This window comes from Vibrio coralliirubri (assembly GCF_024347375.1).
In the GTDB taxonomy this organism is placed as follows: domain Bacteria; phylum Pseudomonadota; class Gammaproteobacteria; order Enterobacterales; family Vibrionaceae; genus Vibrio; species Vibrio coralliirubri.
In genome coordinates this window covers 2936380-2994050 of the sequence record NZ_AP025470.1, presented here as the reverse complement: position 1 = coordinate 2994050, position 57671 = coordinate 2936380, and the positions used below count along the sequence as shown (strand labels likewise).

The following is a 57671-nucleotide window of genomic DNA, read 5'->3' as shown; positions in this document are numbered from 1 at the left end:
CTGAAATACGCGCACGCTGGTGGCTACAACCCACCGATTATCGTTATCCACGGTAACCAAGTTCGTAATTTGCCAGATTCATACAAACGATTCTTGATGAACTACTACCGTCGTTCACTAGAGATTATGGGTACACCTATTCGCATTCAATTCCAGAACAGCGAGAACCCATTTGAAGCTAAGACAAACAAGCTGACAATTTCTCAAGAACGTAAACGTAAACGTATGATGAGCATGGTTAAAGGTCGTAAGTAAACCTTTCCAATAGATTTGATACCCGAGCCTGTCTCGGGTATTTTTTTAAGCAAAATTCACGTTAAGCCATAACAATACGTTTTTATCATCATGGCTCAACGAATCAGATTAGATTCCAAAAGAAGAACGATATGACTACTAGCGATTTGATTACACCTGCGTCAGCAATCACACCAACCATCACTCAATTTTGTCATCAGGCTTGGCAGCTCAATGCTAAAGCGCTGTACGTTGAAAGCGACGACAGCAAAACTTACCTGATCACCGACGTGACACCTTTCCACCCAGTGAGTCACATTTGGCCAGACCACCCTGCAGATCAAGGCTTTGTGAATGTTGGTGACGTGCAATATCCCGTTGAAGACTGTCTTGTTGGTGCAATAGAACAATCTACTGGCAAGCTTCATATCGCAGCAGATATCCCTGTTAAGCGTGATACAGAAGGGTGGGCGTTTGTGGTTGTCCACCAGCTACCCACATCTGCTTCTATGATTAAGGTTAGCGACGAAGTCGTGTTGTCGGTTGATAAAGAGTACCAAGCCAGTTTGAGCCGTGGTCACAGTGCTGGTCACATCGCTTTCCTAGCCTTGAATAAAGTATTGGCTGAAAGCTACTGGCGTAAAGATGCGGACAGAAAAGATCCGCTTGGCAGTTATGACTTCAATAGCTACGCACAAGTGACGAGCTTTGTGACTCCAGAGCTGTGTACCGATAAGTATCGTTTAGGCAAAACCCTCAAGAAGCGCGGTTTGAACGTTGCAGACATGCTAGCAAACCTTGATGGTATTGAAGCCGACATCAACCAAATGATTGCGGGCTGGCTTGCAGAGCCGACGCCAGTTGCGATGCGACTGGAAGGCGAGGCATTAACAGACTCTCGCTATTGGGAATGGCAGTTGAATGCCGACACTTTAGTGTCTATTCCGTGTGGTGGTACTCACATTGAGAACACCTCAGAGCTTAAGGCATTGTCTGTTAAGTTAACCCAGTTAGATGACCAGCATATTGAAATGCTGACGCATGTAATTCGATGATTTAGACTACAGATCGAAATAGCTTGTTCTGTTTATTTTGTTTTTGCATGTCACTTTCAATATAAATAGCTATTTAAAATTGAAATGCAGCACATGTAACTTATGCTTTCGGTGTGTGGTGATATAAATATTCTTTTTGGGGTAGATCGCTGATCAAAATAGATAAAGCGAAAGATCAACCTATGATCTTCGATTGTGTGTCGTACTAATTTAGTGTGTTATTATTGACCAATAACAAGCTTGCATAAGAACAAGCTGTACCCGATTACACAATTGAAAGCCTTAGTGAATGGAACAACAATTTTTATTAGAAGGCCATCGAGCCGTCAATAGTTTGCTGCGCAAGCTTGCGCTTGGGATGGATCGCAAAGATTTAAATCACAAGATTATTCAGCTTACCGAGCAGCTTTTTGGGCAGCGCATGGCTTCAATTCTACTGCTCAACTCAGAGTCTAAAACGTTACACCTTGAATATGCCCCAAACCTGCCTGATTTTTACAATCAACAGATTGAAGGGGTAGGAATTGGTGCAGGGGTAGGTTCTTGTGGTGAGGCAGCTGCGCTTAAGAAAGCAGTGATGGTCTCCAACATAAATGCACACCCAAACTGGGCACCTTTTTTAGCCTTAACCAATCAAGCGAATCTGCATGCCTGTTGGTCGGTACCCATTATCTCGTCGCGCGGTAATGTGTTGGGTACCTTCGCTATTTATAGCCAGTATATCTCTGAACCACATGAATTTGAGCTCGAGATCTTAGAACTACTGGCTTCCCTGTATTCGGTAGCACTAGAAAAGTTCGAGTTGGAGAATCAGCTTAACTTTTTCGCCAATCGAGATTCTTTAACCCATTGCTTGAATCGTCGTGCACTGTTCAATGAAGCCGAAAAAGTGTTGGCTAAGCGATGTTTTTCAGAAAAGGTGATGGCGTGTCTGTTTGTGGATGTCGATAAATTCAAATCAATAAATGATACCTACGGCCACAGTTTCGGCGATGATGTGCTGTTGGCGGTTGCCGAAGTGCTTGATGAGGCAACCACAGCATGTGCCAAGATAGGTCGTTATGGTGGTGATGAGTTTGTGGTGTTCTCATGTTTTGATGATCAAGAAAGCGTTGTTAGCTTCTACCACAGCTTAGAGAAAGCACTGCAACAAGCGCTTTATATCAATGATGTGCAGTTCTCGGTGAGTGTCGGGCTTTCTTGTGACAAAGATCCTCAAGGATTAGACCAGTTGATCGCACAAGCTGATAAGAACATGTATCAAATCAAGCAAGCCAAGTCTAAGCAGTAGTAGATTGTAAAAATAGTCGTAAATTAGGAAATGCTAATGAGTGAAAATATCTGCCCTAAGTGCCAGTCTGAGCTAGCTTGGGATGGCAAGTATCACTGTGAAAGTTGTCAGGCTCACTTTACTAAGGTAGGGTTTTGTCCTGAGTGCAGCAGCCAACTTGAGAAGCTTCAAGCCTGTGGTGCGGCGAGCTATTTTTGCAACGGTGATTGCAACGAGTTGAAATCTAAGTCGAGAGTAAAATTCGAATTTCAACCAGCGGAATAGCCTTAAACTGCATGGTTTGAACGACCATCGGTGATGTTATACCAGAGACTCAATACTAAAGTGTTGGGTCTTTTTTATATCTGAAGAACAGGAATGTGTCATCTTGGTTCATTCCCACTGTCACTGCACCAGTATGAAACATAGTTACATGATTGCTATGCACTCTATTGGTGTGATTTTCTTTTAAGTTCTATTAATACAATTACTTATAAATAATTTCGTTGGTTTATAAGTTTGGCACTCTTCTTGTAACTCTGTAATTGAATAACAAAAATACAATTATGGAGTAATATCATGAACAAGGTGTTCAATTTATCGCTAGCTGCACTGTGTACAACACTTTCATTTTCTTCTGCAACAGTGTTTGCTGCTGATGAGACCATCAAGGTCGGTGTTCTACATTCACTCTCTGGCACTATGGCGATCAGTGAGACCACGCTAAAAGATACCGTGCTAATGCTTATCGAAGAGCAGAACAAAAAGGGCGGTTTGCTTGGTAAGAAGCTAGAGCCTGTTGTGGTTGACCCTGCGTCAAACTGGCCGCTATTTGCTGAGAAAGCGCGTGAGCTTATCGAAAAAGAGAAAGTGGATGTGGTGTTCGGTGGTTGGACATCGGTATCACGTAAATCGATGCTGCCTGTTTTTGAAGAACTCAACAGCATCCTTTTCTACCCAGTACAGTATGAAGGTGAAGAGTCTTCTAAAAACGTTTTCTACACCGGTGCCGCGCCAAACCAACAAGCGATCCCAGCAGTGGATTACTTGATGGAAGAGCTTGAAGTTGAGCGTTGGGTACTTGCAGGTACCGATTACGTTTACCCACGTACTACCAATAAGATCTTAGAAGCCTACTTAAAAGATAAAGGTGTCGCAGAAGAAGACATCATGATCAACTACACGCCATTTGGTCACTCTGATTGGCAATCTATCGTTTCAGACATCAAAAGGTTCGGCGAAGCAGGCAAGAAAACCGCTGTGGTTTCTACTGTGAACGGCGATGCGAACGTACCTTTCTATAAAGAACTTGGCGCTCAAGGCATTTCATCTGAAGACATCCCAGTTATCGCATTCTCTGTTGGTGAAGAAGAACTGTCAGGTATGGATACAGAGCCACTGGTAGGCCACCTAGCGGCATGGAACTACTTTATGAGTGTTGATACCGAAGCCAATGAAGAGTTCGTTGAAACGTGGCAGTCGTTCATCAAGAGTGAAAAGCGCGTCACCAATGACCCAATGGAAGCGCACTATGTTGGCTTCAACATGTGGGCTCAAGCGGTCACTAATGCGGGCACAACCGATCCTGAATCTGTGCAAGATGCCTTGATTGGAGTGTCTGTTCCTAACCTTTCTGGCGGCTACTCAACCATGCTGCCAAACCACCACATTACTAAACCAGTCCTGATTGGTGAGGTCCAAGACGATGGTCAATTCGATATCGTTTGGGAAACCACAGGTCTCGTTGCGGGTGATGCTTGGTCGAGCTACTTACCTGAATCGGCAAAACTGTTCTCTAGCTGGTCGAAGCCATTCTCATGTGGTGCGTTTAACGTCGAAACGAAGAAGTGTTCTGGCGGTAACTAGAGTCATGAATATGAGCCTTGTCTTTAGTAAACCTAGCTAAGGTAAGGCTCACTACTTCTCAGGTAATAATTATCCACGTATCCATCAAGCAAAAATAACAATATCTAGCTCGATGGACTAAGGAAGCAGGGATGAAAAACGTATTAAACGTATTTAAGGCGCTGTTGCTCATGGCAGTCAGTGCTCAGTTGGCTTTTGCGGGAATAACGGATGAAGCTAGCTTTACCAAGGCGCTAGTTGGTAAGAAAACATCGGATAAAGAATTAGCTATTGATTGGGTGATTGAGACGCAAACGGAAGATGTGTCGAAACCTATTCTGGATGGTTGGTTAAACGGAAACCTTTACTATTTTGGTGACAAACAGAGCGAGCAATACAAACAGCTCTACCTCATTAAAAGCATCAAAACAGCGACGTCAGCTCAGTCTGTATGGGATGATTCAACGCTGAATATCGAGAATGCGAGACAGTTTAAAAAGGTTCGCGTGAATAACAAACTTCGCGGCATCTTACGCGGGGAAATTGCTTCTATTGGACTGAACAGCAGTAATCCTGATGTGCGTTATAAAGCTGTTTTGGATCTGTTAGGGACCAAAGACGCTGACATCATTGAGCGCATAGCTGAACTCAGAACCAACGAATCAGAGGGCAAAGTGGCAGAGCTGATGGACCTCTCATTGGCTATTTATAGCTCCCTTGATAAAAGCACAGCCATTGAAGGTCGAGTCACGTCGATTGAGCGAGTCGGTGACTTCAAACATTCGGTCGTTCTGAAAACACTGAATCAACTACTGAACACTGAGCAAGATCCAAGCATCACCGCTGCAGCAGAACGTGCGATGGATAGCTATCAACAAAGCCAAGCACTCTATTCGGGTGTAGAAACCGTATTCTTCGGTTTGAGCTTAGGTTCGGTATTGGTGCTGGCGGGCATTGGCTTAGCGATTACCTTTGGTGTGATGGGCGTTATCAACATGGCTCATGGCGAGTTGATCATGATTGGCGCTTACACCACCTACGTATTGCAGTTGTTGATGCCGAATCATATTGGCCTAGCGCTGATACTTTCCATTCCAGCAGCATTCATTGTTTCTGGCTTAGTGGGCATTGCGATTGAGCGAAGTGTGATTCGTCATCTTTATGGTCGCCCATTGGAAACCTTACTCGCGACCTTTGGTATTAGCTTAATCTTGCAGCAGGCTGTTCGTTCTATTTTCTCTCCTTTGAATCGCTCAGTGAGCACGCCTGAATGGATGTCTGGCGCACTTCAATTGAACCCAATGTTGTCTCTGACTTACAACCGACTTTATATCATCTTGTTCTGTGGCTTGGTGTTTATGGGCTTATTGATGGTTCTGAAAAAGACACCACTAGGCTTGCAGGTTCGTGCGGTTTCTCAAAACCGTGGCATGGCTCGTGCGATGGGTATTCGTTCAGAGCGAGTTGATGCGATGACCTTCGGTTTAGGCTCTGGCGTTGCGGGTGTTGCAGGCGTGGCACTTTCTCAACTGACCAACGTTGGACCTAATATGGGACAGGCGTACATCATCGACTCATTCATGGTGGTGGTATTCGGCGGTGTTGGCAACCTATGGGGCACGCTAGTCGCAGGCTTAAGCCTTGGTCTGTTCAATAAGATTTTAGAACCATGGGCTGGTGCGGTTCTCGCCAAGATTCTGGTACTGGTTTTCATCATTCTATTTATTCAAAAACGCCCACGCGGACTCTTCCCGCAACGTGGTCGTGCGGCTGAAGGTTAAGGACAACATCATGCAGTCAAAATCATTTGTACTTTCGGCAATGCGTGGTGACAAAGGTGGCCAACTGACCATCCTTGCCATTCTTGTGGCCGTCATTCTTATCCCACTGGCTAACACCATGTTACCAAGTGGACACCCGCTCCATGTCGAGACTTTCACGATCTCATTAATGGGCAAATACCTGAGCTACGCAATGTTGGCGTTGGCGCTCGATCTGGTGTGGGGCTATCTCGGAATCTTGAGCCTCGGCCATGGCGCTTTCTTTGCGCTTGGTGGTTATGCGATGGGCATGTATCTGATGCGTCAGATTGGTGACCGTGGGGTTTATGGTGATCCAATCCTGCCTGACTTCATGGTGTTCCTTGATTGGTCGGCGTTGCCGTGGTTCTGGCAGGGCTTTGATCAGTTCTGGTTCGCCTGTTTGATGGTAGTGTTGGTGCCGGGCGCATTGGCTTACTTGTTCGGTTATTTAGCTTTCCGCTCTCGTGTGTCCGGGGTGTATCTTTCTATCATGACTCAGGCGTTAACTTACGCATTGATGTTGGCATTTTTCCGCAACGAGATGGGCTTTGGTGGTAACAACGGACTGACGGATTTCAAAGACATCATAGGTCTGAGCTTGCAGAGTGATGCGGTCAAGATAGGCCTGTTTGTCGCGACTGGTATTGCGCTAATCCTCAGTTACATCGCGTGTCGCATGGTCGTGACCAGTCGATTAGGTCGTGTGGCATTAGCGATTCGTGATACCGAGTCACGCACTCGCTTTATGGGCTACGACGTCGATGGCATCAAGCTGTGGGTCTTCGTTCTTTCTGCGGTTATCGCGGGTATTGCCGGGGCTTTATATGTTCCCCAAGTTGGCATCATTAACCCGGGAGAATTTGCTCCTCTTAACTCAATTGAGATTGTGGTTTGGGTTGCCTTAGGCGGCCGTGCCACTCTGTTTGGCGCCATTGTTGGTGCATTGATCATCAACTACGCCAAGAGCTGGTTTACGGTTGAGTTCCCAGAGGTGTGGTTATTTGCTCTGGGTGGACTCTTCGTACTCTCGACCATGTACTTCCCACAAGGTGTGATTGGCTTTGTCAGTGAAAAATGGCAGCAGCTGCGCAAGGCATCAAATGGGAAAAACCAAGATAAAGATAAGGATGATCAGCACAAAGCCAAGGAGGTAATTGCATGACCACATTTAATAGCGTAAAGGAATCGGTTCAGGCGTTCACTCGTCGAGACGAAGTCTTTGATTACCTCAAACCCGATATTCATCCTGCCATCGATACTCGACATAACGTGCTGTTGTATGTCGAAGGCGTCAACAAAAGCTTCGATGGTTTCCAAGCGATAAACGATCTGAACCTTTACATCAAAGAGGGAGAGCTACGCTGCATCATCGGCCCTAATGGCGCAGGTAAAACCACCATGATGGACATCATCACAGGTAAAACTAAGCCAGACACTGGCGAAGTGTGGTTGGGTTCGAACATCAACTTATTGAAGATGAACGAAGCTGAAATTGCCAATGCAGGCGTTGGGCGTAAATTCCAAAAGCCGACTGTGATTGAATGCTTAACCGTGTGGCAAAACCTTGAGTTGGCCATGGCCGGTGACCGTTCAGTGTGGGCGACTTTCACTGCTGTGATGTCTGGCGAACAGAAAGAGAAACTGACCTCTGTGCTTGAGCTGATTCATCTAAAAGACGAAGCGGCGAATTTGGCAGGTAACCTGTCTCACGGACAAAAGCAGTGGTTAGAGATCGGCATGCTATTGATGCAAAACCCTAAGCTGCTGCTGGTGGATGAACCCGTGGCAGGTATGACTCACCAAGAAATGGATCGCACCTCTGAGTTACTTAACTCACTGGCAGGTAAGCACTCGGTTGTAGTAGTTGAACACGATATGGATTTCGTTCGTTCTATCGCAAGCCATGTCACCGTGCTTCATCAAGGTCATGTGTTGGCTGAAGGCTCCATGGATCAAGTGCAGGCTCACCCTGAAGTTAAACAAGTTTATCTCGGAGAATAGGATGTTAGAGGTTAAATCAGTTAATCAATATTACGGTGAGAGCCACACGCTGTGGGATTTGGATATGCAGATCCCAGAAGGTAAATGCACGGTGTTAATGGGGCGCAATGGCGTCGGTAAAACTACGTTGCTGCAATGCATCATGGGGTTGGTTAAGGTCGAAAGCGGTGACATCTCATTATCGGGCGAGTCGCTTTTGAAAACCGATGCTGAAGATCGTGCTCGTCAAGGCATCGGTTATGTGCCGCAAGGTCGTCAGATCTTTCCGATGCTCACGGTTCAAGAAAACCTAGAAGTAGGCTTGCCGATTCGCGAAAAGGGCGACCGTAAGATCCCAGAGTTCATCTTCGATATATTCCCAGTGTTAAAAGAGATGCTACATCGTCGCGGTGGTGACTTATCTGGTGGTCAGCAACAACAACTCGCGATTGGGCGTGCGTTGGTGGTCAATCCAAAGCTATTGATCTTGGATGAACCGACAGAAGGTATTCAGCCCAATATCGTGCAAGAGATTGGTGACATCATTCGTATGCTCAACGAGAATATGGGGCTCACAGTACTGCTTGTTGAGCAGAAGCTGCCATTTGCGAGAAAGGTCGGTGACCGATTTTGCATTTTCGACCGTGGTCGTCAGGTAGCAGAAGGTGAAATGAAAGGGCTCAATGAGTCTTTGATTAAGGAGTACCTAACCGTATGAGCTCTCTATATTCTTCGAGTGAAGCAATAAACACCTCTTTAGCGGGAGTGTTGTCTCTGAATGAGACCATCGAACAAGATATCCGAGACGGTTGGCAAGCGAGCTTAAACCTCACTTTTGTCGACCGCGGTGATAAAACCGTATTAAAGAATCGTCAACAGTCTGGTCCGCTTGCGGTGCAGCGTCCCTTGTATCCTGATGGGGAAACGTGTCACACCTACTTACTTCATCCCCCCGGCGGAGTGGTAGGTGGTGACACTCTCAATATTGAAGCGACCATCGAAAGCGGTGCGCATGCGTTGATCACCACACCCGGTGCGACCAAGTTTTATCGCTCAAACAACAAGTACGCCAAGCAGAAGCAGACCTTACGAGTGAAGAAAGATGCTCGCTTGGAATGGATGCCGCAAGAGAACATCTTTTTCCCGAATGCACACGTTCGTTTAGACACTGAAATTCGCCTAGAAAAGGGTGCACAATTTTGGGGTTGGGAAATGCACTGTTTTGGACGTCCTGCACAGAATGAGGGATTCGAGCATGGTCACCTCGTTGGCAAAACTGAAATCTATCTTGATAATCAAAGGCTTCTTACTGAGGGTTTTAATTTTCATGGTGGCGATAAGTTAATGATAAATATGGGGTTACTTGATTATTCAATGATGGGAACCTTTTATATCACCTCAAATGAGAAGCAAGATTTAGAGTTGGTACAGAGCTTGCTCTTATCTATTACACAGCAAGCTTCACAGCAATCAGTTACATCAAAAACGTCGAGTGAACCCACATTAATATTGGGTGCGACTCAGATAGAAGGATTGATTGTGGTGCGAGCCTTGGGTAATTGGAGTGAAGATATCCTCCAGGCCTTTGGTCAGATATGGCAAGCAACTCGCTCTCATTTATGTGGTACGACTCCTGATTTACCAAGGATTTGGGCGACTTAGCGATTAGCCCTATTTGTACCGGGGGCGCCTTCCGGCCCTCGGTACATTTTTTCAAGCTTGCTGTGATTGAATCCCACTTACTGCTCATGCGTTTTTGAGCAATAAGAAAACAACACTAACAGCGGGCGGCTAAATGGAATTAACACCAAGAGAAAAAGATAAGCTACTTATCTTCTGCGCAGGAATGCTGGCACAGCAGCGCAAACAAAAAGGCTTAAAACTCAACTATCCAGAATCTATCGCACTGATCAGCAGTGCCATTCTTGAAGGTGCCCGCGAGGGTAAAACCGTTTCAGAATTAATGGATTTTGGACGCACACTTCTTACTGTCGATGACGTTATGGAGGGGATCCCTTCCATGATCCCTGATGTACAAGTCGAAGCCACTTTTCCTGATGGCACCAAGCTGGTGACCGTTCATGAACCTATCGTGTAGGGAGAAGTAATATGGCTGGTTCCACAAAACAATACTCAGGATTCGTTCCCGGAAAAGTAGAAACCGCACCCGGTGACATCACTCTCAATGAAGGCCGCGACACAACGTCCGTTAAGGTACAAAACATTGGCGATCGTCCTGTTCAAATTGGCTCTCATTACCACTTCTATGAAGCAAACCCATCACTGATCTTTGACCGAGAAGCCACTAAAGGTTTTCGACTCAATATTCCTGCTGGTACTGCAACCCGCTTTGAACCGGGTCAGTCGCGCAGCGTCGAGTTAGTGCGTTACGCCGGTAAGTTAGAGATCTATGGCTTCCAAGGAAAGGTGATGGGCAAGCTCTAAGCGCTCCCACGGAATAATGAAAATAACAAAGGATTGAACATGGCGACGATATCCAGACAGGCTTATGCCGAAATGTTTGGGCCAACAGTCGGTGACCGAGTGCGTCTTGCTGACACTGATTTATGGCTAGAAGTTGAAAAAGATTACACCGTATACGGCGACGAAGTGAAATTCGGCGGCGGCAAAGTGATTCGTGATGGACAAGGGCAAAGCCAACGTCCAAGTGCCGAAACGCCAGATCTGGTGATCACCAATGCGATTGTGTTGGACTACTGGGGCATAGTAAAGGCCGATGTCGCTATCAAAGATGGTCGAGTTCAGGCATTGGGTAAAGCGGGCAACCCAGATGTTCAGCCTGGCGTTGATATTGTGATTGGCCCGGGCACGGAGATTTTAGCGGGCGAAGGTTCAATTCTGACTGCTGGTGGCATTGATTCACACATCCACTTTATTTGCCCACAACAGATTGAAGAAGCACTGGCGTCAGGTGTGACTACCATGATAGGTGGTGGCACCGGGCCAAACACAGGCACCAACGCAACCACATGTACGCCGGGGCCTTGGAACATGCATCGTATGCTGGAGTCACTCGATCAATTCCCGATGAACTTTGGTTTATTAGGCAAAGGCAATGCAAGTCAGCCTGAAGCATTGCGTGAACAAGTCGCTGCTGGCGCAGTCGGTTTGAAGTTGCACGAAGACTGGGGAACCACACCCGCTTCCATCGATACTTGTTTAAGTGTTGCTGACGAGATGGACGTACAAGTCGCGATTCATACCGATACCTTGAATGAGTCTGGTTTTGTTGAATCGACACTTGGCGCAATTGGCGACCGAGTGATTCATACCTACCACACTGAAGGTGCGGGCGGTGGTCATGCTCCCGATATTATCCGTGCGGCAGGTGAACCCAACGTTCTACCTTCTTCGACTAACCCAACAAGACCTTACACGGTCAATACGGTCGATGAACATTTAGACATGTTGATGGTGTGTCATCACCTTTCACCATCGATAGCAGAAGATGTCGCGTTTGCTGAATCGCGTATCCGCCGTGAAACCATTGCCGCAGAAGACATTCTTCATGACTTGGGCGCATTCTCGATGATCGCCTCGGATTCTCAAGCGATGGGACGAGTGGGCGAGGTAGTAACACGTACTTGGCAAACCGCACACAAGATGAAAGTGCAGCGTGGCAGTCTAAAAGAAGATTCAGACTACAGCGATAACTTCCGTTTAAGGCGCTATGTCGCTAAGTACACCATCAACCCAGCGATCACTCATGGTATGTCTCATGAAATCGGTTCTATTGAAACCGGGAAATTAGCTGACCTAGTTCTATGGAAGCCAGCCTTCTTTGGCGTGAAACCAAGCGTGATTTTGAAAGGCGGCATGATCGCCATGGCACCGATGGGCGATCCGAACGCTTCAATCCCAACACCTCAGCCAGTCCATTACCGCTCTATGTTTGGTAGCTACGGCAAGGCGTGTCAGAACACATCAATGCTGTTTGTCTCTAAAGAAGCCAAGGCGCAGAACATCGACAAACAGTTGGGTCTGCAGAGCTTGATTGGTGTTGTGAGTAACTGCCGAAACATCAGCAAAGCCGACATGAAGCTTAATGATTGGATGCCGAAGATTGAGGTGGATTCTCAGACTTACCAAGTACGCGCCGATGGTGAATTACTCACGTGTGAGCCTGCTGAAGAGCTGCCAATGGCTCAGCGGTACTTTCTATTCTAAGCCTTTGACTAAAGAATCTTATTTTAGTGACCCTATTTTGAACGTTATAAATCTCACAAGGAGATTGAGGTAATAGCATGATTGAACTGACTCAACTGAATACTCAAATACAAAATGCACCGGACGGCTACTTAAGCCTGCCGATCGATAGCCGCATTAAAAGCCGTCTTAAGGTGATGCTAGATGACGGGCGCAATGCAGGGCTGTTTCTACCGCGAGGTCATATCTTGCGTGGTGGCGAACAACTCTCAAGTGAATGTGGTTTAGTCGTAGAAGTGAAAGCGGCACCAGAAACCGTTTCAACCGTTTATTGTGAAGACCCACACTTGCTAACGCGAGTGGCGTATCACCTTGGTAACCGTCATGTACCGCTGCAAGTGGAAGCGGGTTGGGTTCGTTATCAACACGACCATGTTTTAGATGAAATGGTTGAAGGTTTAGGCGCGAAAGTGACCACCGAGAAACAACCGTTTGAACCAGAAGGCGGCGCTTATGGCGGTCGCTCAGGTGGACATCATCACCATCATTAATCGAGTCATTGATGACTCACTAAACGATTTATATAACAACGATATTAATAACAATAATACCAATCACAGTAAGTAAGTGATCAACAATAGCGCAGAAAAAAGGCTTGAGAACAAGGCATAATTTTTCGATAAGTAGTTATTCTACAATCAAAAATTATAACGCAGTTATCGAGCATTTTAGCAAGCTAGGGTGAGCAATTATTTACTACGATTGGTATAAAGCAAGGAAGACGCGATGAACTTTAAAACAGCAGCAGGCTTATGCACTTTCACAATAGCTTCTCTAACAACATCAACGATGGCTTTCGCTCACTCAGGACATGGAGCGCACTCAGTTCATGAGTCCCACTCATTTATGTCTGGCTTAACTCACCCGGTTACAGGAATGGATCACCTGATCATGTTGATCGCTTTCGGTTTGTTAATTGGCGCACTTTCATTTTCCACCAAGACAAAAGCCGCTCTGATTGGCGGTGGGTTGGCGTCTTTGGTGGTAGGGCTTATCGCAGGCCAAGCCTTAGGTTTCTCTGTGATTGTTGAACCTGCAATCATCGCTTCTCTATTCGTTGTCAGCTTATGCTTATGGCACGTGTTCTCACCATCGACTAAGCGTGTGAACAGTGTATTAGCGGCTTCAGTTGGCATGTTGTTTTTCCATGGTTATGCGCATGGCGTTGAAGCGGCAAGTAACCTAACTCAGTTTGCAGCGGGTATGAGCATCACAGCTTTGGCTCTGATGGTTATCGGTGCTTATGTTGGCCGCGCGGTTTACTCAAAATGGATGTCGGTTGGTGTGGCTTCAGCAAGCGCACTATTACTGTTAGGCGCGTAAGCTCTCGAAATTTTTCAATTCTAGAAAATTGAGGGCACGGTTATGACCACAACAGAAAATGTCGCCATCTATCGTCTGTTTCAATTGATCAGTCCGTCATTGCCAATTGGTGGGTTTACATACTCGCAAGGCTTAGAGTTAGCGGTTGAAGCGGGTTGGGTGACCGATCGCAACAGTATGGAACAGTGGCTCAATACCATCGTCAGTTCCAGTGTCGCGACTTTGGAATTGCCCATCTTAGAGCGTCTTTACCACGCTCTAGAAAAGGGTGAACTCGATGAGATTGAGCACTGGTGTAACTACCTGTACTCAAGCCGTGAAACCAGTGAATTGCGGGCGGAAGAGAAGCAACGTGGGCAGGCATTGAATACTTTGTTGAAGCGCTTAGATATCGATATTTCACTGGTGGACTCTGTTGATAGTCACCCAAACCAATTGCTGGGTATGTGTATGGCGGCTCAGCATTGGGGCATTGATTTAGAAAGCCTCAAGCAAGGTTACTTATGGAGCTGGCTTGAAAATATCGTTACCGCAGGCGTGAAACTGGTGCCTTTAGGGCAAACCGACGGGCAGTTGGCATTGATTAATATCACCAACACCTTTCCTGACGTAATCGAAAAGGCCCGAGCGATAGAAGATTGGATGGTAGGCAGTTTTTCGCCATCAATGGCATTAGCAAGTTCACTGCACGAAACACAATACACGAGACTATTTCGTTCGTAGCGGTCAGCGCGAACGAGGTAGCAAGAAAAGAATATAAGGAAGTAGACAATGGAAAGTTATAAGCAACCCCTTCGAATTGGTATTGGTGGCCCGGTAGGGTCTGGTAAAACAGCCTTGTTAGAGGTGCTATGTAAGGCGATTCGCGACAAGCTCAACATTGCCGTGGTAACCAACGACATCTACACGCAAGAAGATGCAAAGATACTCACGCGAGCAGAAGCGCTAGAACCGGATCGTATCATTGGTGTTGAAACGGGTGGCTGTCCGCACACGGCGATCCGTGAAGATGCGTCGATGAACTTAGCTGCGGTAGAAGAGCTGGCTAAGCTGCACAAAAACCTCGATGTGGTATTCGTCGAAAGCGGTGGCGACAACCTCAGTGCGACGTTTAGCCCTGAATTAGCCGACCTGACTATCTACGTGATTGATGTAGCGGAAGGGGAGAAGATCCCACGTAAAGGCGGGCCGGGTATTACGCGTTCTGATCTGTTGGTTATCAATAAGATCGATTTAGCACCGTATGTAGGTGCGTCGCTTGAAGTGATGGAGCAAGACACTCAACGCATGCGACCAACTAAGCCATACGTGTTCACCAACCTAAAAGAGAGCCAAGGTTTAGATTTCATCATCAACTTTATTGTGACGGAAGGGATGCTGACCATGAAGGAGCCTTCTGCTACTGAGTAGAGTTTGAATTTCAAAACCAGTAGATACAACAAAGCCCTGTCGATTATCGATAGGGCTTTCTGGTTTTAAATGATTTTTAACGTCCTAGTTGAATCTAAAGCTCGCTCTTCGCTACTCTTGTTGTCACTTGCGATTCAATCACACCATCTTCTACTTGGGTGGTAATTACTTCGCCCACCTCAACATCGTTGATTGATGACACAGTCTTGCTCGATGCGGAATGAGTAATGCTGTAGCCACGCTTTAGGGTAGCCAGTGGACTAACGGTTTCTAACTTCTCTGCAGCCATGGCTAGCTGATGGCGAGTGGTTAGCAGTGTTTTATCCATCGCATCTAATAGCTTTTGCTCAGAGCGTTGTAAATGCAGTTTCTGTTCGCCAAGGCGTTTCACTGGCGAGTTCAGCTGAAGCTGGTGCTGTTTGCGCTCAACACGCTGTGCATGCTGCTTTAGGTATTGAGTCATACCGCGACGCAAACGCATGTCTAGGTCATCAAGCTGCTGACTCTGCATTTGCAGTTGGTAGCTCGGGTGTTGTTTCTCTAAGCGGTATTTCAACGTTTGAGTGGATTGTGCTTGTTTGATTAACACATGACGAATCGCACTGACTAAGCGAGCGCGTTTAGAGGCAAAAGCTTGCTCTTTATGACTGTTGTCACGGCTAACCAATTCTGCAGCTGCTGATGGCGTTGGAGCACGCATATCTGCGACGAAATCGGCGATAGTGACGTCAACTTCGTGGCCAACTGCGCTGATAATCGGGATCTGGCTTGCTGCAATTGTGCGAGCAACGATCTCGTTATTGAAGCACCATAAGTCTTCTAATGAACCGCCGCCACGACCCACGATCAACACATCACACTCATTGCGTTCGTTAGCTCGTCCAATCGCTTGAGCAATCTGAATTGCCGCCTCTTCGCCTTGAACCATGGTCGGGTAAACCACAACAGGCAATGAAGGATCGCGTCTTTTCAGTACGTCAAGAATATCAAACAGAGCAGCGCCGGTTTTCGAGGTGATAACGCCAACGCGCTTTGGGTGTTCAGGAAGTGGTTGCTTACTCGATTGAGCAAATAGGCCTTCTGCGGCAAGGTTCATTTTCAGCTTTTCAAACTCTTGCTGAAGCTTACCATCGCCCTCTGGCTGCATGCTTTCGATGATTAATTGATAGTCACCGCGTGGCTCATAAAGAGACAGGCGAGCTTTAACGAGAACTTGATTACCATTCTGCGGCTTAAAGGTGACACGGCGGTTATTGCCACGAAACATGGCGCACTTAACTTGAGCGCGAGAGTCTTTAAGCGTGAGGTACCAGTGACCAGATACAGGTGCAGAGAAGTTTGAGATTTCACCAACGAGCCAGACTATTCCCATTTCGTTTTCTAATAGGAGACGAACCTCTGAGTTGAGGCGAGAAACAGTAAAGATGTTTGGATTAGTCATAGAAGCACTATCTTTCCTTGAAGGAAGGTCTTTCTTGGAATCTCACAGGGCGTGAGTATGGAAGATAGCGGCAATATAATACATAGCAAGGGGGTAAATGCAAATTAAAAATACAAAAATGTGTAGCCAAGCGATTTCGTTGGCCGTATAATCCGTCCGCAATATCTAATCCAAATGCAGTTTGATTTTCCTTAATTGGCTGCCCTCATTAGGCGAAACGATGAGATTGGATTGTTTCTTTTTACTCCTATTATTGTGAGATATTGCAAATGCTAAGAATTGCCAAAGAAGCGCTGACATTCGACGACGTACTGCTAGTGCCAGCACACTCCACCGTTCTCCCTAATACAGCTGATCTTCGCACTCAGCTGACGAAGAATATTTCCCTAAACATCCCAATGATATCTGCATCTATGGATACTGTGACAGAAGCTCGCCTAGCGATTGCACTGGCACAAGAAGGCGGAATAGGCTTCATTCACAAGAACATGTCTATTGAACAGCAAGCTGAAATGGTTCGCCAGGTTAAAATTTACGAAGCTGGTGTGGTTTCTCACCCAGTAACTGTAAGCCCTGATGCGACAATCGCTGATGTTGTAGCCCTTACCCAAAAACACGGCTTTGCCGGTTTCCCAGTTGTTACTGAAACAAACGAACTTGTTGGTATTATTACTGGCCGTGACGTTCGCTTTGTTACTGACCTTTCTAAGAAAGTTGATGTAGTAATGACGCCTAAAGCTCGCCTTGCTTCTGTTAAAGAAGGTGCAACTCGTGAAGAAGTTCAAGAGAAAATGCACGAAGCGCGTGTTGAAAAAGTTCTTGTTGTAAATGATGACTTCCAACTTACTGGAATGATCACTGCAAAAGATTTCCACAAAGCAGAACGTAAACCAAACGCTTGTAAAGATGAGCGCGGCAGCCTACGTGTAGGTGCAGCTGTTGGTGCTGGTGCTGGTAACGAAGAGCGCGTTGCTGCTCTAGTTGAAGCTGGCGTAGACGTTCTACTTATCGACTCTTCACACGGTCACTCTGAAGGCGTACTTAACCGTATCCGCGAAACTCGCGCTGCATACCCTGATCTACAAATCATCGGTGGTAACGTAGCAACTGGCGCTGGCGCTCGTGCTCTTATCGAAGCGGGTGTTAGTGCGGTTAAAGTTGGTATCGGCCCGGGTTCAATCTGTACGACTCGTATCGTTACTGGTGTTGGTGTTCCTCAAGTAACAGCAATCGCAGACGCAGCTGAAGTAGCTAACGAATACGGTATTCCAGTAATCGCAGATGGCGGTATCCGCTTCTCTGGCGATATCTGTAAAGCTATCGTTGCTGGCGCATCTTGTGTGATGGTTGGTTCAATGTTCGCGGGTACTGAAGAAGCTCCGGGTGAGGTTATTCTTTACAACGGTCGTTCTTACAAGTCTTACCGTGGTATGGGTTCTCTTGGCGCTATGTCTCAAGGTTCTTCTGACCGTTACTTCCAATCTGACAACGCTGCAGACAAGCTTGTTCCAGAAGGTATTGAAGGTCGTATCGCATACAAAGGTCGTCTAAAAGAGATCGTTCACCAACAGATGGGCGGTCTACGCTCAAGCATGGGCCTAACGGGTTCTGCAACTGTTGAAGAAATGCGTACTAAAGCTGAGTTTGTTCGTATCTCTGGTGCGGGCATGAAAGAATCTCACGTACACGATGTTCAAATCACGAAAGAAGCACCTAACTACCGTTTAGGTTAATAATACGTCCAAACGTTTGAATAATGTGCTGATTTAGTCGGCACATTAATATACCAATCGTAGTAAATAACTGGTCATCCTAGCTTGTTAAAAACCTCGATAACTTCGTTAGAATTTTTGATTGTAGAATAACTACTTATCAGAAAATCCGGCCTCGTTCTCAAGCTTTTTTCCTACGCTATTGTTGAACACTTACTTACTGTGATTGGTATTATATCTACCGCCTGTTTTGTTTAGAGAGTGATTTTCTCAAAACACGTGGTTAAAGATATCTAACGAAAACGTTTGCTTTATTTCTTGAAGAGTTAATCAGAGGTGAGTAAACTCGCCTCCGTTTTATCACATAGCCAATAAGACTGCTTACAATGACTAAAAATATTCATGACCAACGTATTCTAATTCTGGACTTCGGTTCTCAATACACACAGCTAGTAGCTCGTCGTATTCGTGAGATCGGTGTTTACTGTGAACTTTGGAGCTGGGACGTAGAAGAAGCGGATATTCGTGAATTCAATCCAGACGGTATCATCCTATCTGGTGGCCCTGAAAGTGTAACGGAGGAGAACTCTCCACGTGCACCTCAGTACGTATTTGATTCAGGTGTTCCTGTCTTCGGTATCTGCTACGGCATGCAAACTATGGCTGAGCAACTTGGCGGTAAAGTAGCAACGTCTACTGAGCGTGAGTTCGGCTACGCAGCTGTACAAGTGACTGGCGAGTCTGCACTTTTCGCTGACCTTGAGTCTACTCAAGATGTTTGGATGAGCCACGGTGACAAAGTGGTTGAGATCCCAGCTGATTTCACAAAGATCGCTGAAACAGACACTTGCCCATACGCTGCAATGGCAAACGAAGAGAAGAAGTACTACGGCGTACAATTCCACCCAGAAGTAACACACACTAAGAACGGCCTAAAAATGCTTGAGAACTTCGTTCTTAACGCATGTGGTTGTGAAGGTCTGTGGACTTCAGCTTCAATCATTGAAGATGCAGTTGCACGTATTAAAGAACAAGTAGGTGACGACGAAGTTATCCTTGGTCTTTCTGGTGGTGTTGATTCATCTGTAGTTGCGATGCTTGCTCACCGCGCTATCGGCGACAAACTAACATGTGTATTTGTAGATAACGGCCTTCTTCGTTTAAACGAAGGTGAGCAGGTTATGGAGATGTTCGGCAACAAGTTTGGCCTAAACATCATCAAAGTAGATGCTGAGCAACGTTTCCTTGATGCTCTTGAAGGCGAAGCTGAACCAGAAGCTAAGCGTAAGATTATCGGTCACGTATTCGTAGATATCTTCGATGAAGAGTCTAAGAAACTGAAGAATGCTAAATGGCTTGCTCAGGGTACTATCTACCCAGACGTAATCGAGTCTGCAGCATCTAAGACAGGTAAAGCACACGTAATCAAATCTCACCACAACGTTGGTGGTCTTCCTGATGATATGGAAATGGGCCTTGTTGAGCCTCTACGTGAGCTGTTTAAAGATGAAGTACGTAAGATCGGTCTAGAGCTTGGTCTTCCATACAACATGCTTTACCGCCACCCATTCCCGGGGCCAGGTCTAGGTGTTCGTGTACTTGGCGAAGTGAAGAAAGAGTACTGTGATCTACTGCGTCGCGCAGATGCTATCTTCATTGAAGAGCTTCACGCTGCTGACCTTTACCACAAAGTATCTCAAGCATTCACGGTATTCCTACCAGTACGTTCAGTTGGCGTAATGGGCGATGGCCGTAAGTACGATTGGGTTGTATCTCTACGTGCTGTAGAAACTATCGACTTCATGACTGCTCACTGGGCACACCTACCATACGACTTCCTAGGTAAGGTTTCTAACCGTATTATCAACGAAGTTAACGGCATTTCACGTGTTGTTTACGATATTTCTGGTAAGCCACCAGCAACTATCGAGTGGGAATAATCTCTTAGGGATTTAACCAGCTTTGATTAAGATCTTAAGCCTCGAACTCAGTTCGGGGCTTTTTTCTTTGTCGATTGGTTAGATTGATTCATTGCATTAAAAGCTTATGAGCAATACCTCGAAATCAAATGAACAATACCTAGAAACCAAATGAGTTGGAAACTAGATATCAACTCAAGAAACCATGAGACGCTTTGTTGTGTTGAGCTATATATCAAAAATATCACTCGCACTTTTTATAAATTCATACAGCTACAGCTAGGCCATTTCACATGTGAAGCATACTCTTTGATGGACTTATTAAGGACAGATAAGAGAATCCATCATGTTAAAAATCAAATATTTGGCGACAGTACTGGGCTGCACATTAGCAGCGCAAAGTCATGCGTCTTTGAACATTCAACCTGATCCGCAAAACCCGAATGGTTACCTTGTTGAAAAGTCGGCTCTACAAGCTGCTGAACAAGCGAAAACATCCGATCCTATGTATGCGATCTGGTCACAGGCACTTCAAACTCGCCCGAATACCATCGTTGAAGCGATTGAACCCGGTTCCCCCTCTAACCCTGAAAACGTAAAGCGTGTAGAGCGCGTGTTCCCTCAATCGGAATGGGACTTTCTCACTCAGATGGCAGCGCCAGAATACACCTACACTCGCTTCTTACGTGCGATTGGTAAATTCCCAGCGTTCTGTGGAGAGTACACCGATGGCCGTGACTCCGACGCCATCTGTAAAAAATCCATCATCACAGCCTTTGCCCATTTCTCACAAGAGACGGGGGGTCACATCGCGATAGACAACACCTCTGATAATCCACTAGCTCTAGAAGAGTGGCAGCAAGCGCTGGTGCATGTTCGTGAAATGGGTTGGTCTGAAGGCCAAGAAGGTTACACCACAGGTTGTGGTCAGAACGATTGGCAGAATGCCCGCTGGCCATGTGCTGCGGGGCAGGGTTACTTTGGACGTGGTGCTAAACAGCTTTCTTACCATTTTAATTACGGCGCGTTCTCTGAAGTGATGTTTGATGGTGATGCGACAGTGCTTCTCAACAATCCGGGTTTAGTGGCGGACTCTTGGTTGAACTTGGCTTCTGCTATCTGGTTCTTCCTTACCCCTCAAGCACCTAAACCAGCCATGCTGCATGTCATCGACCGTACTTGGACGCCGTCTCAACGTGAGTTGGATGCGGGTATTGGTTATGGCTTTGGTACCACGATCAACGTGATTAATGGTGGTATTGAATGTGGTGAGCAGAACAAAGACAAAGGCCAACCCGTTAACCGTATTCGTTACTGGGAAGGGCTAGCGGCGTACTACGAGATTCCTGTCGAAGCGGATGAAGCTAATACTTGTTGGCAACAAACGCCTTATGGAAGTTTGAATCTCAACGGCGCAACCGATGTGTTGTACACCAACTGGGATGGTAATTGGAAATACTACGCAGACCGCCCAGAAGGTTATTCATTTGAGTGTGAGCTTGTTGGTTTCCAAACGGCTTATTCTGCGCTGGTGGCTGGAGATTACGAGAAGTGTGTGACCAACTTTTATGGTTCTCATGCGAGTTGGCCTGAAGTGAAAGTAGTCGATAAGCTGGATCCGGTAGACCCTGGCACTGATCCGGGTGGTAATGGTTGGAGTGCGACCAAGGTTTACAATGCGGGCGACCAAGTGACTCATAATGGCGCAACCTATGAAGCGAAATGGTGGACACAAGGGGATGACCCTGCCAATGGCGGCCCTTGGAAATTGATTGCTGGAGAGCCTACACCGCCAGTCGTCACCGATCCTGCGCCAGTCGATCCTATACCTGTTGATCCTGCTCCGGTAGACCCAACACCAGTTGAACCACCTGTTACTGAGCCGCCTGTCGTCGTTGACCCATCGGTGTTTATCACATGGCAAGCGGGCGTTAGCCAAGTGAGTAACGGTGATAAAGTGACGCATAACGGCAAGTGTTTCGTGGCTAAAAACGGCCCGGGTGTATGGGAAAGCCCTGTTCAGTCAAATTGGTTCTGGGATGAAATCAGTTGTAATTGATCGTCTGAATACTGGGGAAGTGACCTAAGTTACGAGTTCAGTCGTACGACCATAATGATATAAATAGTCAAAAGCCGAAAGTGTCTATGAAGTGACCCCGTAAAGTTGGACATTTCTGTTAAGCGGCTTTCAAGGCCTGAGTTCGATATTCTATCGGAGTCAGGCCTTTTAGTTTCACTTTTATACGTTTGGTATTGTAGTACTCGATGTATTCTTTAATCTGCTCTATCAGAGCATCTGCATCTTCAAAGCTTTGGTTGTGATACATCTCGGTTTTGAGTAAAGCAAAAAAGTTTTCAGCAACAGCATTATCCAAGCAGTTACCTTTTCTCGACATGCTTTGCGTTAACCCACTCTCCGCTACCTTTTTCTGATACTGTCGATGGCGATATTGCCAACCTTGATCGCTATGTATAATTGGCTTTGAGTTGGGTTTAAGCGTTGATATAGCTTCCGTCAGCATATCTGTGACAAGCGGCAAGCAGGCATTTTTGGCCACTCTATAAGCAACCACCTCCTGAGTAAACAAGTCGACAACGGGAGATAAGTATACTTTCTGCTCTTTGACTTTGAACTCCGTGACATCAGTTACCCACTTTTCATCGGGTTGAGTCGCACTAAAATCTCTTTCAAGAACGTTGGGAGCAGCTTTTCCTGACTCTCCTCGGTATGAACGATACTTTTTAATCCTGACCGTCGATTTAAGGTTGAGCTGAGCCATAAGCCTTTGAACCGTTTTGTGATTAAGCACGAACCCCTGATTCTTTAGTTCCAAGTGAATACGGCGGTAGCCGTATCGCCCCTTATGTTCATGATAAATTGACTTTATCAACCGCAGCTCACGTTCGTAGCTATTTTGGCGCTTGCTCGTTTGAGCCTGATAATAAAAGACACTTTTTGCCAACTGTAGAGTGTGCAGTAAGTGCTTTAATGGGTACTTGCCTTTAAGAGTTAGAGCTATGACCGCTTTTTCTTTGTTCGACGGTTTTTTTTCTGCTCCAACTCTTCCAACTTTTTTAGAACGGCATTCTCGGTTCGTAAGTAGACCAACTCCTCTTTTAGCTCCTCAAGTGTCATTTCATTATCAGGCTTAGTGGTACGTTGAGGTTGCTGTTTCATTGAGGGTCTTCCTTTCTGGCGCATTTCGAGCCCCTTGATACCGAGCTCATTAAATCGTTTAAGCCAGACAGAGAGTATTCCAGGGGATGAGAGGTTTAATACAGCGCTAGTGTGCGTGAGAGACCATTCATTCGTCCACATTAAATTCAATGCTTTTCGTTTTGTTTGAGCAGTCGCGGCATGATTAGTTGGTAAAAATGAATCAGTACCATGGATGGCAAAGACTTGAGCCCAATACCGTATCTGCCTTGAAGAAATTGAATATTGTTTTGCTAAGTAGAGAGATGACGTGCCATCTAAGTATTGCTTAGCAATGATACATTTTAGCTCTCGGCTATATTTGGACATAAAAAGCCCCCCAATAATTGGTGTCCAACTATTGGGGGTCAGTTCACTACTTTCGGCTTTTTTTCGTTTCGAACTTGGCTATCTAAGGCGGGCTATTGGTCTATTTGGCTATGTTGAAGCGCAATTAAAGACTAATTATCCAGTTGGAGGATAAAGTTCTGTACAAATGCTTGATGTGAATTTATATTCAAATTTAATTTATATTTATTCTTTTATTTTAGGGTTAAGGTGTACCTATGGAACAGACAGATATCACGTCACTCATCCCCATTGTGATTACTTTGGTGTTGTCGTTGGCGACAAGGAATGTGGTGATAGGCCTTTTTGCTGGTGTGCTGAGTGGTGTGGCAATGCTGACTGGCATGTTTAGCGAACTTAACCCGCTTGATACTTTTGGTACCATGGTGAAAGGCTACTTAGTCCCTCAACTGACCGACAGCTACAACGCTGGCGTGATTATGCTGTTGGTGTTCATCGGAGGCTTTGTTGCCTTGATGGAGAAGTCGGGTGGTGGTGTTGCGTTTGCAAAACGTGTTACTCAGTGGGTAAGCAACAAATGCCAAGCTCAAATCTCAGCATGGTTTGGTGGAATCGTTATATTTTTCTCAGACTTAGGTACCCCTTTAATTGTTGGCCCTGTTTTTCGTCCTCTTTTCGATAAACTGAAACTTTCAAGACAGAAGCTAGCATTCATCATCGACTCAACCTCGTCGCCAGTTGCGATCCTTATTCCTTTCATTGGGTGGGGCGTTTACATCATGAGCCTGATCCAGAAAGAATTTACTGCGTTGAGCGTTAACATGTCTGACTGGGATGCGTTCATTGGTGCGATTCCTTTTCAGTTCTACGCATTCCTCGCGATTTTCATCGTTCCGCTCGTGTCCGTTAAAGGTTTAGATTTTGGGCCAATGGCAAAAGCTGAGCGTGATTGCCTGGCGGGAATTAACTCTGGCGTGAATAACGAATCACTAAATCCGTTCTCGCATAAAAATGCAAAGGCATCTTTTGTCTGGGCACCATTGTTAGTGATGCTGGTGGTGTTGTGTGCCATGTTGGTTCCACAAGGCTTCCCGTTCCAAAAGGTCGCCGGTTCATCATTCAGAGCGGCATTATCATCGGCTTATTTCTTTGCCGCGATTACCTTAATTTCATTAATGGCTTACTACGGCGTAAGAAAGCTTTCAGACGGTGTTTCTGTGTACTTAAAAGGCATGGGAAACATGATGCCCGTAGCGATCATCTTAGTATTGGCTTGGGCATTAAGCACAGTCGGTAAAGAATTGGGTGCAGCGGCTTATATTGCTGAGCAAGCACAGAGTGGTTTTCCATACTGGTTAGTGCCTGCGGTCGCGTTCTTGCTGTCTGCCATTATTTCATTCGCAACGGGATCATCGTGGGGAACTTTCGCGATAATGATGCCATTGGTTATTCCAACCGCGATTGCGATAGATGCTCCGCTTCTCGTCGCAATTGGTGCCGTGTTATCGGGTGGCTTGTTTGGTGATCACTGCTCACCGATCTCTGAAACCACGATTCTTTCTTCAACAGGGGCAGGGTGTGACCAGTTTGAACACTTTAAGACGCAGCTACCTTATGCGTTGATGAACGGTTCTATCGCTTTGGTTAGTTTTGTAGTGGCAGGCTTTACAGGAAGTGCATTGGTTGTGTTAGGCGCTCTTGTTGCTCAGATTATTCTTGTAACTCTGTTAGCCAAGCGCGACGCGAGTAAAAATGCTTTTTCAGACGTTCAATCTCAAGTGTCTGAATCTAAAACACAACAAGCGTAATTTGAGATTACGAATGGGGAACAGATACGGGATGCGAGTAATCGAGTAACGAAAAAACCGACTTATTATTGTTCGTGTTTGCTATTTAGTTTCTCGCTTACTCAATCTGAGCCCGCTGTTCGTATCTCGTCTCTCGTTACCCGCATCTACGAAAACCACCGTCATTCCCTACAGTGAGGAACGAACGTGATAGGGAATCTCTGGCGTTTGTCGTCGGTGTTTATGCTTTAGGAGATTCCAGATATCTCGTTCCTCGATTCTGGAATGACGATTCAATGAGTTGATATGGATGAGAGTAAGCGAGTAACGAAAAGCTCGGTCTCTATTATTCTTCATTTCATACCTTGTATTTCACTGACTTCAATCTAAACACGCTCTTCGTATCCCGTTTGCTGGCATCTAAGCAAACCTCGTCATTCCCTACAGTGAGGGACGAACGCGATAGGGAATCTCTAGCGTTTATCGTCGGTATTTATGTCTAAGAAGAGATTCCAGATATCTCGTCCCTCGATTCTGGAATGACGATTCAATGAGTTGATATGGATACGAGTAAACGAGTAGCGAAGAGCTCGCCCTCTGTTGCCTACGTTTGTTATTAAGTGGGGCGCTTACTCAAATCCAAAGACTCTTTTCGCATCCTGAATCTTGTTACCCGCATCTTTTTTATATGCATATCACTTACTTCAATCTCAACACACTCTTCGCATCCCGCATCTCGTTTACTCGCATTTAAGCAAACCACCGTCATTCCCTACAGTGAGGAACGAACGTGATAGGGAATCTTTAGCGTTTATCGTCGGCGCATATGTCTAAGGGCGAGATTCCAGATATCTCGTTCCTCGATTCTGGAATGACGATCTAATGAGTCGATACGCGATAGGGAATTTGTTTACTTATAGTTTCTGTGAATTGATTGGTGTTGTTATGAAACTGATTTTCCATAAGATCATTTACACAATCTTAGTTTTCGATAACTGGATTACCTAGTTGTACGGTTTATATATTAAAATTTTCTGATAACTTTTATCGTTTTTTTTTAATCAACCACTTCAATAAGGTAAATTCGCAATGTCGACCAAACTAGCTAACCCAGCGCCACTAGGCTTAATGGGTTTCGGTATGACCACTATTCTTCTTAATATCCACAACGCAGGTTTCTTTCCAATCGATTCAATGATTCTTGCTATGGGTATTTTTTACGGTGGTTTGAGCCAAGTTATCGTGGGCACAATGTGTTTCAAACGTGGTGACACGTTCGGTACAACTGCGTTTACTTCTTACGGCCTATTCTGGTTGTCTTTGGTTGGTTTAATCGTGATGCCTTACATGGGCCTACCTGCAAGCCCTGCAGCATTCATGGGTTGGTACCTACTACTATGGGGCATTTTCACAGGCTTCATGTTCATCGGCTCTCTATGCTACCCAGTGGCGAAGCAAGTAGTATTCGGTTCACTAACTATCTTGTTCTTCCTACTTGCAGCTCGTGATTTCACTGGCAGCGAACTAATCGGCACTATCGCTGGTTTTGAAGGTATCTTCTGTGGTGCTTCAGCTATTTACTTTGCAATGGCACAAGTAATCAACAACGAATACGGCCGTACAGTACTGCCTATCGGTGAGAAGAAAGCACCTCAAATGGCAACACAAGAAATCGCTGCTTAATACTCTAACTCGGGAACAGTTAGTTTGTTATAAGCCATTTATTGGTTATGAATAAAACAAAAGGGGTTAGCCGAAATGGCTAACCCCTTTTTTATGAGTTGTTAATAGCGCTATTTGTTAAAGCAATCTATTTGCTAAGGAAAGCTTAAGCTTAAGCTGAAGGCTGCTCTACAGGTTTAGTGTCTGCAGCTTCTGCTTCAGGAGACTTGCCTGTTTTACGCTTGTACTTCTCTTCCCAGTAAGTAGCACCTTTAATGCCTAGTTTTACAGGGTTGAACGTATACTCAGTCACACCTTGTTTCTGCTGTTCTTCGTAGTCTGCTAGAGCTTTAAGCGCAGGCTTAGACATGAAGAAGATGATCAGAATACCAACGATGTTTAACCATGCCATCAAGCCAACACCAACATCACCCATTGCCCATGCAAGGTTCGCTGTTTTAACTGTGCCATAGAAAACTGCAGTGATAAGAACAAGCTTAAGTACGAACATCATGCCAGGGATCTTGATGGTACGACGTAGGTACGCAATATTCGTTTCTGCGATGTAGTAGTAAGCAAGAATCGTTGTAAATGCGAAGAAGAACAGAGCAAATGCGATGAATGGCTTACCAATGCCTGGTAGTGCACTTTCAATAGCAAGCTGTGTAAATACAGGACCATTCGCACCGATGTTTGCTGCTAGGTTCTGAACAAGGAATACACCCTCAGCGCCGCCGTGAACGTTGTAAGCACCAGTGATGATGATCATGAACGCTGTAGCAGAACATACTAGAAGAGTATCGATGTAGATAGAGAACGCTTGTACCAAACCTTGCTGAGCTGGGTGATCAACACTTGCAGCCGCTGCCGCGTGAGGACCAGTACCTTGACCCGCTTCGTTTGAGTAAACACCACGCTTAACCCCCCAACCAATTGCAGCACCGAAGCCTGCCATAGGTGTGAATGCATCACCAACAATCATTGCGAAAACAGTTGGCACTTGGCTGATGTTTAGCAGGATGATAACGAACGCGATGATGATGTAAGCCAATGCCATGAAAGGAACAACGATCTGTGTGAAGTTCGCAATACGTTTAACACCACCAAAGATGATGAAAGCAAGGATGATAGCAACAACAGTACCGGTGAAAATTTTAGCGAAACTGAATGTACCGACAGCTGTTTCAATCATGTCACCTGAGCCAAATGCAGCTTCTACAGCATTACCGATACTGTTTGACTGAACACCTGGAAGCAAAATACCACATGCAAAAATAGTCGCGATAGCGAAGATCCATGCGTACCACTTCTGACCCATTGCTTTTTCAATGTAGTAAGCCGGACCACCACGGAACTGGCCTTCGTCTTCTTCTTTGTAGATTTGCGCTAGCGTAGATTCTGCGTAAGCAGTCGCGGCGCCAAAGAAGGCTACAACCCACATCCAGAATACTGCACCTGGGCCACCGAAACCGATAGCGGCAGCAACACCAGCAATGTTACCTGTACCTACACGGCCAGATAGCGAAACGGCTAGAGCTTGGAAAGACGAGATGCCTTTTGATGAGCTTTTACCCGATAGTAGCAAGCGCCACATTTCAAAGAAGTGACGGATTTGAACAAATCGAGTCATGATGGAGTAGAACAAACCTGCACCTAAACATAGGTAGATAAGTACTGGGCTCCAGATTATTCCATTCAAAAAATCAACGAATGACTGCATGAGTATTTTCCCTGTTAGTTTTGCTTATGATTGTTTTTCGAACAACACAATACTTCACTTGTAACCCGAGTGTTAAATTATTTAACTGCGCATTAGGATTACTGTGACATAAAGCAAGTTATAGAGGGTGTTTGTTAATGCTTAGTGCTAATTCGATAATCGTTCCATTTAATTGCCTATGCAACTGGTTGTGTTTTATGGTGTTTTGCAAAGTGAATAAATAGTGATTAATACAGAAAGGGGATCTTGAGGTGCGCATAAGAAACGAAATTGCGCAAAACAGCGGTTACAGCCGCTTAGCATAAACGGCTGACATATGGATGGTGGGGTAAGTAGGTTGGAATATATCACCTGCATCGGGTGAGCTAGCAGGTCTAAGAGACTATGGTTTTTGAAGGTTTGATAATTGAGGCTTTAATATCTACCTAGTGAAAGTGGCTAATTTTATGCCTGTTTCAAACAACCACGAACCTTCGTGTCTGTAGTTCTTTAGCGAACTCAGACTGAGTATTTGGCTCGCCGTGAATCAAATGCACCTCTTTCGGTGGGGTCGCGATGCCCTCTATAAATCGGTAGAGATCTTCTTTATCTGCATGGGCAGAATAGCCTGACATGCCATGAATTTGAGCATTAACCTCAACGTCTTTGTTATCAATAGAAACCTGCATTTCACCTTGTTGCAGCTCTCGTCCGAGCGTCCCGTGCGCTTGATAGCCCGCTAAAATCACATCGGTTCGTTTATCGGGAAGCAAGGCAGATAAGTAGTTCATTATCCTGCCACCCTGACACATCCCAGAAGCTGCGACCACAATCGCGGGTTCACCGGTCGACTTGAGGCGATTCACGATTTTCTTGTGCATTCTATGTCCATCAACGGTAATGCACTGCTCAAAAGCGAGTGGGTGGCGTTTCAGTTCAAGACGCTGCTTTGCTTCTTGTCCCCACAACTCTTTAAAACGTCGGTATGAACGCGTCACTTTTTGAGCCATCGGAGAATCGAGAATAATAGGAATATCGCTACTGAGTTGATGCTCAAAGATCAGGTGTTCGATATCAAACAACAATTCCTGAGTTCTGCCGATACTAAAAGCCGGGATTAGAATAACGCCACCATCGAGTAGTGAACGATCAATAATTGCTTTGAGACGCTCAGATCGCGTAGCAATATCATCATGTGTACTGGTGCCATAAGTGGATTCGATAAACAGATAATCGGCTTGCTGTGGTGACTTGGGATCCGGTAGCAGTGGTGTGTTACTCGGGCCTAAGTCTCCAGAAAACACAACTACTTCTTGGTTGGGTAACTTAATCTCGATATAGGCGGAACCTAAGATGTGCCCGGCAGGTTGAAAGCGAGCATGCAGAGTATTTGGCCTATGATGAACCTTTCCGTTGTTTTGCTGTTTAGACGTGATTGGAAACCATTCCCCGTAAGGCTTGGGAGCAATTAACGAATGAATCTTTTTGAGTATCAGCTTCGATTGTTTATTGCTGAGCCCTTGCAGTTTTAATCCATCCTCAATCATTAAAGGGGCAAGTTCAGCGGTGGCTTGCGTGCAATAAATCGGTTGGTTAAATCCACTGGCGAGTAACCAAGGTAATCGGCCAATATGATCAATGTGAGTATGAGTCAGCAGCAGAGCGTTGAGGTGGGATGTTGCAAATTCAATATCAAGAGGGCGTGTATCCGCACCTTGGGACTCTTTACCTTGAAACAAGCCACAATCGATGAGCACCGCTTGGCCTGAATCTCTTAGTTCGTGACAAGATCCTGTGACAGTATGTTTGCCACCATGGTGAATCACTTCCATCGTTTACTCCCATTGCTCTATAAAGCCGATAACGCCTGTTTTTATTTTGCGGATAAGCGCCAGCAAGTAAAACAAGAACAATGAGAGTTGCGATCGTTGAGTGTCTTTTTAAGTAACTGAGCGATGACTCAGTGGTTTCGTTGCGAGTTAGTTCGTAGAAGAACGATCTGAATCCAACTCTGGTTTTTGCTGCGCCTCTAAACGAGCCACTTCTGCATCAAGCTCTGCGATTTTCTCTGCCATGAGTGCGTGACAGCGATTGGCCAGTTCTCTTGCATCACTAAGCTTGTATCCGGATACATCGATAGGTTCGAGCATCTCGGTGATCACAATGCCATTATTGATACGATTAAAGTCGATCTTATTGTGCGTGGTGCTGGTACACATTGGGGTGATAGGCACACCAGCTTCAATCGCCATTCGGAAAGCGCCTGTTTTGAATGGCAGTAATCCACGCCCTTTACTACGGGTTCCTTCAGGGTAAACCCAAACAGACAGATCTCTCTGATGAATCGCTTCCGCCACTTGCTTGATGGTATCGCGTGCTTTGGACTTGTCTTCGCGGTTAATCATGATGTTACCGGTGATCCAATACAGCAGACCAAAGAAAGGCACGTACAACAAATCGCGCTTGCCCAATGAAACAGTGCGTGGTCTTAGCATTCCTGGGTCGGTTACAAAGTCTAATATGCTTTGGTGGTTAGAGATGTAGACGCTGTTTTCTGGTGTAGGAGCATTGTCTAGGCCGCGCTGCACCAGTTTTACACCAATGATCTTTTGGAGCTGGTTGAACCAACGACAGAAAACGTACACATGCTTGGGGTTCTTGGGGCTAAACAAGCAGTAAACAAAAGCACATAGAGTGGTGAAAATAATAAACACCGTAGCCAAAATAATACGAAGAACAGCAAGCACAATTCACTCCTTACTCACCGCAGATGGCAGTGATTAAATAGTTTTAGATGCTTGAAGTTTTCACTCTATTTAACCGAATTGCAACAATTAACTGTGATAGGGGGCAATTTTTAGATCTTTATATAAAACAAGGACTAACAATGGGTGTTTGACACAGTTATCGAGCTTACACGTGTTCACCAGTAATGGCTCATTATCACCAATACTGTTTATTTGGATCCGATTTTTCTACCCATTCCGGATTTTGACGCGATTCTAAGTAGAGTTGTAGGCCGTTATAAGACATGAAAGCTGCAGGGCCGCCGAGATGTTCGAAATAGTCAAAATACTCATCTTCGAGAGCACAAAGGTGGGCTAAATCTTTAACCTTGTTAGCCAGCGCCCACTGAATGGCAAATACAGGCGCTATTGAGCCTGAAATATTCACCTCTTCGACGTTTGGGTTAAACATTGAATTAGCTTGCTCAAGCAATATCTCTTCTTGTTCAGACTCCTGTTGCAGCACCTCTTCGACGATCTCCGAGCGCTTGGTATTAGAGACATTCTTGTTCAGCTTGGCGATTCGCAGTGCGTAGCTAAATCGGTCTGATGAAACGATGTCGACAAGCTGCGACAACAGCTCTTTGTCTACGCCTGCTGCCTTGGTGAAATAGTCGATACATGAGTTGATTGAGGCATAACGAGTTCCGTCAAACTCAAAGCCACTGGTTTCGTCGTATACCTCAAGTGGGATGTCATCAACCGATAAAGGCCAGCCTTTATAATCGACGCGTTGCTTGGCGATTTGATACATTTTCCACGCGCTGCGCCCAAACCCACCGAGCGTCGAACCCGAGAAATCAGAATCAATAAGCTCTTGCTCCGTCCAGTTCTCACCGATGCCAAGGTGCTTAGCGTACTTGTCTATCAGAGTGTGTTTTATCTGATCGCGAACAGACCAAATTGAGGTCAGATTCTTTGAATAGTTAATTCTCGCACACTCATTACAAGCCGGCAGTGCTATCGGTGAATGGCCTATCTTGGCAACAGCCTGCGCTGTCTTGGGAAATTCAACAAGGTTACTGGAAGGCTCACCACAAAACCAACAGGTGTGGCGCAGGTTGAATGGGGTATCTATGTGCGAGTATGTGTTAACTGTCAATTTTGAACCATTTCTGAATTATCGAGGTAAAGGTAGTGAGTATTTACCTATGGGGAATGTCTTGTTATACCACTATAGCAACCAGCGTTTTATATTCTTTGGATTCGCTAGGGTTAATTGGTACTTTTTGGGAGCTGAAGAGAGCTTCTTAGTATCTACGCAGACATCCAAACGTTTGAGCAAATACTTAATCAATGCTCGTCGACAGTCAATTGTAAATGGCGCATCATGCATCCCGTAGTCGACTTTCACTATTTGCTGTTGTGCTGGTGAAAGATGTGGATTTGGGATGATTTCGATTATTTCTTCTGTAGTCCAATCTTCATCGTCTTCGATGTTAATCTCTGATTGGTTGAGCAGCTCAGGTTCACCTCTAAATCGACTCAATACAAAGTCTAAGAACATCTTTCTTTCTTCGCAATATGCTCTCACGTGCCAGCGAAATCCATCAAATACGATAGTGTGCGGGACAATATTTCTGCCTCGCCCTTCAGGGTTATCCATTGATACATACTCTATATCAACTCTGCGTCTTTCTCGTGCTGCTTGAAGGAGTCTACGAACGATTATAGGGGCTATCTGCCTGTCTGGGACTGAAAGGACAATAGAGTCTGCGAAACCCAGAACTTTTAAATTAAAGCCGTCTACATGCTCACTGTTGTATTTGTGTAGTAGTGACAAATACTCATTCGGAGTGCCTTTTGTAAACTTTGGCGCAAAATGATCAGTAAGTCGGTAGCCTTTAATACTACGATCATGAACAAGTGGTGGAGTAGAAAAGTGCTCTTGATAAGCTTTTATGTCTCTAGAGGCTTGCTGTCGCTTAATATTGAAAGAGTTACATAGGTGATTAGTCGTAACGCGACCCTCCCACAATGCAACAACTTCGATTAATTTGAAGCGCAGTAACTGATCCCACTTTATTGTCATAACAATTATCTAATGCCTGAAAATGATACATGTTGATGTGTACAGAATATACGTACATTTTTCACATGGGTATAGTACACACTCAACGGTTAAAATTGCGGAGTGTTACGTAACGCAATGTAAGCTAAATCATACTTTTCTAATACTAAACACAATATTTGTTTGTAAAGCGAGTAAGATAAACAATTTGCATATGGCGATGTTAACTCATCCACTCATTCCATTTTTTTATGGTTATAAGTACCGTTACTTTTCCGTGTTTGATACTATTTATCTCCACAAAAAAAGTCCGTTTAATCAAATTTTGAAGAGATTCTTTTGAACTTAGAAAAAGCCCTCAGCATACTTTCTAAATCATCGCCATACGCGGTAAGTACAGAAAGAGAGCAAAATCAAGATCTTCTGGCTGATTATAAAAGCCATGTGTACATCACTACAGATATAGAAGTGGACTTTAAAAAGTCTCTGCTGTCCTCTAAGAAAAGTGACATCATATTTTTGTGTGGCAGTAGTGGTGATGGTAAATCTGAGATTCTGACTCAGTACAGCCAGAAGCATAAAGCGACACATGAATTCCATCTGGATGCGACACACAGCTTTAACCCAAATCAGACTGCAATCAATGCGTTGGATGAGCGATTCTCACAGTTCAAAGGAAATGATAAGCCACTTGTTGTTGGCGTTAATATCGGAATGTTAGGCAACTATGCTGAGGAAGGTGCTGAACAACACGACGATATTAAAGCTTCGATAAAAGCGTTCTTGGAAAACAAAACGGACGATATTCCAACGAACCATATTTTCTTAGATTTCGAGCAATACCCGAAATTTACTCTGGGCCATGAAGTTAGTACCTCTGACTTTGCAGCTAAGTTTCTAGCTCGCTTAACTGAGCCAACGCTAGATAACCCGTTTTACGCACTGTATGACAGTGAAGTACAAAAACTAGGTCACAGCAAGCTCACGGCAAACTATGCGTTGCTAGGGCTAGAATCTGTGCAGAAGAATATTATTTCTTTGCTTCTGAAAGCTCGCTTAATCAAAGATCAATTCCTAACCGCACGAGCGCTACTGGACTTTGTGTACCAGATCTTAGCGGGCGATGACTACCTGTTCGATAACCTATTCTCTGGCTCAGATAACGAGCTTTTAGAGCATATTCAAAGTTTTGATCCAAGCAACATCCACACTCGCAAAGTAGATGAGTTTGTTCTTCAGTTTGGTTTGGGGATTGAAGATGAAGGCTTTACACAACTTAAAGATCAGGTGAAAGCACTAGGTGTATTTGATGTGCTCACTGCTGCTTCATACTTGCGCATGGTTTATCTGTTGAAAGACGAAGAGCAATTTGCGAATAGTTATATCAATGAGCTGAAAGCAGATTTTGATAATTCATTGGTGGATCAATACGCAAACATTTGGCTACTCCATCGTGAATTTGATGGTTCTGGCAAGCAGAAAAAAGAGCTTAATAAATTCTATAAAGATACTCTGATTTCAGCCGTGCATCGCTACTGTAACCGCAATTCGCCATCACTTGATAAAGACCAATTTTTTGTCTCTGAATACAACGGCTTTAAAACAGCGGCTGAACTAGAAGTGAAACCTGATTTTTCATCGATTAAAACACAAGCGGTGAGCAAGATAGGCTCATTTAACGCTCATATTCGAGTCGACGAACATTCGCTTCTGCCAATGCCGATGAGTATTAACTTGTTGGAGTTATTGGAAAAAATCAACCAAGGGTACCGTCCGAATAAGCATGACAAAAATGCGGTGCTTTTGTTGGATGAAGTAATAGAGCAGATCATCACGGTAGCGAACGAAAAGAATACTCTGTTTATTCTGAAAAACGACAAACGCTACAAGATCGTGAATGAAGATGATGAATATTTCGAAGTGAGTGGCTTATAAAATGACAATGGATAATTACACCCAACCATTTAATCAATCGTTGCCACAAACTGCGGAAGGCGTGCCGAATAAAAACAGCCTAAGCAGCTATTTACCTATTCGAACCAAGGGTAATGACTTTGATTTTGATGCTGTCATCGGCTTGGTTCTACGTGGGCTTCTGCGTAAAAAGGTAGAAGGTTATAGCTACGAACAGTTTGTGGCCGATTGCCAAAGTGCGTTTGAAGAAAAGCTTGGTGAAGAAGAGTTTTGGCAAGTGCTAAAAGAGATGTATTTTGAAAACAAAGACATCTTTACTGTGAGCCCTGAACTCCTTCTGTTCCGTGCTCAAAAAGGTGAATTTGCAGCAGGTGATTCACGTGTTGCTTCTATGTACACCAATTTACTTCAGAACATGCGTGTAGAAGAATTTGATGCCAAATTAAACTTTATTGAACGTGAAATGCTTTCTACGCTTCGCGGAAAAATGAAGTCTGACTCGTCATTGCAAGCGAGCGAGAAACCGTATCTACCTTATCTTTCGAAAGCATTCCGTGACGACCTGAAATTCTTGGCAAGTCGCCCTAAGTATCTGCTTAGTGAAATTGAGTCGTTCTTGTCTTTTTATGGTTTCGCATACACCGCGCAGCTGAGTTTAGCGATAACTGATTGGCGTAGTGGTCAAGAGCCAGTGGCTAAGCCTCTCTATTTCATTATGGATCATGAGCGTGCCAGTAATGAGCGTACTCATATTAAGAATCATGGCTATAAGCTGTTTAATGAGTCAGCCACTCGACTGTTGCCTATGCTGATGATGCTCGAGCTGCTTCAACCGGGGGCTGGTGATAAAAACGCGATAAAAGTACCCCTGTGGGAGATATCTAAGGGCATTCAAGAGTCGAAGTCGACGCATTTAAAAGAACAACTAGAAAACTTTGCCAGAGCGTTTAAGTCACAGCGTAATCTAGACACAGCTCTAGATGAATCTGAACTGGCGCTCGACTGGCTCGGTAACATAATGAAGCTCGCATCCGCGCAGTTTAGCTTTGGTGAGCGTTTCAATATCAACAAGAAATATGTGTTAGAAGTTGAGAAATACTTAGCGTCTCACTTTATTCAAAGCCGAGGCCGCAGCGGTCGAGTATTAGTACTTAACCAAGACTACATAATCTTATTAACCAACCTAGTTGTTGGAGAAAAGGACAAACTCCGTTTCCACGAACTGATCACGGCCTTTGAGCAACGTGGCATTTTCGTTGATAAACAAACAGAACAAGAACTAATTAAATTCTATGAGCGCATTGGTAACGTAGAGCGCATGAGTGATAGTGGAGACGCAGTATATGTCCGTAAAACAATTTGAGACCTTTCTAGTAGAGCAGTTTTTAGCTGATGCTGAAACACATATTAAGGCAGGTTTCCGCTATCAGTTTAAGTCGCCAGATAATGAAAATAGCATGCGCTTGTATCAGGCGATGACGGCTCATTCTGAAAATAGTATTGATGCAACTAACGATATCAAGTTGCCATTCATTGAGCTGTCTGGTTGCAAAATCGTACCTGTGATTCATAGCGAAAACCCAGCAGAGTTCGAAGGCTTCACTGAAAACTACATCTCACATCTGCGTGACGAAGTGGCGAGTCAATCAGGCTACTTAAAAGGTTGCGCACTAGTTGTGATCCACAACAGCTTGCTTGATACCTTGATAAATTCAGCAGAAGACTTGGCTCAAGTGGGACAGGTTTGGAGCGCATCAAAGATCAAAGCGGCAATGAAAGGGTTAATTGATCAGCAAGACAAAGGGCGCGATGTATCGAATTGCCTGCTTGATGATCAATTTGATGCCATTTTAGAAGATGGCGCCACCATGTTTGGTTTCGAGTCGCTATATAAAGCCGTTGAAGACGGTGACTTACGCTTCAATGAGTTAGGCATGTTTGAAGACCCGCTCGTAGCTGAAATGAGTGGTAACCCTAAGCAGATTAAAAAGCGCCTTGAGGATAACCGTTCTCTTTATGAAGAGCTCACTTTCGAAGTTGAACACTTTGGCGGGCAGCTTCAAGATCGCTTGAAGTCATTCGGCGAGAAGTTTGTTAAAGAGAACTTCTCAGAAACGGATGCATGGAAAGACGTTGAGTTTGAAGCATTCCTACAGGAGAAAAAGCGCAATGCTCAGCAGCAACTTGTTCTTGAAGAGGAGCAAGCTAGCGATGGCATGACAATCACTGCACGTAACCGTGCAGAGACCAAAGCGGGCATGCGTGACCGCCACTTAATCATCGAGTTAGATGAAGATGTAAATGAGTTTGAACTGAAGTTGCTCTTCCAAGGTGCGAGCAATCTTGATAAAAGCCAATTCAAAATTCAGCCAGCAAAAGCGCTTAATAACGAAGAAGTAATTGAAACACGTAACAGTTTTAAAACGACACGAGCTAGCTTGAAAGGTACGTACAAGCATGAGCCACTGTTCTTTAACTTGACGTTGAAGCGCGAGAACAAATCTGAAGTTTATAACTTCCGTTGTTTAGTGATTCGTAAGGGCGAGTTCTATATTGAACCATTCAAAAACATCTTCTTGGTAGAACCTGCGCCAGCGAAGCAGCGTTTAACCTTGAACATGGAAGAGAACAAGTTGCAAATCAGAGCCAACGAAGGCAGCGCATGTTCACTGCTTGATGCTAAGCAGGTTGTTGATGTAGCAGATTACGCTGTAGTGGATTTTGAATCCTTAGCCAATGAAGCTGATGAAATAGATTTTGCCGTAAAATCTGGCGATAACCAGCTTAAGTTTAATGTGGAAGGTGCAGTAGCCACCGATTCATTGAGCTTACCTTTATTGATCAATAGAGGTCGTTATCACAAGCTTTTCAAAGATGAATATAACGGCGAGTTTTATTCTCAAAAAGGCAAAGTGGGTATCGATAATAGCGAGTTCGTTGTACCAGGTATTCGTTTAAAGCTGCTTCGTTGGGAAGAAGAGTTCATCAACCAAAAAGTTGTTTCTATTGCTGATTCGGGTGCGATTAAGCTCGATGACCTGCAAGCGATTGATGAGGCTATTCACTCTTCTTACGTTGAGCTTTTTGAATACTTAGAACAACGCCGTAGCACACCATCATTAGCATCTTGGGGCGATGAGTTTACAACACTTGTCCAAAATACAGTGGATGCTTGCTTGGCGTATTTTGAAGCGATCCCAACGGGTAGTATGCTGACTAAAGAACAGAAATCAGCGTTGAAAATTGGTTTAGTGCAATCTGAAGATGAAGAATACTACTCGCCTTTCCATCCGCTGATTTTGGCGTATTACCTCAACCTAAGAAATGCGATTCGTAATGACAAGAGCTTTGCTCAGCTTCCTGATGTTACGTTCGAGCGTTTGTCGCCAAAAGGTTTACTGCCATACGTTTACCATCAAAAACATGAGTTCTCTTATAACCAACAGGTCAAAGAGAACGCGTTCTGGATCAAGAGTGTACCTCAAGAGAAAAGCTCTCTTACGTTCGTTCGCAAGTTAGTAAAAGAGAAAATCGACGAGTTCCAAACGGCATTCAGCCAATTGTTCACAGGCTCCGAGAAGAGCATTATCGTTAATGCGGTGAACCAAGACTGTGCTGAAGAGTTATTTATGGGGCTGGTGGATTATGTCCGCAGTAACCAAGATCAGGCTGCGTCGATTCATATCAATCTGTATGACGACAAGTTAGCGTTTAATGCGTTTGACCGATTCGCAGAAACAGCCAATTACGATGAATTGAAAGAGTGGTTAGAGCTGAACAAGGGTAAAGTGCGTGAAGTTGCCGATACTATTATCGATATTCTTCGCACGCGCCTAACTTACAGCAAGTTCACTAATGCCCAAGCTGAAAAAGATGGTCAGTCTTATGCGCATCTTTCCTTTTTCCGTAATAACGACAAAGTCGATTGCTCAGACATTGCGATAGAAGACATGGCATCAGGCATTGCATGTGATGGTCTACTTACGGGTGATGCTTCTGAAAGTAAATCTGGCTCATACTTTACGGGTTTTGGCTTGAAGGGAACGGATTACCAAGACTACCCGCATTTGATGATGGCTAAATACGTCGGTGCTCTGTTAAAACCTGCGCTCAAGCCGAATACTCAATATCACGGTGCAAATGCAGTTGCCCTTGCCGTAAGTGAAGACTTTAAAGGTTTACTAGAACGTTCATACGATAGCTCTATCTGGACAACTATCATCGATCCGAAGGTGACGTTGGACTTCTTCCACAGTAATGAAGACGTAGTATTGATTCACTATTCAGATCAGTACACCAGTTCATCAAGCTACGACGCGATCACGGTTACCGCTCAGCGTGGTTTGTTTGAGAAAGTTATCAAGCAAGGTGATGGTGGCCAAATTAATGAGTTTAACGCGTTCAACGGCGATTGGCTCCTTAAAATGATGACCTGTGCGCCGACCATCAATAAAGAACGCAAAGGCGTGATTGGTGCCTACAAGTTTGTGACTAGCCTAGTGCATGACTCAGACATTACATGGGTACCGCTGTCTGTCGCTGAGATGATCCGAGTATCGGGCAACATTGGCCTGAAGATGTCTGACAGTGAATTCTCTCGTAATGTTCAAGGTTACAAGAAAGGCGAAATTTCTGACGATGTGTTGCTGGTTGGCTTCAAAGACCAAGACATGTATTTGTTACCTGTTGAAGTGAAAACGGGCTCGGTGCCGAATTACAACAAAGCCGTTAAACAGTCGAAAGAGCTACTACGTTATTTAAGCCAAGACTTACTAGGAAATGATGACCTAGCAAGCAAGCTTTACCGTGGCCTATTTATGCGCCAAGTATTGATGCAAGTTGACAAGTATCGCCTATACAAGGTGTTCGCTGATGATTACTTCGACACTTTGCTAGCTAACAAAGAAGAGTGGCTAAGAGGTGACTATTCACTTGGCCAAATTGCAGATTACCCAGAGGGCTTTGTGGTTAGCCACCTTGAAGGGGCTGGCTGTTTACAACCCGACTACCAAATGATGGAAGGGGTGTTAAAAGTCGACCTACCGATGGGGCTACTTCCTGGCTTGGTGGAAACTCCGCTGCAAGAAGTGTTGAACGAATTAGATGTCGTGAAACTTTGCCACGTGCCAAGTGAGTATGTGCTGAATGGTGAAACTCGATTAGAAAAACTCCCTGAAGCTGAATCACAGCCAGAGGTTGTGGAACCTGATGAGGTTGACACTACAGAATCAGTGCAGCCTGAACAACCAGTTGTTGAAGAGCAAGTCGTGCCAGTAGTTGAGCCTATGAAGGTCGAGTCTAATAGCAACCTAAACGTGCTATTTGGCCACAATGCGTTAACACAGGCACCATTGAACTGGGAGCCAACCAATACTGCCAAATTCATGAATACCAATACCGGTATTATCGGCACCATGGGCACTGGTAAAACTCAGTTTACCAAGTCGGTGGTCACTCAGCTTTACCGCAACCAAGCAGACAACGTAAACGGTGCGCCTATTGGTATGCTTATTTTCGACTATAAATCCGATTATGTAGACGATAAGTTCCAACAAGCGACTGCAGGTAAGAAGTTCAACCTTCATAAACTGCCGTACAACCCATTGAGCTTGTTTGGTGATACGCCAATGTTGCCAGTACATACCGCGCGTGGTTTCTCTGAAACCATGGGTAAAGCTTTTGGCTTAGGTCAAAAGCAACAACTGCGCTTGCGTAAGCTGGTGGGGGAAGCGTATGAGTTAGCGGGTATTCGCAAAGCGGATCCAAGCACTTGGTCAAAACCAGCGCCGACAATCTCACAGGTGTGGGACTTGTTCATTGAAACAGAACCAGATGAAGATTCATTATACGCGGCACTTGAAAGCTTGTATGAGCTAGAGATTTTTGAAGACGACAACACCAAGTGTATGAGCCTTTATGACTTGGTGGATGGCATAACGGTAGTTGAATTGGCGGGTTACCCATCAGAGATCCAAAACCTTGTAGTCGCACTTACATTAGATCTTTTCTACTCACAGATGCAGAAGAAAGGTAAGCCTGAAGTCCAAGGCGACTTCCGCCAAATCACTAAAATGATTTTGGTGGATGAAGCCGACAACTTCATGTCTCAGAACTTCCCAAGTTTACGTAAGATCTTGAAGGAAGGGCGTGAGTACGGTGTTGGTGTGATTCTTTCTACACAAGATATTACTCACTTCCAAACTGGTGAGAATGATTACTCAAGCTATGTACTTACTTGGGTAATTCATCGCGTAGCGAAGATACGCCCGCAAGAGCTAAAAGCCATGTTTAGTGTAAACGAGAAAGCCGAGCAAGAAAAACTGATGGAAACCATCAACAAGCTGGAGAAGCACTACAGCTTATACATTGATGGGGCTAAGAAGATTCAAAAGATGCAGGATAAGGCGTTTTGGGAATTGGTAGCAATCAATGTGGCATAGCCTGACAGAAAGGTGAGAATAAGTGTTAAAAGACTTAAATATAGAAGAAGAGTATTACACGGGGGAGAGTGATCTCGTCGCAGATTTCTACCAACCATGCCTAGAGAGTTCGATTTGTTATGACCGATCAGTTGGATACTTTAGGTCATCTGTCTTTTTGATAATTGGTCCTCAGATAATTGATTTTGCAAAACGTGGCGGAAAAATTCGTTTGCTTTGCTCTCCAAGTCTTACTGATTCTGATATCAATGCTATGTCTCAAGGGTATGGGAGTATTGAAGATGTAAATAGTAGTCTGCAAAAAGATGTAGACGAACTACTTGATAATGCTTCTATATACAAGAATGTTGAAGCGTTAGCTACATTGATAAAGTGTGGTGTATTAGATGTTAAAGTGGTCTTTTTGCCAGAGGCGAAAGGTGAATATCATGCAAAATTAGGTCTACTTAAAGATGAATATGACAATAGAGTATGTTTTAAAGGCTCTGTAAATGAGTCCTGGACTGGATGGCATGAAAGAGGGAATCATGAAACTCTTGATGTGTACTGTAGTTGGAAACTAGGAAGAGATGAGAGACAAGTTAAACGAAACACCACCTATTTTGAAAACTTATGGACAGGCAATGTTAAAGGTCTTCGAGTAGTTCCATTTCCAGACTTGAGTAAGAGGAAGCTTGAATCGATAGCAAAAAATACTATTGATGAAATAAATTGTGCTGAATTAGTGGATTACTTTAGTGTTGGGAAACATGACCTTGAGGTAAGTAGAGGAAGCTTGAACAAAAAAAGAACACCATTGCCTCATCAGCTGAAAGCTTTGGACGAATGGGAGAAGTGTGGTCATCGTGGAATTCTCGAGCATGCAACCGGTAGTGGTAAGACATTTACTGCATTAACCGCCCTAAAAAAACACTTGGGACAAGATGGAGTTGCTTTGGTTTTAGTTCCAGATCGCCTATTGCATAAGCAGTGGGCAGAAGAAATTAAAGAAGAAATTCCAGAAGCTACCATCTTAAAAGCTGGGGATGGATATAACAGTTGGCGTAAAAACAAACGCCTTAAATTCTTTACTCAGCCTGGGGATGGCCTAGGAATACGTATTGTCTTGGCTACGATGTCAACAGCGAGGTTGGATGATTTTCGCAAAGGAATCTTTGGTAGCAAATCTCTTATGGTGGTAGCTGATGAGGTTCATGAGATTGGTAGTACTGAAAACTCAAAGGTTTTATCGATAGATGCAGGACCGCGTCTAGGATTAAGTGCTACGCCAAAACGTTATGGGGATCCTGTTGGAACGCAACGCATTTTGGATTTCTTCGGCGAGGTTGTTGAACCACCGTTTACATTGGTTGATGCAATTAAAAGTGGTCGTCTTGTCGAGTATGAGTACCACCCAGAACCAATTCACTTATCTGTAGAAGAATCTGACGCGTACGAAGATGCAACTAAAGCTATAAAGAGAGAGTTTGCACGCTCAAAACGTGATGAGCAAGGGAAACCAGTAACTTCTCCTCGTCTACAGAATATGCTGATTCAGCGAGCGCGTATAGCTAAAAAGGCCTGTGCTAAAGTTCCCTACGCTGTAAGAACTGTACAAGAATATTATACAGAAGGTGAAAGTTGGTTGATTTATTGTGAAGACCAACACCAACTAGCTGAACTAATGAAGCAATTGAGGCGGAAAGGATACTCACCGTGTGAGTATCATACCAGTATGAAAGGCGACCCTGCAGCTTCATTAGACTGGTTCAAGAAGTTTGGCGGTATTATGGTCTCTATACGTTGCTTGGACCAAGGTGTTGATATACCAAAAATTTCTCATGCAATAATTCTTGCTTCATCACAAAACCCCAGACAGTTTGTTCAACGTCGTGGTCGAGTGTTGCGAGTTTGTAAAGGGAAGTATAGTGCCGTAATTTTTGACGCTGTTGTAGTGCCGCTCGATCTAGAGGTTGAGCCAGGTCAACTATCGTTGATGAAAAGTGAGTTACAACGAAGCATTCAATTCTCCGCAACGGCTATGAATAAGTCTGGAGCAAACAAATTAATAAAAATAGCTATTGATTTAGGCATAGATCCTGAGGAAGTGGGCTTGTTTGATACTGATGGTATCGAAGAAATAGGAGATGAATATGAATAAAGACAATGATCCATTAAAAGTATTATTAGCTGTAAAATCTGAGCTCAACTTGACAGTAGATGAAGAACTTATCAAGAGATGCTATCAAGTGCAAAGTGCCCATCAATATGACAAAGAACGAGACACTGTAAAAAAAATGCAGGCGTTAGTAGAAGAAAAAGTTGTTGAACGTGAAGGTGGTTCATTAATATGAAGTTGAAAGAACTGACAATTAATAATTTCATGCCCTACAAAGGAGAACAAAAGATCGTTTTCCCACAACATGAAACACAAAACGTGATGTTATTGTTCGGCGATAATATGCGTGGCAAGACAAGTTTCCTCAATGCGATTCGTTGGGGGTTTTATGGCAATGCTGTTGGTCGCCACCTTCGAGAGATCCCTCGTGCTAATTTAGTCAATATGGATGCAGCAGCCATGGGTGATTGGTCACTATCCATAGGGTTGAAGTTCTCTAATGATGGTAATGAGTATGAACTTCGTCGCCAAATTAATAAAAAGGCACATGTTTCTTCCCCAAAGAATGATTCTGACTTTGAAGAGCATATTGGATTACAAGTAAATGGCGAAATAGTTCCAGGAGATACTGTCGTTAATGAAATCAATCAGGTTATTCCTGAGGAAATTTCACGCTTCTTCTTATTCGATGGTGAGTTATTACAAGAGTATGAAAACCTGCTGATTGAAAACAGTGAGCAAGGCGAAAAAATTAAAGAGCATATTGAGCAAGCATTAGGTGTACCTGCGCTAGTTCACGGGCGTGATGAACTAGCGATTCTACTGAAAGATGCGCGACGTATTCAGGCTAAAGATGCAAAGAAAAATAAAGAACTTAGTACTTATGCTGAACAACAACGGCAGCTGGAAATTAAGTTAACTTCTTATGAGAAGGATTTGAGAGATCAAATTGCGCAAAAAAATGACGTTCAGAACCAGATTGATCTCATTGATGATGAACTTAAAAATACTGAAGCGGTTCAGCGTAAAAAAATTCTATTGGAAGGCCTTAAAGGTGAGCGCGAGGTAACAGAAAGAAACCTAGTAGATCTAGCGGACCAGAAACGTCAATTACTTAAAACAGCATGGAAGGATGTTCTACATACAAGTGCTTTGCCAATTTTAAGTAAACTTAAGGAAGAGCGCTCAAACTTACAACAAGCTATGAAAAATAGTGCGGTATTGGAAGAAAAGATAAAAAATCTATCCAAAATATTGGATTCTCCGACCTGCACCACATGTCATCAAGATATTCCAACATCGCAGCTTGCTCCTATCCGCACAGATTATGAGACTTTTAAGGCACAAGCGGAGCTTTCGGTCATAAATCTCGAAGATTTTACGGAACTGACTGACAAAATTGACAAATTAGGTCAAATACAATCAGCTGATGAAGGTAGTCGTGTACACGACACTATTAAAAAGGAAATGAAGCAACAAGTTCAGTTGATTCAAATTGAAACTCAGCTGGAAGAGCTACATGAAGAAATTCGCGAGTATGATACTGATCATATAATGCGCCAACGCGAGAAAAGAGATCGTTTAACAGGGCTTAAATCTCGTTTATCACAAGATATAGATCAAATAAAACAAAAAATCGAAAAGAACGAAAATGAACAAGATCATATAGCAACACTTATTTCGAAGAATAAAGGCGCTCAAGGGCAGAAAAGTACGATTCGCGTCAACTTGTACCAAGAGTTGGAGCAGGTGTTTGCTAAAGGTATTGATAAATTACGTGATTCTTTACGTGAAAGGGTACAGCAATATGCCTCCAATGCTTTTGCTGAACTAACTACCGAAAAGACTTATTCAGGATTAGAGATTAACCACAACTATGGTTTGTCTATCATTGATCATGAGAATCGGGTGCTTAAAGAGCGTAGTGCGGGCGCTGAACAAGTTGTTGCTTTGTCATTAATTGATGGACTTAATCGTACTGCAAGAAAATCTGGCCCGATTGTTATGGATACTCCGCTCGGACGTCTAGATCCCAAGCACCGAAGTAACGTTTTAGGATATCTCCCTAAAATGGCAGAGCAAGTAGTTTTGTTAGTGCACGAAGGAGAAATTGATCCAAAGCAGGACATGGTAAACTTTGCGCATCGTATTGGTGCACGTTATCAGATCGTTCGTATTTCGGCGACAGAATCCAGAATTGAGAAGGCTTAATACTATGAACGAACCAGGGCGTATTGGATTAACCGATGAAGCAAGTGCTCAATTGGATGAGCTACTAGCTGATTTAAATCCTTCTAAGGGAGAAGAAGGTATAAGCCTTATCAAATTTGATCTTTATCGACTTGCTGTAGCTGTCGGTATTAGAAAAGGGACTAAGCCTCCAGCCTTGATAGATAAAAGGAACTCTAGTTTTAGGGTTGCTGAGCTTGACGAAGGTGGCATCTTGTATGCTGTTGTTGAAAGTACGGGTCTAGTACATGAAGGTGAATCTATCTATGAGTATATAGAACGTCTAGCGGAGCAAGGTATTAGAGAGTTCTATGATGAAAGCATCAAAACAGGGCAACTGCCTTTCGCTGAAATTTTTGTTGAATAATAATTTATGTCAGTATTGAAATTATATTTTTGCACCTTCTATGATGATGAACCAACAAAGATCTCGGTTCACCGTGATCTAAATACAGTTTTAGATGAGTGGAATGAGTGTGATAAATCAACTTCTGTAGGACTCATACATGTTGGCTTTGTTCGTCCTAAGGTTCTGAAAATCCCTCAAATACTAAAATTTAAGGGAAAAGTGCTGTGTACCTCGTCTGCTAAGTGGGCATTGCCTTTAGAGTATACTTGTTCTCGTACGGTTGTTCTTGAGTTGAGTGTTAGTGGAATGAACGTACCTATTCATCTAGCAATGCAAGGCTTTTGCTACAGTGCAGATGAACCTGGTGGCATGACAGCTTTCTCGGATAGCTTTCAAAAGACTGCAAGTAATAAACTCACAATAGTAGATGCAGCTTTGAAAGTCTTAGAAAAGGCGGGGTCACCTTTAAATAAAGAAGAGATTTTCGCCAATATTGTGGAAGAAGGGCTATATCAATTTGGCGATGACAAGCCTCTCAGTGCTGTAGAAGTAGAGCTAAATCGGTATTGCTTGGACGCTGAATATTGCGATGTAGCTTTAGACCCTATATTTGGTAAAGCTCCTGATGGTAAATTCTTCTTATTGCAAAACACTGCACACGAACTTGATGATTGGCTAGTACTTCTAGATAAAGATGACCCTAAATTACTTGCCTCAATTAATCCTTACGGGATTTGCAGCGAACAGAGTTATTTAAAATCAGTTAATTCTCTTCCAAGAGTAACGAGAGATAAGCTGGAAATTTATAGGTACCACACACTCAGAACAAGCGGCGATATAGGTGATCCTGAATATTTGTTAAGCATTCTTCCAGAAAGCTTGCGCCAAGTTGACCTTTCGGTGCTGGGACTTACTGTTAGGCTGATGAATGTCTTCAATCTTCAATCAATACGGTGCTTAGCTGACCTTGATGGAATAAGTTTATCAACTATGATGAGCTGGCCAAATTTTGGAAGAAAATCAGCTAAAGATTTATGTGAAATCATATCGAGTAACTTCGATACTCTAATGGAGCGGGTGTCTGTTGTTCCACTAGAAATTACAGAAGCTAAGGAAGTAGATTGTGAGCAACCTTCTGAGCAAGAAGAAAGTGATCTGATTGGGATGATATCTCAGATATCGCTTAAAAATCACTTTGAAAAAGCTCTATCTCAGCTTAAAGAACGTGACAGGGAGGTTATTGAGTTACGAACTGGGTGCAACGGAAAAGTAATGACTCTTGAAGAGGTTGGCCAACGGCTTAATGTAACTAGAGAGAGGGTTCGCCAACTACAGAAAAAGTATGTTACGAAGATCATGGAACGTGAGTATTGGGATGATTGTATAGCTATTAAAATTGGCCAGTTGCTTATTGATCGTGAAAGCCCCTTATATTTAGAAATGCTTGAATTAGAAGATAGCTGGTTTGCAGGCTTTATGGGAAATTATGCAAACCTTACCGCTATCATTGAACTTTTCTCAGAAGCTGAAATTCGAATTATTAAAGTTAACGGAGCTAATATAGTAACTCGCATAAGGCAAGATGACTGGGATAAAGGATTAATCCAATTTAGAAAGAGTCTTAAAGATAAAGCTGAAGAGGGGGGGTGGACGCGTAGTGATATTAATATGACATTCAAAGCCTTTCTCGCTGAGACTGGTTCCGAGGAACTGCTGACACTTTTATGGGATCAGTTTTCAAGTACTTTGCAATTTTCTAGCGAATTAAACGATGCTAAGTTGATTGGTTTTGGTCGTTCAGCGGAAGCTGCTGTATCTGCAGTTCTTACGCAAGCAGAAAAGCCATTACACTACTCTGAGATTGCAGAAAGGGCTGCGGTAATTCTAGGACGACCTGTGAATGAGAGGCTTGCACATAATGCCGTGCCAAGGCTAGGTGGGAAATTATTCGGTAGAGGAGTCTACGGTCTTTCTCACTTTAATCCTATCTCTGAACGTATGTGTCAAAACCTTAGACTCGTTGTTTCTAAGATTATTTATGATGGCCCAATAATGAAGCAATGGCACTGCGGTGAAATTATTACCCAATTAAAAAGCCAATTCCCAGGCCTTCCCTCTGAACTAGATCATTATATTCTTAATATGATTTTAGAAGATGAAGACAATCTCACCTATCTTAATCGAATGGTCTGGGCTAGGTCTGATTCTAATCAATCTAAAGATGACCGAGTAGATATGGCTGATGCATTTACTAAGATTTTAGAGGACAGTGGTGGACCACTTAAAGGGAGTGAAATAAAAGTACGCCTTCAAGAAATAAGAGGGGTAACGGAAAGCCTACAGATTCAGCCTACTGATAGAATGATTCTCGTGGGACCAGATTATTGGGGGTTAGTTGATCGAGATGTTCCAGGTAGTGCCGAAGAGAATCTGGCTAGACTAGATGTTATATATAATTATCTTCGTAGCTCACAGAAAGGAATTCACCATACTGAAGTTGAGGATGTATTAAGAACAGAAAAGATACCTGGTGATGCCCCGCAACCTTATACACTATTTAACTTGGCTCAACGCGATGAGCGCTTTTATTTAGCAAGAGCGATGTTTCTTGGTTTAGCTGAGTGGGGAGAAGATGTTCGTCGACTCAATTTTAGTCAGGCAGTAAGAAAAATAGTGCAAGACATGACTCGACCGTTGAGTATCGCAGAGATTAACGCAAAAGTAGAGTCATTAACTGGTCTAGAGGTTGATAGCACCGTAACTGGTTTATTGATTAATGAAGGAGGGAAGTTCGATCCCTCTATCAAGCTTTGGTGGAAGTAAAGTAGACTATCTAAAACAGTATTTATGTGTTGCCTTGAGATAGATATATATGGATCAGGTAATATTACTTGCTCTTTGAAAAAATGAGGTTATTTCTTTGAAGTACAGGGTGACTTCCACCAAATTACTAAGATGATTTTGGTGGATGAGGCGGATAATTTCATGTCTCAGAACTTTCCAAGCTTGCGTAAGATCTTGAAGGAAGACCGCGAGTACGGTGTTGGTGTGATTCTTTCTACACAAGACATTACCCATTTCCAAACTGGTGAGAATGACGACTCAAGCTATGTACTTACTTGGGTAATTCATCGCGTAGCGAAGATTCGCCCACAAGAGCTAAAAGCCATGTTTGGTGTCAATGAAAAAGCTGAGCAAGAGAAGCTGATGGAAATCATCAATATATAAGCTAGAGAAACACTACAGCTTATATATTGATGGAGCAAAGAAGATACTTCCAATGAGAGATAGAGCATTCTGGGAGCTTTTGGGTTGAATCTAGCTGTTACATCATTGACCCTGTAAGGAAAGAGAGTTGATGTGGTAACAATGACCCAAATATATCAAAGTTAACTAAATTTTAAACGGTGGAAATATGACAATTGGGTATCAGTTAAAAGACATAGCTGTTGAAATTGATGATTTAATCTTGGATGCCAATAACTATAGGCTTAGGAATGGTCATGAGCATGAAGAAGTTTCTGATAGTAAGATGGAAACTGATAATATGCAGAAGGAAGTACAAAGATTGCTGGCAAAGCAAAAGCTCGGAGATTTAAAAGAATCGATTAAGCAAAATGGATTCTTAGAAGTTGATCGAATTGTTGTTCGACAATCAAGTGCTTCTCAAAAACTTATTGTAATAGAGGGTAATCGGCGAACAGCAGCATTTAAGTCGTTGATACTTGATGATAAAGAACATAGGCTTCAACTAGGTGAAAATTTAAAGAAAAAATCTAAAGATATCAATGTAGTATTAATATCAGGTTCGCCTGAACAGATAGCTAGTTACTCATCTACTTTAATGGGTATTCGCCACGTTTCTGGACTGATATGGCCCCTAAAAAGTAGACACAGGGGTTTAGTTGATTAGTTCAAAGTCCATGGGACTCACTCCACCTAGAGTCCCATGTCTTCTTACTGGATTATAATAGGTATCGATATAAATTCGACTCTGCATCGTCATTTCTTGTCGTGAAAGCTGATCTAAGTTGTTCATCCACTCTTTCTTATATTGCGCAAAGAAGCTTTCGGAACAAGCGTTGTCCCAACAGTTTCCTTTTCTCGACATGCTGACTTTAATCTTTCGTTTACGGTGCCAACGGATCGTCTCCAACGCTCGATACTGTATACCTTGATCGGAGTGAAACAAAAGCTCGTGACCTAAGGGCTGCCTTTGTTTCCAAGCCTTATTCAGGCTTCTTAGCACTAACTTTGCGTTATTAATGCGACTTGTCGACCAACCAATCACTTTGCGTGAAAACAAATCTAAGACGACGCACAGGTATTGCCAACCATCAGTACAGCGCACCTGAGTTATATCTGACACCCAAACTCGATCGGGTTTATCCACCTTAAATTGACGGGCAAGAATGTTATAGGCAGGTATAAGCGTATTTTGTCTTGGTGCTCGTCCATATCGCTTCTTGCTCGCGCAAGAGCGATAGCCCATATTCTGCAGAAGCCTCTGTACTCGCTTTTTATTACAAATAAAGCCGTTAGCGACCGCTGCTTCCCAAAGCTTTCGATAGCCTGGAATACAATACTGAGCTTTGCTTTCTCTCCTCAAGTAGTGACTTAAAGACTCATTGTCTGTCTCTCGCTTCGATGGTTTCCTTGTTAGCCACTTGTAATAACCCGCTTTAGAAACACCCAACCATTGGCATAGTCGTATGACAGGAAGCTTCACACTGGCCTTCTTAAGGATATACTCGAACCTTATTCTTTTTGGCTGTCGAAGAAAGCCTTCGCTTCCTTTAAGAAATCATTCTCCAGCTCTGCCATCTCAAGCTTCTTTTTCAATTGACGGATCTCTTTCTCCAGTTGTGCAAAGGATTTTTCGGGGCCGTGGTTAGGTATTGGGAGGGAGTTAGTCTTTTTCGATGTCATTTGGCATCTCCATTTAGAAAGTAGCACCGGCGATATTCCTAAGGATAGTGCTACTGACTTAACGGTATCAGAAGAATCGAGAGATCGCTGAACAGCTTCTCGTTTAAATTCGTCTGTATATTGTCTTTGTGATTTTACTTTCATGACACTCAATGCTCTGTATTAAGTGTCTACTTTTATGGGGTCACATCAGGACCGAAAACTTGGAGGGGTATTCAAAGTGCTGAGTTAATACATGACTTAATCAGTGACGGGAAGTCTCCAGCACAGGTTAGTGCAATGTTGGGAATTAGTACTATGGATGTAAATAGGCGGCTGAGAGGATATTTGGCTTATAATCAAATGGCAAGTGAATATAAGTTGGAGATGAAAACTAATTTTTATACTTTACTCCTAGAGTTTCTTCCTATTAGAAATAGTATTGGAAGAACTTGGTTGAAATGGAATGAAACAAACAACAAATTTGACAATGAAAAGAATTTAAAACGATTATACAAAGCATTCTATCAACAGCAGGGTTATATAAAACCGGAGATTAGTAATCCTGATGATGCAAGGCTATTCCTCAAGGCTATAAGTATAGAAAAATATAAAGTTAAAATTGAAAATAACGAATCTATTCTCGATATGGGAACTATAGATGATGAGCAAGATATATCTAAAGTTCTGAAAGAGTTTGATAAGTTCATGTCTAATCTAAGAAAGGAAAACTTCAATGCTAGTGAAATATGGCTTTGTTGCGTAATTAAATTTAGAGATAGAGCCAACCCGTTTCGCTTGTTTCTTAGTCAATACGACAAGTTTCAGGCATACCTAACCCAGTAAGCTTGTTCAACGCTTTTATCATCGCGTAAGTTTCACCCACCTGGGCATTGTAATTTCTTAAGCTCAGTTTCCCTCCTAGCAACTGTTTAACTCGATACATCGCTGTTTCTGAGAGTGAACGTTTGTGGTATCCATACCGCTCTTTCCAATACTTATTTGAGTCGTATAATTTCTGGCAACCCACGGCGAGATTTCGAGGGTGACCACGCTCCCAGAAGGCAGCCCCTTCTCTTGGGGGAATAAGCGCAATAGCTCCCTTAATCTTAATAGCAGCGTGACACGCTCTCGTGTCGTAAGCGCCATCACCAGACACCTCAAGGATACTTCGGCGTGTTTGTTTCAGTAAGTTCGGGAGTACTTCTCCATCTGTAACCGTCGATAAACTTAGCTCGGCGGCAATGATCTCATGAGTGTTGGTATCGACTGCAATATGCAGCTTTCGCCAGACTCTACGCTTGCCATCCGTCCCATGTTTTTTGACTTTCCATTCACCTTCGCCATAAACCTTAAGGCCAGTAGCATCAATGGCTAGGTGCTGTATCGCTCCTCTCGTTTTAGTCTTAAATGAAACCTCAACTTGCTTGGCTCTACGACTGATGCAGGTGTAATGCGGACAACTTAACGGTACATGGGCTAACCTAAATATCGAGTCGATAAATCCTTGCAGCGCTCTCAATGGCATAGAAAAAACTCGTTTGACCATGAGTGCTGTCGTGATAGCTAAATCACTGAACCGACGCGGCCTACCGCGCTTATTCTGTTTGCTTTGCGCCCATCCGCTTATTGCTTCTTCATCAATCCAAAAAGTCAGAGAACCACGGTTAATGAGTGATCGGTTGTATTGCTTCCAGTTGGTTGTTTTATAACGAGGCTTAGGCATAGGACTACGAGATAGAGTGGAGGTAGCTGATCAGATCGTAGGTTCTTGATTTAGTTCCATTGAATTACGCAACAAAGCCGTGAAATATCACTAATGACTTCTATAAAAGGAAAGTTAATTAATAACTTAGGTGATAATCGTGGATAAGAACTGGTTTGAAGAAACATTAGAGACATTAAAGGTTGAGTTAAAAACTAACAGTTACATTGATGGTAGCTCCTTTTTATTTAACTCTCTCCAAGAGAACTGGCCGGATGAGTTAGAGTATGATGTCGACGATGATGTATTAGAAGACTATGTTAGTGACAATATTGATTTATTTGAAAGGTGGATGTCAAATAATGAACCGTCTATTAAAATTAGCAACGGTTATATTTGGTCTTTTAATCTGGATAGAAATATAAAAGATTTGGATGATAACTTAGGAAAAAACGAAGAATTACTAATACCGGTTGAAGGTGCTGAAATATCAGATATATTGGAGTTGGTGAAAGTTCGTGAAAGGTTTGTAAAACAAGGCGAGTATAGTAAAGCTTATAGTTATGCAAAAAAAATATTAGAGTTAACGGAAAAAAACAAGCCATCAAATGATAATGCATTATCAAAAGCTTTGGAGTCCTTAGGTGATATTGTTTGTCATTTGCCAAGCAATAGAATGGAGCAAGCTAGTTATTATGAAAAGGCTGCAATAAATAAGCTCTCAAATAATGATACTTTATCATCTGCGAAGTTATATAAAAAAGCAAAAAACTCTGAAGGGATTAGCCTGTCTAAAAAGCTTGAGTTGATCAGAAAGTCTAGAGTTTTGTTCTCCGAATCAGGAGTTAATGACGAAGCATCCAATTTATATATAGAAGAGTGTGACATCAATAGAGGCCAAAAAGTTGGTCTTGAAAAATTGAAGTTGTCGTTTTATAAGGCTCTCAGTAACTACGGAGAGTCTCCATGGTTAGTGTTATTTTGGATTGCAATTGTTATTCTTCTTTGGGCATTGTTTTACTCACTTTTCGATATTAACGTCCCCTCAGATGGAGTACTTAATTGCGATTTAAGTGTTGTCGATGACATGCGTTGTTTTGAAATTGAAAATAAACAAGAACCTCATCCGCTAACATATATATATTTCAGTTTTGTGACATTTACAACGTTAGGTTATGGCGACTATTCTCCTGTTGAAGGTGCTGCGAGATTTTTTGCGTCAGCTCAAGCATTAATTGGACTAATTTTGTCAAGTTTATTTATTGCAACATTTATCAGGAAGTTTAGTAGATAAACGGCCCTTAAAGGGCCATGTTCATAAAATCTTCTATAGTTCTAGACTTATTAGATAAGTAAGAAATGCCACGATGAAGGTGAAGCTTAAAGTGATAATAAAGCTCATCTTCATCTATTTTTCCAAAGTCAGTCTTTATTCTTTGACGCAACATCGCTAAATAGATATCTGAATACTCGCCACCAAATACTTTCCATGTCATTTCAACATTACTATTAGTAACTATGTCTTCATGTGGTGGGATACTTTCCTCTTTCAAGGAAAGCATCAATGCCCAACGGCAAAGCACATTCCAGTTATCGATTTTGGTGTTCTTTTTTACTGTGATAAGTTGCCCTTTGGCTTTTTCTGATAAGCGAACGGTTTCAATGCTCATGCTGATTCTCCAAAGTAGCCTTCAGTAATGGTTGATGTTTTGACTGCCTCTTCATAGCTAATGTGATATTCCTTCGCTACTGAAGATTTTAGTTTTTTGTAGTACTGTCCAGCGATCTCTTCATCGGTTGATAGGAGAATGACTTGACCAGCAGCCTCTGGGAAATAGTTTTCAACAAGTTTTGTTCTATGCTTACCATCTAGTCGACCCATAGGGGTATCGATGATAGTTGGAATTTCTTTTCCTGACGTTTCCGCTAGTGCCCAAAGGATAGCCACAGACAATAGTTGACGCTCACCTGCAGAAAGACGTTTAGTATCCAAAGCTAAGCCGTCTAAGCCCAAAAGAGTCAAGTTAAACGTTTTGGGGTTGATCTTAACTTTTTCGACCAGTTCAGATTTTCTCTCCAGAGAGTCAAACTTACTCTTAATTCGCTTTTCTAGTGTCGTAATGTTCTCTTCAATAAGTTGCGCTTTGAATGCATCAACAATACCTCTCATTTCGACGAGATGTTCTGCGACTTGCTCGTTGCGTTTGCCCTCGAAATCTTCAGCATTTTGCTGGATTAGAGTTGCATCTAGACGTGCTTCATTCTCATTTATTTGAGTTTTACATAAGGCCATCTCTTCCATGAGAGAGTCTAGGGTTGTTTTCGAATGAGCAATAGACGCTTCAATTCTACCTTTTGCCTCAATCTGTTCTTTAACAGACTCTGAATCTGGAACAGCATCAAGCTTTTTGTCTAATAGAGCCAGTGTTTCTTGTAGCTCTTTTTTCTGCTTTATTAGTTCCTCACTCTCTGTTTTGTCTGATTCTATTGCGGTTTCGGCAAAGTCAAATATTACAGGGTTAGTGTTTAGATACTTTTCTTGGCTTAAGCTATCCTTTGACTCTTTCCATATTGAGTTTAGTAACTGGTCCACTTGCTCAGCAACATCGTTAGTGGCTGTCGCTTTTAAGCGTTTAACTAGTTCGTCATTATTTGCTTTGATATGCTTTTGTGCATTATCAAAACCAGTAACCTCATCCTCTAATAAAGCTTGCTGCTTTGTCTCTCGCAGTAAAGTTTGAGCAAGAGATAACGGCATAGCCCCCGCAGCCAGCTTGATAAGGTTGTGATCAATCGCTTCTAATTGGGAAGCAATTGCTCTTCGGTCAAGTTGAATGTCGTTAACATCATCCAGCAAGTTTGCGCCGGAAGTTTGCATTTGAATTTCGATGTCTTTTAGTTGGTCTGTTAGAACGTTCTCTTCATCTAGTATGTTTTGAATATTCTTTTCGATACCCAGAAGATTGCTATCTAGAAGTTCTTTTCTTTGCTTGAGCTCTTCAACTTTTTTACTCGCAGTACTATCTAAGTTACGCTCTTGACGTCGACGCTTTTGGCTATTTAGATCCTTGGATAGCTGAGTGAAGAGTTCTAACCCAAGGAGAGCTTCAATACCTGTTTTTAGTAGTTGTGCAGAGCGAGCTGGATCTGCTAAGTCTTCAATCTTTTCGCCGTCAAAAAAGAACAGCTCTGACATGCTTTGAGGAATAAATTCGGATACGAAGTCGTTCCAATTATCCGTTAACAGTTTATCAAGTTCTCCATTAACTAGAACTTGAACTTTGTCCGTGATTTCTTTGTTAGCTGTAGCCTCCCATGAGCGAATGACTTCGTATCGCTTGGTCTGGGTTCTTTGAGTATGTCGGAAAGACAAGGCTACAGAGGCGGATTTGTTCTCACTGTATCTATTGACTGCTTGCTTTAGATAGTCGCTGTACGACAATTTGCCACGATTAGAACACTTCGCGTTTTTCCCGTATAGCGCTAGCTGAAGAGAGTCTAGAAACGTCGTTTTTCCTCCACCATTCAACCCTCCAAATAAAACAACAGGTTTAGTGTGGTCTGTGACATTAAGATCTACGATATGTTCGCCTTGATAGATACCAAAGTTGTTGAGCGTTACTTGTTCAAAAATCACTATTTGTCTCCCGTTGCAATTAAGTTGTCGGCAGACAATAGTTTGTTATTACGGTTATTCATTTCGAGGGTTTCTTGAGCTTTGCGATCGAGTAGAGCAAAAGATTTATCAATTTGATAAATATAATATTCGTATAGTTTAGTTAGGCCATTTACTAATTTAACTTCTAGTGTGAATGCTTCGTCAGCTTGGTGGCTATCTGAAGTTAGCTCAACGTAATAAGCTTTGTATTTCTTTACTTTACTTATCTCTTTCTTAGCATCCAGAATCTGAAGGTTTGAAGCTAGATTCTTTAAGAACTCATGTTCATGTCCAACAGTTTGAAGGCGATTCAGTTTAACGAGTGCTTCATTTTTCACTTTGTCTAACGCAAAGCGACGAGCATGATCGATGCTCTCAAATGCACCCTTGTCGATAGCAGACTCTAAGTCATCTGAAATTTTAGCTCTTCGCAGTTGGTGCTTATATCTATCTTCAATAGAAAGCAGCGTTCTAAGCTGTTGGTACTTAAGTTCGTCAGGGTCGTCATGTTTTGCACAAAACTCTTTGAGTTGGCCAAGAATCTTGTGGTTAACAACGGGGCTATAAGCTCTAGGCGCACCGTCATATTTCTTTCCTGTGACCTCTTGATAGATTAGAGGAACGTTGTCTTCCGCCTCATTTTTTTCATCAACCCAAATACGGCGAATCTCTTCTAGATCATCAAGTGTTAGAAGCTCTAGA

Annotated in this window: 46 protein-coding genes and 1 pseudogene (2 of these 47 only partly in view); 34 read left to right on the top strand and 13 right to left on the bottom strand. The window is 43.4% G+C overall.

From position 1 onward, the window contains the following. The 17 genes from der to ureG form a co-directional block, all read left to right on the top strand. Positions 1-255 carry the final stretch of a ribosome biogenesis GTPase Der gene (gene der / locus OCV20_RS13620; RefSeq protein ID WP_017062511.1) on the top strand. It extends 1227 nt beyond the left edge of the window, so 255 of the gene's 1482 nt are visible here — the last part of the coding sequence; the start codon falls outside the window, past its left edge; it ends in the stop codon at positions 253-255. Positions 256-386: 131 nt separating this feature from the next. Next, positions 387-1289: a metal-dependent hydrolase gene (locus OCV20_RS13615; RefSeq protein WP_086774922.1), complete on the top strand. Its 903-nt coding sequence runs from the start codon at positions 387-389 to the stop codon at positions 1287-1289. A gap of 289 nt (positions 1290-1578) precedes the next feature. Beyond that, positions 1579-2580 carry a sensor domain-containing diguanylate cyclase gene (locus OCV20_RS13610; protein ID WP_086774921.1) on the top strand — a complete coding sequence of 334 codons (1002 nt, stop codon included), beginning with the start codon at positions 1579-1581 and terminating at the stop codon, positions 2578-2580. A gap of 36 nt (positions 2581-2616) precedes the next feature. Beyond that, positions 2617-2844 (top strand): zinc ribbon domain-containing protein, encoded by a 228-nt coding sequence (locus OCV20_RS13605; RefSeq protein ID WP_017056199.1) that lies wholly within the window; start codon positions 2617-2619, stop codon positions 2842-2844. 294 nt (positions 2845-3138) lie between these two features. Further along, entirely contained in the window at positions 3139-4425 is a 1287-nt protein-coding gene (gene urtA / locus OCV20_RS13600) for an urea ABC transporter substrate-binding protein (RefSeq protein ID WP_086774920.1), read from the top strand. 131 nt (positions 4426-4556) lie between these two features. Next, a complete protein-coding gene (gene urtB, locus OCV20_RS13595) occupies positions 4557-6185 on the top strand; it encodes an urea ABC transporter permease subunit UrtB (protein WP_086774919.1) in 1629 nt (542 codons plus the stop codon). A 10-nt stretch (positions 6186-6195) separates the two neighbouring features. Continuing rightward, positions 6196-7368, top strand: coding sequence for an urea ABC transporter permease subunit UrtC (gene urtC, locus OCV20_RS13590; protein ID WP_086774918.1), 1173 nt, complete (start codon positions 6196-6198; stop codon positions 7366-7368). After that, positions 7365-8207, top strand: a complete 843-nt coding sequence (gene urtD / locus OCV20_RS13585; RefSeq protein ID WP_086774917.1) for an urea ABC transporter ATP-binding protein UrtD — start codon at positions 7365-7367, stop codon at positions 8205-8207. Before urtC ends, urtD begins: the two co-directional genes overlap by 4 nt. A 1-nt stretch (position 8208) precedes the next feature. Beyond that, positions 8209-8904 carry an urea ABC transporter ATP-binding subunit UrtE gene (gene urtE, locus OCV20_RS13580; protein ID WP_086774916.1) on the top strand — a complete coding sequence of 232 codons (696 nt, stop codon included), beginning with the start codon at positions 8209-8211 and terminating at the stop codon, positions 8902-8904. Continuing rightward, positions 8901-9848, top strand: coding sequence for an urease accessory protein UreD (locus tag OCV20_RS13575; protein WP_050619867.1), 948 nt, complete (start codon positions 8901-8903; stop codon positions 9846-9848). Before urtE ends, OCV20_RS13575 begins: the two co-directional genes overlap by 4 nt. A gap of 133 nt (positions 9849-9981) precedes the next feature. Next, positions 9982-10284 carry an urease subunit gamma gene (gene ureA / locus OCV20_RS13570; RefSeq protein WP_004735119.1) on the top strand — a complete coding sequence of 101 codons (303 nt, stop codon included), beginning with the start codon at positions 9982-9984 and terminating at the stop codon, positions 10282-10284. 11 nt (positions 10285-10295) lie between these two features. Beyond that, the gene (locus tag OCV20_RS13565) at positions 10296-10631 is read left to right on the top strand and encodes an urease subunit beta (protein WP_004735120.1); all 336 of its coding nucleotides are present in this window, start codon (positions 10296-10298) and stop codon (positions 10629-10631) included. Between the two features lie 39 nt (positions 10632-10670). Next, positions 10671-12374, top strand: coding sequence for an urease subunit alpha (ureC, locus tag OCV20_RS13560; RefSeq protein ID WP_086774915.1), 1704 nt, complete (start codon positions 10671-10673; stop codon positions 12372-12374). Between the two features lie 77 nt (positions 12375-12451). Further along, positions 12452-12904 (top strand): urease accessory protein UreE, encoded by a 453-nt coding sequence (gene ureE / locus OCV20_RS13555; protein ID WP_048614367.1) that lies wholly within the window; start codon positions 12452-12454, stop codon positions 12902-12904. 235 nt (positions 12905-13139) lie between these two features. Then, the gene (locus OCV20_RS13550; protein ID WP_086774914.1) at positions 13140-13736 is read left to right on the top strand and encodes a HupE/UreJ family protein; all 597 of its coding nucleotides are present in this window, start codon (positions 13140-13142) and stop codon (positions 13734-13736) included. A gap of 42 nt (positions 13737-13778) precedes the next feature. Then, positions 13779-14459, top strand: coding sequence for an urease accessory protein UreF (locus OCV20_RS13545; protein WP_086774913.1), 681 nt, complete (start codon positions 13779-13781; stop codon positions 14457-14459). Between the two features lie 48 nt (positions 14460-14507). Continuing rightward, on the top strand, positions 14508-15146 hold the full coding sequence (ureG, locus tag OCV20_RS13540) for an urease accessory protein UreG (RefSeq protein ID WP_048614361.1): 639 nt from the start codon (positions 14508-14510) through the stop codon (positions 15144-15146). A 94-nt stretch (positions 15147-15240) separates the two neighbouring features. Here ureG and xseA read toward each other — a convergent pair whose 3' ends face one another. Further along, positions 15241-16587, bottom strand: a complete 1347-nt coding sequence (gene xseA / locus OCV20_RS13535; protein ID WP_086774912.1) for an exodeoxyribonuclease VII large subunit — start codon at positions 16585-16587, stop codon at positions 15241-15243. A 269-nt stretch (positions 16588-16856) separates the two neighbouring features. On the opposite strand from xseA, the gene guaB reads away from it, so the two are divergent. The 3 genes from guaB (at position 16857) to OCV20_RS13520 (ending at position 22277) form a co-directional block, all read left to right on the top strand. After that, positions 16857-18320, top strand: coding sequence for an IMP dehydrogenase (gene guaB / locus OCV20_RS13530; RefSeq protein ID WP_086774911.1), 1464 nt, complete (start codon positions 16857-16859; stop codon positions 18318-18320). 365 nt (positions 18321-18685) lie between these two features. After that, complete coding sequence (guaA, locus tag OCV20_RS13525; RefSeq protein ID WP_048608103.1) at positions 18686-20239, top strand: glutamine-hydrolyzing GMP synthase; 1554 nt, start codon at positions 18686-18688, stop codon at positions 20237-20239. Positions 20240-20564: 325 nt separating this feature from the next. Beyond that, positions 20565-22277, top strand: coding sequence for a chitinase (locus OCV20_RS13520; RefSeq protein WP_086774910.1), 1713 nt, complete (start codon positions 20565-20567; stop codon positions 22275-22277). A gap of 118 nt (positions 22278-22395) precedes the next feature. Here the strand turns inward: OCV20_RS13520 and OCV20_RS13515 are convergent, their stop codons facing one another. Beyond that, the gene (locus tag OCV20_RS13515) at positions 22396-23238 is read right to left on the bottom strand and encodes an IS3 family transposase (RefSeq protein ID WP_108721729.1); all 843 of its coding nucleotides are present in this window, start codon (positions 23236-23238) and stop codon (positions 22396-22398) included. Continuing rightward, the gene (locus OCV20_RS13510) at positions 23235-23744 is read right to left on the bottom strand and encodes a helix-turn-helix domain-containing protein (protein ID WP_086774936.1); all 510 of its coding nucleotides are present in this window, start codon (positions 23742-23744) and stop codon (positions 23235-23237) included. The genes OCV20_RS13515 and OCV20_RS13510 overlap by 4 nt, the downstream gene beginning before the upstream one ends. Before the next feature lie 236 nt (positions 23745-23980). On the opposite strand from OCV20_RS13510, the gene OCV20_RS13505 reads away from it, so the two are divergent. Both OCV20_RS13505 and OCV20_RS13500 read left to right on the top strand, forming a co-directional pair. Beyond that, positions 23981-25531, top strand: a complete 1551-nt coding sequence (locus OCV20_RS13505) for a Na+/H+ antiporter NhaC family protein (RefSeq protein ID WP_086774962.1) — start codon at positions 23981-23983, stop codon at positions 25529-25531. Between the two features lie 1068 nt (positions 25532-26599). Continuing rightward, positions 26600-27193 carry an acetate uptake transporter gene (locus OCV20_RS13500; protein WP_010440610.1) on the top strand — a complete coding sequence of 198 codons (594 nt, stop codon included), beginning with the start codon at positions 26600-26602 and terminating at the stop codon, positions 27191-27193. 151 nt (positions 27194-27344) lie between these two features. Here the strand turns inward: OCV20_RS13500 and OCV20_RS13495 are convergent, their stop codons facing one another. From OCV20_RS13495 to OCV20_RS13475, 5 genes are all read right to left on the bottom strand, one after another. Then, positions 27345-28892: an alanine/glycine:cation symporter family protein gene (locus tag OCV20_RS13495; RefSeq protein ID WP_017069529.1), complete on the bottom strand. Its 1548-nt coding sequence runs from the start codon at positions 28890-28892 to the stop codon at positions 27345-27347. 455 nt (positions 28893-29347) lie between these two features. Continuing rightward, positions 29348-30703: an MBL fold metallo-hydrolase gene (locus OCV20_RS13490; RefSeq protein WP_086774963.1), complete on the bottom strand. Its 1356-nt coding sequence runs from the start codon at positions 30701-30703 to the stop codon at positions 29348-29350. Positions 30704-30850: 147 nt separating this feature from the next. Continuing rightward, positions 30851-31618 carry a 1-acylglycerol-3-phosphate O-acyltransferase gene (locus OCV20_RS13485; RefSeq protein WP_086774964.1) on the bottom strand — a complete coding sequence of 256 codons (768 nt, stop codon included), beginning with the start codon at positions 31616-31618 and terminating at the stop codon, positions 30851-30853. A 196-nt stretch (positions 31619-31814) separates the two neighbouring features. Beyond that, positions 31815-32759 carry a hypothetical protein gene (locus OCV20_RS13480; RefSeq protein ID WP_086774965.1) on the bottom strand — a complete coding sequence of 315 codons (945 nt, stop codon included), beginning with the start codon at positions 32757-32759 and terminating at the stop codon, positions 31815-31817. A 72-nt stretch (positions 32760-32831) separates the two neighbouring features. Continuing rightward, positions 32832-33689, bottom strand: coding sequence for a helix-turn-helix transcriptional regulator (locus tag OCV20_RS13475; protein WP_086774966.1), 858 nt, complete (start codon positions 33687-33689; stop codon positions 32832-32834). Between the two features lie 318 nt (positions 33690-34007). Here OCV20_RS13475 and dptF point away from each other — a divergent pair, with 318 nt between their 5' ends. The 10 genes and pseudogenes from dptF (at position 34008) to OCV20_RS13425 (ending at position 50611) form a co-directional block, all read left to right on the top strand. Continuing rightward, a complete protein-coding gene (gene dptF / locus OCV20_RS13470; RefSeq protein WP_086774967.1) occupies positions 34008-35603 on the top strand; it encodes a DNA phosphorothioation-dependent restriction protein DptF in 1596 nt (531 codons plus the stop codon). A gap of 1 nt (position 35604) precedes the next feature. Continuing rightward, a complete protein-coding gene (gene dptG / locus OCV20_RS13465; protein ID WP_052879477.1) occupies positions 35605-36945 on the top strand; it encodes a DNA phosphorothioation-dependent restriction protein DptG in 1341 nt (446 codons plus the stop codon). Then, positions 36926-42022 carry a DNA phosphorothioation-dependent restriction protein DptH gene (gene dptH / locus OCV20_RS13460; protein WP_086774968.1) on the top strand — a complete coding sequence of 1699 codons (5097 nt, stop codon included), beginning with the start codon at positions 36926-36928 and terminating at the stop codon, positions 42020-42022. Before dptG ends, dptH begins: the two co-directional genes overlap by 20 nt. Positions 42023-42044: 22 nt before the next feature. Next, the gene (locus OCV20_RS13455) at positions 42045-44162 is read left to right on the top strand and encodes a DEAD/DEAH box helicase family protein (protein ID WP_086774969.1); all 2118 of its coding nucleotides are present in this window, start codon (positions 42045-42047) and stop codon (positions 44160-44162) included. Continuing rightward, positions 44155-44355, top strand: a complete 201-nt coding sequence (locus OCV20_RS13450) for a DNA modification system-associated small protein (protein ID WP_086774970.1) — start codon at positions 44155-44157, stop codon at positions 44353-44355. Before OCV20_RS13455 ends, OCV20_RS13450 begins: the two co-directional genes overlap by 8 nt. Beyond that, positions 44352-46331, top strand: a complete 1980-nt coding sequence (locus OCV20_RS13445; RefSeq protein ID WP_086774971.1) for an AAA family ATPase — start codon at positions 44352-44354, stop codon at positions 46329-46331. Before OCV20_RS13450 ends, OCV20_RS13445 begins: the two co-directional genes overlap by 4 nt. Positions 46332-46335: 4 nt before the next feature. Continuing rightward, positions 46336-46716: a hypothetical protein gene (locus OCV20_RS13440; protein ID WP_086774972.1), complete on the top strand. Its 381-nt coding sequence runs from the start codon at positions 46336-46338 to the stop codon at positions 46714-46716. Between the two features lie 6 nt (positions 46717-46722). Then, complete coding sequence (locus OCV20_RS13435) at positions 46723-49521, top strand: sigma factor-like helix-turn-helix DNA-binding protein (protein WP_086774973.1); 2799 nt, start codon at positions 46723-46725, stop codon at positions 49519-49521. Between the two features lie 99 nt (positions 49522-49620). Further along, a pseudogene (locus OCV20_RS25925) lies at positions 49621-50014 on the top strand (hypothetical protein); the annotation flags it as partial. A gap of 99 nt (positions 50015-50113) precedes the next feature. Continuing rightward, positions 50114-50611: a ParB N-terminal domain-containing protein gene (locus tag OCV20_RS13425; protein ID WP_261881415.1), complete on the top strand. Its 498-nt coding sequence runs from the start codon at positions 50114-50116 to the stop codon at positions 50609-50611. Here the strand turns inward: OCV20_RS13425 and OCV20_RS13420 are convergent. Continuing rightward, positions 50600-51771 (bottom strand): IS3 family transposase gene (locus OCV20_RS13420; RefSeq protein ID WP_108721736.1). Its coding sequence is split into 2 segments (ribosomal slippage): positions 50600-51489 and positions 51489-51771, totalling 1173 coding nucleotides; the frame shifts between segments, so codons are not numbered across the junction. The two genes, OCV20_RS13425 and OCV20_RS13420, sit on opposite strands and share 12 nt — an antisense overlap. A 135-nt stretch (positions 51772-51906) precedes the next feature. Between OCV20_RS13420 and OCV20_RS13415 the strand changes: the two genes are divergently transcribed. Next, positions 51907-52452, top strand: coding sequence for a hypothetical protein (locus tag OCV20_RS13415; RefSeq protein WP_261881414.1), 546 nt, complete (start codon positions 51907-51909; stop codon positions 52450-52452). Here OCV20_RS13415 and OCV20_RS13410 read toward each other — a convergent pair. Beyond that, a complete protein-coding gene (locus tag OCV20_RS13410) occupies positions 52412-53332 on the bottom strand; it encodes an IS5 family transposase (RefSeq protein ID WP_261881408.1) in 921 nt (306 codons plus the stop codon). The two genes, OCV20_RS13415 and OCV20_RS13410, sit on opposite strands and share 41 nt — an antisense overlap. Before the next feature lie 139 nt (positions 53333-53471). Between OCV20_RS13410 and OCV20_RS13405 the strand changes: the two genes are divergently transcribed. Then, complete coding sequence (locus OCV20_RS13405; RefSeq protein ID WP_157896360.1) at positions 53472-54605, top strand: potassium channel family protein; 1134 nt, start codon at positions 53472-53474, stop codon at positions 54603-54605. 7 nt (positions 54606-54612) lie between these two features. Here OCV20_RS13405 and dndE read toward each other — a convergent pair whose 3' ends face one another. The 3 genes in view from dndE to dndC are tightly spaced (each overlapping or abutting the next) and all read right to left on the bottom strand, a layout consistent with a single transcriptional unit that may run on beyond the window. After that, the gene (gene dndE / locus OCV20_RS13400; RefSeq protein ID WP_086775562.1) at positions 54613-54981 is read right to left on the bottom strand and encodes a DNA sulfur modification protein DndE; all 369 of its coding nucleotides are present in this window, start codon (positions 54979-54981) and stop codon (positions 54613-54615) included. Next, positions 54978-56948 carry a DNA sulfur modification protein DndD gene (dndD, locus tag OCV20_RS13395; RefSeq protein ID WP_086775563.1) on the bottom strand — a complete coding sequence of 657 codons (1971 nt, stop codon included), beginning with the start codon at positions 56946-56948 and terminating at the stop codon, positions 54978-54980. Before dndD ends, dndE begins: the two co-directional genes overlap by 4 nt. Next, a protein-coding gene (dndC, locus tag OCV20_RS13390; protein ID WP_086775564.1) for a DNA phosphorothioation system sulfurtransferase DndC crosses the window boundary here: on the bottom strand, positions 56948-57671 show its 3' end. The gene runs 1238 nt beyond the window's last position; only the last 724 of its 1962 coding nucleotides appear in the window; its start codon lies off the right edge, out of view; it ends in the stop codon at positions 56948-56950. The genes dndD and dndC overlap by 1 nt, the downstream gene beginning before the upstream one ends.

Bases quoted from the DNA above. Each gene is read 5' to 3' on its own strand.
- OCV20_RS13605 (WP_017056199.1), top strand. From the start codon at position 2,617: ATGAGTGAAAATATCTGCCCTAAGTGCCAGTCTGAGCTAGCTTGGGAT.
- OCV20_RS13545 (WP_086774913.1), top strand. From the start codon at position 13,779: ATGACCACAACAGAAAATGTCGCCATCTATCGTCTGTTTCAATTGATC.
- OCV20_RS13520 (WP_086774910.1), top strand. From the start codon at position 20,565: ATGTTAAAAATCAAATATTTGGCGACAGTACTGGGCTGCACATTAGCA.
- ureA (WP_004735119.1), top strand. From the start codon at position 9,982: ATGGAATTAACACCAAGAGAAAAAGATAAGCTACTTATCTTCTGCGCA.
- OCV20_RS13575 (WP_050619867.1), top strand. From the start codon at position 8,901: ATGAGCTCTCTATATTCTTCGAGTGAAGCAATAAACACCTCTTTAGCG.
- guaA (WP_048608103.1), top strand. From the start codon at position 18,686: ATGACTAAAAATATTCATGACCAACGTATTCTAATTCTGGACTTCGGT.
- ureG (WP_048614361.1), top strand. From the start codon at position 14,508: ATGGAAAGTTATAAGCAACCCCTTCGAATTGGTATTGGTGGCCCGGTA.
- OCV20_RS13415 (WP_261881414.1), top strand. From the start codon at position 51,907: ATGTTGGGAATTAGTACTATGGATGTAAATAGGCGGCTGAGAGGATAT.
- urtB (WP_086774919.1), top strand. From the start codon at position 4,557: ATGAAAAACGTATTAAACGTATTTAAGGCGCTGTTGCTCATGGCAGTC.
- xseA (WP_086774912.1), bottom strand. From the start codon at position 16,587: ATGACTAATCCAAACATCTTTACTGTTTCTCGCCTCAACTCAGAGGTT.
- OCV20_RS13615 (WP_086774922.1), top strand. From the start codon at position 387: ATGACTACTAGCGATTTGATTACACCTGCGTCAGCAATCACACCAACC.
- urtC (WP_086774918.1), top strand. From the start codon at position 6,196: ATGCAGTCAAAATCATTTGTACTTTCGGCAATGCGTGGTGACAAAGGT.
- OCV20_RS13410 (WP_261881408.1), bottom strand. From the start codon at position 53,332: ATGCCTAAGCCTCGTTATAAAACAACCAACTGGAAGCAATACAACCGA.
- urtD (WP_086774917.1), top strand. From the start codon at position 7,365: ATGACCACATTTAATAGCGTAAAGGAATCGGTTCAGGCGTTCACTCGT.
- urtA (WP_086774920.1), top strand. From the start codon at position 3,139: ATGAACAAGGTGTTCAATTTATCGCTAGCTGCACTGTGTACAACACTT.
- OCV20_RS13550 (WP_086774914.1), top strand. From the start codon at position 13,140: ATGAACTTTAAAACAGCAGCAGGCTTATGCACTTTCACAATAGCTTCT.
- urtE (WP_086774916.1), top strand. From the start codon at position 8,209: ATGTTAGAGGTTAAATCAGTTAATCAATATTACGGTGAGAGCCACACG.
- OCV20_RS13425 (WP_261881415.1), top strand. From the start codon at position 50,114: ATGACAATTGGGTATCAGTTAAAAGACATAGCTGTTGAAATTGATGAT.
- OCV20_RS13565 (WP_004735120.1), top strand. From the start codon at position 10,296: ATGGCTGGTTCCACAAAACAATACTCAGGATTCGTTCCCGGAAAAGTA.
- OCV20_RS13435 (WP_086774973.1), top strand. From the start codon at position 46,723: ATGTCAGTATTGAAATTATATTTTTGCACCTTCTATGATGATGAACCA.
- dndE (WP_086775562.1), bottom strand. From the start codon at position 54,981: ATGAGCATTGAAACCGTTCGCTTATCAGAAAAAGCCAAAGGGCAACTT.
- dptG (WP_052879477.1), top strand. From the start codon at position 35,605: ATGACAATGGATAATTACACCCAACCATTTAATCAATCGTTGCCACAA.
- OCV20_RS13475 (WP_086774966.1), bottom strand. From the start codon at position 33,689: ATGACAATAAAGTGGGATCAGTTACTGCGCTTCAAATTAATCGAAGTT.
- OCV20_RS13450 (WP_086774970.1), top strand. From the start codon at position 44,155: ATGAATAAAGACAATGATCCATTAAAAGTATTATTAGCTGTAAAATCT.
- dptH (WP_086774968.1), top strand. From the start codon at position 36,926: ATGTCCGTAAAACAATTTGAGACCTTTCTAGTAGAGCAGTTTTTAGCT.
- ureC (WP_086774915.1), top strand. From the start codon at position 10,671: ATGGCGACGATATCCAGACAGGCTTATGCCGAAATGTTTGGGCCAACA.
- OCV20_RS13495 (WP_017069529.1), bottom strand. From the start codon at position 28,892: ATGCAGTCATTCGTTGATTTTTTGAATGGAATAATCTGGAGCCCAGTA.
- OCV20_RS13445 (WP_086774971.1), top strand. From the start codon at position 44,352: ATGAAGTTGAAAGAACTGACAATTAATAATTTCATGCCCTACAAAGGA.
- OCV20_RS13500 (WP_010440610.1), top strand. From the start codon at position 26,600: ATGTCGACCAAACTAGCTAACCCAGCGCCACTAGGCTTAATGGGTTTC.
- OCV20_RS13490 (WP_086774963.1), bottom strand. From the start codon at position 30,703: ATGGAAGTGATTCACCATGGTGGCAAACATACTGTCACAGGATCTTGT.
- guaB (WP_086774911.1), top strand. From the start codon at position 16,857: ATGCTAAGAATTGCCAAAGAAGCGCTGACATTCGACGACGTACTGCTA.
- OCV20_RS13610 (WP_086774921.1), top strand. From the start codon at position 1,579: ATGGAACAACAATTTTTATTAGAAGGCCATCGAGCCGTCAATAGTTTG.
- ureE (WP_048614367.1), top strand. From the start codon at position 12,452: ATGATTGAACTGACTCAACTGAATACTCAAATACAAAATGCACCGGAC.
- OCV20_RS13440 (WP_086774972.1), top strand. From the start codon at position 46,336: ATGAACGAACCAGGGCGTATTGGATTAACCGATGAAGCAAGTGCTCAA.
- OCV20_RS13505 (WP_086774962.1), top strand. From the start codon at position 23,981: ATGGAACAGACAGATATCACGTCACTCATCCCCATTGTGATTACTTTG.
- OCV20_RS13510 (WP_086774936.1), bottom strand. From the start codon at position 23,744: ATGTCCAAATATAGCCGAGAGCTAAAATGTATCATTGCTAAGCAATAC.